This is a genomic window from Streptomyces sp. NPDC007808, assembly GCF_042868655.1.
Lineage (GTDB): Bacteria > Actinomycetota > Actinomycetes > Streptomycetales > Streptomycetaceae > Streptomyces.
Map to the genome: position 1 here is coordinate 332,595 of NZ_JBIAEQ010000007.1, position 55,380 is coordinate 387,974.

Here is a 55,380-nt window from a genome sequence, read left to right on the forward strand (position 1 = left end):
TCGGTGGCGGGCGAGTCCCCCGACAGGTCGAAGCAGCGCGAGTCGTCGGCAGAACCGACGTCGGGGAGCGGGGGTACGGTTCCGGACCCCGCTTCCGCACCGAGCGCCGAGACCCCCACGGAACGCCGGGACCCCCGCCTGGCGATGTCCCGCGAGACCCCCGCGCCACGCGTCGCCGTGGACACGGCGACGAAGGTGCTGTCCCGGGCCGACCTGGAAGCGGCGAGGCGGAAGGACGGGGCGCCGGCGACGGGAGCCGCGGGCGCGGAGGATGCCGGCGCCGGGAACGCGGGTGCCGACACCCCGGAGGCCGAGGGCCCCGGGGCCCGGGAAGCCGATGCCGAGGATGCCGGTGGAACGGCTGCTGAGGTCGAAAGTGCCGCCGCCGGGGACGCCGAGGTGACGGATGCCGGTGAGGTGGCCGCCGACGGCGGGGACACCGTGGGTGAGCCGGTGGCCAGGGCCGAGGCTGCGGATGCCGGGGACGCTGCGGGCGGCGAGGCCGCGGATGCCGAGGCCGGGAGCACCGCGGACGGTGACGCCGACGCGACCGAGGCCGAGGAGACGCGGGAGGCCCGGGGGCGGGACTCCGAGGACCGGGACGACCGGCCTGCCGGGGCGGGTGACGACCGGCTGAGGGCCGCTGTGGCGGCCTGGGTCGCCTCGGCGGACGCCGACGACGCCGTGGGCGCCGAGGCCGGCGACGCGCGCGACGCCGCAGCGGACCCGGAGAAGGCCGAGGGCGACGACTCCACTGCCGGGGAACGGCAGGTCGCGGCTTCCGGGACCACTCCGGGGGCCGGGTCCCCCGACCCGGCCGCATCCGAAGCGGACCGACCCACCGCGGCCTCGGACACCGACAAGTCCCATGGCCCCGCCGCTGCCGGTACCGGTGAACCTGCCGCCGCCTCGGACACCGACGAGACCTCCACGGCCGCCGAGCCCGCCGACGCGGTCGAGGACGACGCGGCGACCTCCGCCCCGGTGCGTGACGCGGAGCCCACCGACAGCCCCGTACCCGCCGACCGGGAGGACCCCCGCCGCGGGGCCTCCGTGCGTGACGCGGAGCCCGCCGACGCCACGCCGGCCCACGCGGAGCCCGCCGATGCCGCGCCGGCCCACGCGGAGCCCGCCGATGCCGCGCCCACCGGCGCGGAACCCGCCGACGCGGCTGGAGCCGTCGATCGGGAGGACCCCCGCCGCGGGGCCTCCGTGCGTGACGCGGAGGCGTCCGGGGGTGAGGGTGCCGGGCAGCGGGCTTCCACCGCCGACGCGGAGGCCGCCGACCGCCCCGCCGACGGTGAGGGCCCCCGAGACGGGCGGCCCGCCTCCGGTGACGAAAGCCGCGGCGGCAAGAGGGGCGTCGATCAGCCGACCGCTGTCTTCAAGGCCGTACGGCCGACACCTGAGAAGCCCCCGGTGGACCAGCCCACCACCATGCTGAAGGCCCCCCGGCCCGAGGCCCCTTCCGAGCGCACCAGCAAGTTCGTCGCGCTCAAGCCGGACATGCCGTCGGCCGAGCCGCGGACGGACGCCCCGAAGAGCCCCGCCCCGAAGAGCCCCGCGCCCGACGTCACCGCCGCCGTCCCCCAGGTCGGCCCCGAGCGGACCACCCAGCAGCCCCTGCCGCCCAAGCCGCCGCTGGACCTGCTGGCCGAGCTGACGAACACGCCGCCGCCCCCGGAGACCCCCGTCCGGACGCTCGTCCGGCGCATCAAGATCTGGACCCCCCTGGTCCTGCTCCTCGTGATCGTCTTTGCGATCGCGCAGGCCGTTCGCCCCCTGCCCACGCCCACGCTCGCCCTGACCGCCGAGGAGTCGTACGCCTTCGACGGCGACAAGGTGTCCCTCCCGTGGCCCGGTGAGGGCCAGGGCTGGATGGACGTCAACGGCATCGGCACGATGAGCCACTTCGGCAAGCAGACCCCCGTCGCCATCGGGTCCGTCGCCAAGGCGATGACCGCGTACATCGTCCTCAGGGACCACCCGATGAAGCCGGGCGAGGACGGCAAGAAGATCAAGGTCGACGCCCTCGCCGAGAAGGAGGGCGGCTACGACAAGGACGGCGAGTCCACCCTCAACACCGTCAAGGAGGGCGACACCCTCACCCAGCACGACGCGATCGCGGCCATCATGATTCCGTCCGCGAACAACATCGCCCGCCTGCTGGCCCGCTGGGACGCCGGTTCCGAGAAGGCGTTCATCCAGAAGATGAACGACACCGCCAAGGAACTCGGCATGAAGAACACGACGTACACCGACGCCTCCGGCCTGAAGGAGACCACCGTCTCCACCGCCGAGGACCAGGTGAAACTCGGCAACGAGATCGTCAAGATCCCGGCGCTGACGGAGATCACGCGCATGGGGCAGTGGATCGATCCGTCCGGGAAGAAGTGGTACAACTACAACTATCTCGTCCCCTACAACGGGGCCATCGGCATCAAGACGGGCACGACCACCGCGGCCGGCGGCAACCTCCTCTTCGCCGCCCGCAAGGAGATCGACGGCGAGACCGTCACCCTCGTCGGTGCCGTCCTCGGCCAGCACAAGGCGCCGATCATCCAGACCGTCAACGACGTCAGCAAGACGGCGATGTTCGCCGCCCAGGACGAGCTCACCTCGGCGAAGATCCTGAAGAAGGGCGACGTCGTCGGATACGTGGACGACGGACTCGGCGGCCGCACCCCCGTCGTCCTCACCCAGGACGTCACCGCCGTCGGCTGGTCCGGCTACCGGGTGAAGCTGTCCTTCGACGCCGACGACGTGCCGCACACCGCGAAGGCCGGCACCAAGGTCGGCACGCTCACCGTCGGTGACGGCACGAGCGGCGCGGTCAAGGCGCCGGTGGCCCTCCAGAGCGACCTGACGGAACCCGGTTTCACCGCCAAGGTGACCCGCCTCGGCTGACCTGCCCAGGCCGGCCCTCGGGCAGTCGAACGGCGTTCAGCACGCACCCCGCCGAGGGAGCCGCCCGGCGGGGTGCGTGCTAGCGTCACGAAACGGTCAGGTCGTCGCTCACGGGGCACGGCCGCAGACCCCTTCGACAGGGCCGGCAGCACCGGGGGAACGGGACGCGGCCAGAACAGAAGACGGGACAGTACGGGGAGTGCCTCAAAGGTGGCCACTGCGGAGCCGACACGCGCCGACGACGCCGATCCCGGACCGGGAGCCGGTCCGCGAATACGCGTACCCGCGCCGCGCCAGGGAGACCACGAACGGCGTCCGGAGGACGGACCGCCGTCGCGGCTGACCGCCGCCGTGCTCGCCCTGCGTGAGCGTCTGCTGCGTCATCCGGTGCTGTCGATGACGGCCCTCGCCGGACTTCTGCACGTCATCTGGTTCTTCACGTTCGCAAGCAGCGGCGGCGACCTCGCGGCCCAGGACGCCTGGGCCGAGTTCGTCGGCCGGCACCCGGACTCGGCGTACAACCTCGCCTGGTACGGCGGCATGCACCCGGTGTCGTACAGCGTGGTGTCGCCGTATCTGATGTCGGTGCTCGGCGTCCGTACGACGATGATGATCGCCGGAACCCTCTCCGCGGGCCTGCTGACGCTGATCCTGCTGCGCAGCCGGGCCGTGCGGAACCCGCTGTGGGCGGCGCTCGCCGGGATCCTCGGGCTGACCTGCAACGCGATCTCCGGGCGCGTCACCTTCGGGCTCGGCACGATGTTCGCGCTGGGCGCCGTCGCCGTCGTGTTCTGCTGGCCGCACCGCTGGCGCTACAAGCGGTGGGCCAAGGCGCTGTGCGCGGCCCCGCTCGCCGCGCTCGCCACCATGGCGTCACCGGTCGCGGGACTCTTCGTCGGCTTCGTGGCGGTGGCCCTGTTCCTGCAGAAGCGTCGGCCGGGCGCCTGGGCGCTGGGCCTCGCGCCGACCGCGGTCGTGGCCGTGTCCGCCTGGCTGTTCCCGTTCTCCGGGACCCAGCCGATGGTGTTCGGCTCGATGCTGCTGCCGCTGCTGATCTCGGTGGCGGTCTACCTGCTCGTCCCCGAGGAGTGGAAGACGGTCCGTCTGGTCTCCGCGGTCTACGGGCTCGCGGTCGTCCTGGTCTGGGTCGTCAGCTCGCAGATCGGCTCCAACATCACGCGCCTGGCGATGCTCTTCGGCGGGATGGCCCTGGTCGCCGCGCTGCCCTTCGCGGTGCCCCGCTCACGCAAGTGGTACGCGGGCGTGCTGGCCCTGCTCACCTTCACCGGCTGGATCGGCTACAAGACGGTCGACGACATCATCCACTCCGCACCGGAGGCGGCCTGGGCGCGCCAGCTGGCGCCCCTGGTCAACGAGCTGCAGGAGGTCGGTGCCGAGAAGGGCCGGGTCGAGGTGGTCCCGGCCCGCTCCCACCGCGAGGCCGCCGCCCTCGCGCCGTACGTCAACCTGGCCCGGGGCTGGAACCGGCAGGCCGACATGGGGCGCAACCCGCTGTTCTACGACGGCACCCTCAACTCCGCGAACTACCGCGAGTGGCTCAAGCGCTGGGCCGTGCACTTCGTGGTCCTGCCCAAGGACGAACCGGACCCCACGGGAGCACAGCGCGAGCGGCAGCTGCTGCAGCGCGGACTGCCCTACCTCAAGCAGGTGTGGGGCGACGCCAACTGGCAGCTGTTCGAGGTGATCGACCCGGCGCCGCTCGCCGAGCCGAACGCCGTCGTCGAGCGGGCCGAGCAGGGCGAGATGACGATCCGGGTGAGCAAGCCGGGCCGCGTCCTCGTCCGCGTCCCCTACTCGCCGTGGCTGAGCATCGTCGACGCCGAGGGCAAGAAGCTGGACGCGCCGACGGAGACGACGGCGTCGCAGAACCGCCCCGACACCGAGCCCCAGTCGTACGACAACGTCCACGGCTGTCTGATGGAGACGGCTCAGGACGTGCTCGGCGACCAGTGGACGACGCTGGTGGCCCCGAAGGCGGGGACGTACCGCCTGGCGGCGCCGTACGACGTGCCGCGCGGGACGCCCTGCCCCGAGGAGTGGTGGCCGCAGCAGCAGTGACGCGGGGGCGCCGCCGCAAAAGCCCGCGGCGGCGCCCCCGGAGCACTGCCCCGTCACCTCACCTGACCGGGAACGCCACGTCGCACACCGGGTCCTCGGCCCCCGCCGCGTCCCAGTCGGCGAAGTACACCTCGCGGCACGGGCCCGCCTGCCACAGCCCCTGCTTCGGGATCCACTCCTCCACCGCCTCGAAGGCGGACAGGATCTGCGGGTGGGCGACCTGTGCCTTGGTGATCCGGGTGTAGGCGAGCCGGTGGGCCGGTTCCACGCGCACCTTCGACTCCCAGGCGCGGCCTTCCCTGTCGACCCAGGCCCGTGCCGCCGCCTCGTCGGCCACCGGGAGGCACGCCTCGGCCGGTCCGTCGCTCTCCATCGACACATCGGAGTGGTAGACGACGAACGGCGCGCCCGTGATGCCACCGCACTCCTCGGCCGCCTTCTCCAGGCGCCCCAGCGACGCGCCGATCCACGCCGGCAGCTCACCCACCAGCACATGCCGGGTCTCGGTGATCAGCACCTGCTCGGGCACCTCCACCGTCTCGACCACGAACTTCCCGTACATCTCGGAGCTCCTCCCCGACAGTCGTCCACGGAGGTACTCGGCGAGTGTCCGCTGCCCCGCCATCCGCGCCTCGACGTCCGCCCAGTAGGCGGTGAGCCGCCCGGCCGCCGAGGCACCGTCCGGGGCCTCGACGATCTCGGCGACGCGCGCGAGCGGCATGTCCAGTTGCCGCAGAAGCGCCACGAGACGGGCCCGCTCGATCTGGTCGGCCCGGTAGTAGCGGTAGCCGCTGACATCGTCGACGTGCGCGGGGGCCAGCAGCCCCAGACGGTCGTACAGCCGCAGGGCCTTCGCCGACAGCCTGGACCGCGCGGCGAACGCGCCGATGGTGAGCAGTTCGTCGTTCACGGCCTCATCCTCCGTCGCCGGGGGGCCTTTCCCGCCCGGCGACGACGACGCTCGGCCCTGCCCCAGGGGCAAGGTCAACCGGTTACGCCAGCTGGGCCTCGATGGCCGTCACGACCTCCGACGCCTCCGGCTCGGTCTGCGGCGAGAAGCGGGCGACGACCTGCCCGTCCCGGCCGATCAGGAACTTCTCGAAGTTCCAGCGGATGTCGCCGCTGTGCCCCTCGGCGTCCGCGAAGCCGACCAGACGCTCGTACAGCGGGTGCCGGCCGTCCCCGTTGACCTCGACCTTCTCGGTCAGCGGGAAGGTCACGCCGTACGTCGCCGAGCAGAACTCGGCGATCTCCTCGGCGGTGCCGGGCTCCTGGCCGAGGAACTGGTTGCAGGGCACGCCGAGCACCGTGAAGCCGCGCTGCGCGTACTGCTCCTGGAGCTTCTCCAGGCCGGTGTACTGGGGGGTCAGCCCGCACTTGGAGGCCACGTTCACGACGAGCACGGCCTGGCCGGCGTACTGGGAGAGGTCGGCGGAACCGCCCTTCAGGGCGCCGATCTCGACATCGAGGGGGGATGCATGGGTGTCAGCAGTCATGTGCGGATGCTAGCTCCGCCGGGTGTCGGGCCGGTGGTCCGGTCCGGCCGCCTCCACCAGGACGTCGACGACGCGAAGCGGGAACCGGACTCACGAGCGCGCCCCGCGGGTCACGGGCCATGGGCGTCGTGTGCGCGGTCCTGCTGGTCACCGGCTGCCTCGTGGCGGCGGCCGCGACCGGTGTCGCCCACCTTCCCGGCGCGCTGACGGCCAGGCGGAGACCGGGACGGTCACGGGCCCTCACCGCAGTACCGGCGAGGGCCCGCGGTCGGCTGCCGAAGGCCACCGCCGTCCGCGAAGCTAGGCCGCCCTGCGGCGCACCGGACGCCGGCCGGGGGCGGGCTCCTCCACATCGTCGAGCGCGAAGGTCTCGTCCTCCCCGAAGTCCGGGGTTCGGAAGGGGTTCGTCGCGGGAGGCGGAGATGCTGCCGCGGAGCAGCGGGGTTGCTCTTCCACAGCGGAGAACAGCGACGTCAGATCGATGGGAGGTCTCTCTTTCGTGACAGGTCCCTGAATGGACCTGGTGTGCCGTGACCGGGCACGACGGTGGGTCCTACAGCTTGGTCATCTTGGCGTACGGGCTCAGGATCCGCATCTGTGTTGCGCCGAAATCCACGAGCGCCGCGATTCCGTCCTCGATGCCGATCACCCGGCCGAGGCCGTACACATCATGGGTGACCCGGTCACCCATGGCGAAGTGCTTGGGAACCGGTGTGACAGGGGCCTTGAAGGGGCTGGTGGGCAGATGGCGCTTCGGTACCGCAGGCTTGGTCATGGCTCAGTATGAGCCTTTGTGCATCCGCGCGCTGTGGCGGTCGGCACAGATCCGGACGGGAGCACAGCGTCACGCCCGCGAACCGGCAGTGGCGAGACGACGGCGAGGGCCCTGCCGACGCGCGTCGGCAGGGCCCTCGCCAGTACTGGATCAGCAGCCCCAGGGACCCCGAAGTCGGGACCCGTGTGCGCTACTTGCCGAGGACGACGGTGTTGTTGCAGCCCTGGCTGGAGCCGAGGCTGGTGTACTGCGAACCGGGCGAACCCTCGCCGTTGGACCGGTTGCCCTCCCGGCCGTTCTGGAATCCGTACTGACCTTGTACGTCGACGTTCTCCTCGGCCGTCCGGCACGTGGTGCTCTGGCTGATGACGAGCATCTGGCTCTCTTTGACCTGGTGCTTCTGACCGTGTCCGCGCTTGTGCCCGTGCTTCTGCTTGTGCCCGTGCTTCTGCTTGTGCCCGTGGCTCTGCTTGTGCCCGTGCTTGTGCCCGTGTCCGTGACCGTCGGCGTGGGCCGTGCCGGTGCCGAGGAAACCGATGGCGCTGATGAGGACGGCCACGACAGCGGTCCTGTGAGGCTTGCGCATGTCTTCTCCGAGCGTTGAAGCGGCCGCGTACGCGATCCGCCACGTCATAAGGTGACGAGAGATTAATGTGCAAATGTCTGAGATATGCTCGTCGGCACGCCGGATCATCCGACCGGTGGGCGAGGGTGCCGGCCCCATGTCCGCTCCAAGTCCCCAGTACGGCCCAGGCATCGCGAAGCCGGATGCGGGCGTGGCCCCCTGAGCGCAGAACCACCCGTGTGGCCGCGCCATGAGCGCGAGCAGGCCCAGGGCTCTTCGCCGTGACCCGCCCACCGGTTCCACGCCGGCCGGCGAAGCCGCCTTGCGCGGTGCGGAGTTGACGGAACGCGGCCTCGGTCGTGGCGGCGTCGTCTGGGCGGCCGGCCTCCCCGACTTCGACAGCCGGCCCGGGAGAGTCCGAGAGACCCTGCTGCTCCACCGCCGCACCTGGCTCGCGCTCCTCGTCGGTGAACTGGCCTGCGCCGTGGACACCGGAGAGGTCGCCCGACTGGACGTGGACCTCACGGTCTTCCAGATCGACGCCGTGCTCAACGCCGCGAACACGGCACTGCGCCTCGGGGAAAGCGACGCGGTCTTTATGGTTCGCCGCGTCATCGACGGGCTCCTCGCACCACCGCACTGACCGCCGGCCCGCGTCCTGGCGGTCCCGGCTGCCCGAGCCACTCACCCGGGAACGGACGGGCGGCCCAGCGCCAACCGTGTCACGCGCCGCCAGTCGGCCGCCCCGCCGACGACCCGCGCGGCGTGGGGGCGACGCCGGGGCGTACGCACCCGCAGTGCCCCGGGCGCGCTGCGGCACACCACGGGCGACGGCAGAACGACGTGCTCTCCGTCGATGCCGACAGGGAGGCTGCCGGTGTCGGCTTCGACGACGACTTCCCCGGCGCTCAGCCGGACCAGCCCCCCGGAGCGCGGGCCGCGCACCAGCCGGGCCGCCTGAGCGGTGTTGCCGACCCGCACGCACACCACGCCGAGCAGGCCCGAGTCCAGCCGTTCCCTGCGGCCCGGACGGGCCGCGTCGACGGCACGTCCGTACGGGTTGTTGCTGACGAGGAGTGCCTGAAGTCCGTCGACGTAGGTTCCGTCGGCCCGTGCCCGCAGTCCGGGCGCGTCCTCGCCGGTCAGCAGACCGGGCAGGGTGCGCAGGGTCGTGCGGGCCTTGGCGTCCCGGTAGGCGGGGTCGGTGACGACGGACGCGTACGTTCCGAACGAGGCGTTGTTGACGAAGACCCGGTCCGCGGCGTACCCGAGGTCGACGCGGAACTCGACACCGTCGGTCAGGGCTTCCAGGGCCGCCGCCGGATCGTCGCGGTCGAGGCCGAGGTCCAGGGCGAAGTGGTTGCGGGTACCCGCGGGGATCACCACGAACGGCAGGTCGTGGCGCGCGGCGACCTCGGCCACCAGCGCCTGGGTGCCGTCGCCGCCCGCCACCGCCAGCAGATCGGCCCCGTCGGCGACCGCCTGCCGAGCCAGTTCGGTGACGTTCTGGCCGCCTTCGAGCAGGACCACCCGGCAGCCGACTGCCCGGGCCTTGTCGACCAGGTGGAAGCGGCCCACCTTGCCGCCGCCGGAGCGCGGGTTCATGAGGACCCAGGGGCTGTGGGGCGCCCCGTCGACCGCCTGCCCGGAAGGCCCGACGGCGGTGTGCCCGGGGCTCAGGGCCGTACGTGCCGCCGTGACGGCCAGCACCCACAGGGCCAGGGACAGCGCGGCCGGTCCCAGCATGCCGAACGCGGCATACAGGGCGAGGACGGCGACCGGCGCGATCACCGACAGGGCCGCCCCGAGGGCTCGGAGTGCACCGGTGTGCGCCAGGGTCCACCACACCCCGACGGCAGCGAGCGCCACTCCGGCGATGCCGAGCAGCGCCCACAGCACGCTCCGCAGCCCGGCGGCGACGAGCGGCACCAGGATGCTGCCGAGCAGGGCGAGCACGGCGAGGCGGGCCCGTCCCGCAGGACCCAAGGGCAAGACCGAGCCGTCGCCTCGCACTAGGCCGGTGGCCGCTTCTCGTACGGGCGGCGCTCCCCGTACCCCGGGCGCTGCCCGTACTCCGAGCCCTCCATGTACGCCGAGCCCTCCTCGGACAGGTCGAAGACGTCGCCGCGCCGGACCACGCACAGGGCCCAGATGATGAACCCCGAGATGGTGATCATCGTGACCGACCACACCGGGTAGTACGGCAGCGAGAGGAAGTTGGCGATGATGACGAGTCCGGCGATGGCCACACCGGCGACGCGTGCCCAGGTCGCGGCCTTGAACAGCCCGAAGCTGACGATCAGGGCGACCGCGCCCAGGGCGAGGTGGACCCAGCCCCAGCCGGTCAGGTCGAACTCGAACACGTAGTTGTCCGTCGTGAGGAAGATGTCGTCCTCGGCGATGGCCATGATGCCCCGGAAGATGTCGAGCAGGCCGACGAGGAAGAGCATGACGGCCCCGAAGGCCGTCAGGCCGGTTGCCCATTCCTGCTTCGCCGTTGCCGGCCGGGTGTGTGTCGCGGTCATCTCGCGCCTCGTCTCATGTGGTCCGCAATCTCGGCGATGGGCGGTACGGGAGGTGGAGCCCGAGTGCTCCGCGGGACCGTGGCCGGTCGGCACCCGGTCCTTCGCCTCCCTTCGCCTCGCGGAACTCCTCGTCCGTGCTGCCGCCGGGGGAGCGGGTCTCGGACCGCCGCCGGTCTCGTCGACGCGGCTGATGCTCTCCTCCATCCCCTCCGTCCCGGCGCCCGCACGCTGTTGCGTGCTGCCTTCAGCGTGCGCACGGCAAGGCCCGGGCGACCTCACCCGATGCGGGTGAGCGTCGGGCCGCCGACGGCCCGGGGTGCCGCGTAGGGGGCCGGACCAGGGGCCGTTCATCCCGAGGCCGCGTCGTCCTGGGCGGAACCACACGGGGGAGCGGTTCCGAGTGACACCGCCGTACGGCCGGAACACGGACACGGACACGGACACGGACACGGACCCAGACATGCTCACCGGGTTCCCCTCACTCCGGCAGCCGGCGCATCTCCACGACCCGGAGTCCCAGTGACTGGCAGCGCGCCAGCAGCCCGTAGAGGTGTGCTTCGTCCACGACGGGCCCGAACAGGATGGTCTGGCCGGACATCGCCACGTGGCCCAGCTCCGGAAACGCCTTGGCCAGCGTCTCCGACAGGTCTCCCTCGATGCGGATCTCGTAGCGCACCAGCTGTCCCTCCAAGGGCTGCTTCGGTCCGGCGGACGGCGCCCTCTCCCGCGATCGTCCGCCTCCGTGCCCCCTCGGACCTCACCCGGTACAGGTGACCGCCGCCCGGCGAGCGGACGCCGGGGATCAATGCTTCAGGACGATCTTGAGGCAGATGATCAGCAGCCCCAGGACGAGGTTGACCGATGCGGTGGCGGCCATGAGCCGCGGCGGAGCACCGGCGCGGCGGGCCGCCGCCACGGACCAGCCCACCTGGCCGACGACGGCGACGCAGAGAGCCAGCCAGAGAGCACCCCGCACATCCAGCCCCAGGAGCGGGCTGACGGCCACCGCTGCGGCCGGCGGGACGGCGGCCTTGACGATCGGCCACTCGTCACGGCACACGTGCAGCACCACCCGGCGGTCCAGAGCCTGTTGCGCCAGGCGCGCCCCGAACAGTTGGGCATGCACGTGGGCGACCCAGAACACCACTCCGGTCAGCAACAGCAGCAGCACCAGCTCGGTGCGGGGGAACGAGCCCAAGGAGCCCGCGCCGATCACCACCGAGGCCGCGAGCATGGACCCGTAGACGCCACCCGTGTAGTCCGCGCGGGCCCGGCGCTCGGCACGGCGCTCCGCGCGTGCCGTGGCCGGACCGGTCATGGTTCTCGTCCTGGACACCGGTGCCTCCTCGCAACTCAGCCCTTCGATCCGGGTGCCCCGGCCGCGGGTTCGGCGCCCGGCTGCCGCGGGCGGCCCTTGTGGACGCTGGGCAGGTTCGGCGTGACCAGGAACCCGGCGAGGGCGATGCCGCCGGTGGCCAGGATCGCCGCCTTCAGCCCGTCCAGCTGTGCGGAGGCGTAGGAGTCCGTGACGGCGGCGACCTCGGACGGCGGCAGCCCGGCCCGCTCGGCCGCCGCGCGCACCTGATCGGTGGGAACGAAGCTGATCCCGGCCTGGAGAGCGACACCGACCTGTTCACGGGTCTGTTCGGACAGCTGTGGATCGTCGTTCACCTGCGTGGTGAAGGCGTGGGCCAACGCGCCGATCAGAATGGACCCGATGAGGGCGGTGCCCAGCGCGGAACCCAGATTCTGCGCCGTGAACTGGAGCCCTCCGGCCTCACTGCGTTCCTCCTCGCCGACGCTGGACTGGACGACGTTGCCCAGTTGCGAGGCGAGCAGGCCGACGCCCACGCCCAGCAGCGCCATGGCTCCGGCGAACTGCGCGTCGTCGATGGCCGGGTCGATGGTGGCGAGCAGCCACACGATGGCCGCCACCAGGATCACCAGGGCCAGCCGGACCACCCGGCGCGGCCCCATGACCCGCCCCAGCGACGACGCCGACAGGGAGGTCACGAACATGGCCACGGACACCGGGAGCAGCCGCAGGCCCGTCTCGAAGGCGTCGAACCCCTGGACCACCTGCAGGTACAGCGGGATGGTGAAGAACAGGCCCAGCAGGATGAGGTTCTGGCTCAGCAGCGTCAACAGGCCGGACCGCAGCACGGGTCTGCCCAGCAGGGACAGGTGCACCAGGGGGTCGACGCCTTGGTGCTCCCGGCGCCTCTCCCAGTGCCGGAAGAGGGCCAGGACGGCCACCCCGGCGCCGACGACGAACAGCGTCGGGGCGAAGCCGAGGACGGTGAAGGGAGGGTTGCGCGGCTGCACCCATCCCCAGGTGCTGCTCTGCAGCACCCCGAGCACGCCCAGCCCCAGTCCGGCCGCGGAGAGCACCGCACCGACCACGTCCAGCCGGGGACGCGGGCCGGTCGGGGCAGGCGTCGCGATCACCCGGCGGCACAGCAGGACGGCCATGACGACCACGACCTCACCGGCGAAGACCAGCCGCCAGGTCAGGTACGTCGTCACCCAGCCGCCCAGCAGCGGGCCGACCGCGATCCCGGCGCCGGCGAGCCCGCCGATGACCGCGTAGGCGACGGCCCGGTCCTTCCCGCGGTACGACTCCGCGACGAGGGCGGCCATGGCCGGCAGCACCATGGCGGCCCCGAGGCCCTCGATGACCGACCAGCCCAGCGTCAGGACCCACAGGGTGGGGGCCACGGCGGTCAGGGCGGACCCCACGCCGTAGACGACGAGGCCCAGCAGGAACATGCGGCGCCGCCCCAGGATGTCCCCGAACCTGCCACCGATGATCATGAACGCGGCCATGACGAGCGCGTACAGCGTGATGACGGCCTGGATGGCGGTGACCTCCGTGTCGAAGTCCTCGACCAGCTGACTGATGGACACGTTCATGACGGAGGTGTCCAGGACCATCAGGAACTGGGCGGTGCCGAGGACGATCAGAGCCTGCCAGTGCTTCACGCTGTCCACCTCGCAGAGTCGTCCGGCTCGGGTACGCCGCCGGAGCGGGGCTGGGCAGTGAGCCCGCGCACGCCTCGCCGCTCCTCCCATCGCATCCCGAGCACGCAATGCGTGCCTCACCCGCCACGGGGGAAGGGCCGCCGCGCGGTGGTGTGCGCCGGTGCGGAGAGCGGGTGCCGACGTGGACGGTGGGACACGCGACGATCGAGGTGATTCGTGGTAGATACGACATGTGTCGCACCGGGAGAATCCGAGAACGGAGGGCTCCCGCAAGGAGCTCTCTCCTCAACGCTCGCTGCTGGCGTCGGTGATCACCGATCCCGGGCACCTTCCCGAACTCCTCGCCGACTTCGCCGTCCGCCGCATCGGCCCGGCCGTGCCCGAAGCGATCGCCTCGCTCCGGCGGAGCCACCCCGACGCCACCGAGGCGGAGCTCCGGGCCCGGGTGGTCGCTCGCGGCCGACGGGCCGTCGTCTCGGAGGGATCCGTCGTGGGCGGCCCCTTCCTCGTGCTCATTCCCCTCGCGTTCTGCGCGGCGCTGCTCCGCCAGGCCCGTACGGTCCTGGAACTGGCCGCCCTCGACGGCCGCGACCCCACGACGAGCGCCCGCGCCGCCGAACTCCTCGTCCTGCAGGGCGTGTACGAGAACACCCGCCAGGCCCAGGACGCGCTCAACCGCACCCCACACCCCGTCGGCGCCCCCGCTCGCCGGAGGCGATGGGCGGCCCTGTGGACCGTCACCCTGCGCATGGCCCGCCTTCTCGGCATCCTCACACCGGCCGAGGAGAGCCGGCCGGCGGGCCCGCGCGTACGGCGGGTCGCCGTCCAGGCTTGGCCGTGGCTGCTCCTCGGCGCGGTCTTCCTGGTCGGACTGGTCGCGCCCCTGGTCTGGCTCCCGTACATGGCGATGGTCTACCGGCGTGCCGACGCCCGCCTGTCGAACCGGGTCCTCGCCTACTATTTCGCCGCTCCCGTCCTCGCCCCGCGCCGGACCTCCCGCCTGGAACCGGACGTGCTGGCGGCCCTGCTCCGTGCTCTCCTCTCCCTCCTCGTACCGATCGTCCTGACCGCCGTGACCTTCCTGACCGGCCTGCGCATCGCCGAGAGCAGCTGGCCGGTCCTCGGCATCGCCCTGGCCACGGCGTCGGCCGGGGTCGGCGCCCTCTGGTACCGGCGCCGCCACCGGCACCCGTGACCGCCCTGCGAAACCCAGCCGGGGGCTCTTGCGCGGGCCGGCCGGTCAGTTTCGGGCCGAGTCCGCTCGCAGGTCGGGCCGGAAGGCGTGGAACGAGTCATCGCCCGGATGGAGGATGCCGTAACTGCTCTCCGGCACCTCGTTCCATGCGCCGGGGAGGTCGCCCAGCGGTTCGGACACGACGAGGCGGGTCTCGTCGGAGACCTCCCGCAGGAACGCGGCGTCGGGGTGGAGCCCGCGCAGGGTGGCCACGTCGGTGCTGAAGTACAACGACCGTGAGCGTCCCTCGCTGGAGTAGCGGAAGACCCAGGCGCGTTCGCCGTCGGCCACCGCGAGGGTCATCTGCAGCGGGTGGGGTATGCCGTGCGCGTGCCCCGTCTCCTCGACCAGGCCGGCCATGCGCGCCACGGCGCCGGGGGGATCCTCCGTCAGGCCGAACGTGAGGGCCAGGAAGAACATCAGCTCGGAGTCGGTGGAACCCTCGATGTCGGGATACAGGGACGGTTCGACGGCCAACGCGAGGTCCCGCCGGAGCTGGTGGAACCCGCTGATCGCCCCGTTGTGCATCCACATCCAGCGACCGCTGCGGAAGGGGTGGCAGTTCGTCTGCTGCACGGCGGTCCCCGTCGATGCCCTGATGTGCGCGAAGAACAGACCCGAGCGAACGTGATGGGCGACCTCCAGCAGATTGCGGTTGTTCCAGGCGGGACCGATGTCCCGCAGCACCGCCGGAGTGTCCGCCTCCTGCGCGTACCAGCCGACACCGAAACCGTCGCCGTTGGTCGTCTCCACCCCCATGCGGGCGTGCAGGCTCTGGTCGATCAAGGAGTGCTGCGGCTTGAACAGGACCTGGCTCAGAAGGACGGGCGTGCCCGAGTAGGCGATCCAGCGGCACATGTTGCGGCCCCGCTTCTTGTGTCGTGAGGAACCGAGACCCCGAGAGCCGTGTCGTCCGACCCGGGACAGCCGGGACAGGCCGAGAGCGCTCGCTCAGGGCTTGCTCCGGCTCCGGGCTTCCGCCCGGGCCATTGCCTCGGGCGTCGGCCGGTTACTCATCCACGGTAGGAGCCACCGCATTCGAGCGCATGTCGGGCTGAGCCGGTGCTGCCGACGGCTCCTGACGGCAACCTCTGGCCTGGCGCGACAGCGCCGCCCGGGGTTGCCGAACGGGCCGTGGCCGGAGGTGAGCGGCCTACCTCACCGTGATGTTGGAGCTTCCGCTGCTCCGGTATCCCTCGGTGGCGAGGATCATGTAGTAGTTGAAGCTCCCCAGGCGCATTCCGGCGCGGGCCCAGGCGTCGAAGTGATTGCCGGTGGTGATGGTGCCACCGGTCCGCTTCGACTGCCGGACGCTCCAGTACTGGTTGAAGGTGCGGATTCCTTCCACGGACGGGGCGTTGTAGCGCGTGGTCTGGTAGATGTCGTACGTGCCGCCGTCGCTGGTGACGGTTCCCTTGTACGTTCCCGTGGGCCGGTAGGTGCCCCAGTTGTCGACGACGTAGTACTCGACGAGCGGGTTCGACGTCCACCCGTAGAGAGTCAGGTAGCCGTTGCCGGACGGGTTGAAGCTGCCGGAGTAGGTCACGGTCCGGCGTGAGCCGTTGCTCCAGCCTTTGCCCGCGACGAAGTTCCCGGTGTTCCTCCATGAAGTGCTGTAGTTGCCGCCGGAGTTCAGGGTCATGGACACCGTGCCCTGGCTGTCCGTCCAGAACGAGTAGTAGTACCCGTTGTCGGTTCCGGTCTGGTTCCTGGTGATGACCGTGGCCGCCTCGGCGGTACCGGGCAGGGCCAACGTCGCTCCGGTGGCCAGCAGCAGGCCGCAGACGCTGCGGCGCGTCGGGTGTGCGGGTCCGTCGTTCATGAGCGTGCTTACCTCCTCGTCCTCGTAAGGCTGACGGGGGCTGGGCAACTTGCATCGACGGGTGGTTCGTGCCAGCCCGCATCGAATGGTTGAACTCTGCCAACGGCGACAGTTTTGATATGGCCCTGCCAACTGTCAATAGTTTCGGCCCCTATTTCGAAACATTCGATCAGGCAGGGAGGCCTGTCAGGGAACAATTAGCCTGGCCACCGGCGTGATCCGTGGAGTAAAACGAATTGCTCGACGTCGCTCGCGATTACGAGATCAAATTCCGAGTTCGAGTCTTCGAATGTTTCGGAGAGGAGCCCGCTTCGAGATCGATCTCCACCGGGAAGGGGGCCGCTGCCTTGAGGGCAGCGGTGAACGCGTCTCCGTCCCGGTAGGTCTCGTCGTGGGGTCGGCAAGGTAGGGGTACGCGAGAGGCTCGCGAAGAACGGCTCCCTTCCCCCTGTCCGTGCCAGGTGATCAACTCGAAGGGTGACCGGAACGGCCGGACGCTTCGTTCGCGGCACGGCGGTACTCGGCGTTGATGCGCTGAGCTTCCTCCAGCTGGTCCTCAAGGATGACGATGCGGCAAGCGGCCTCGATCGGGGTTCCCCTGTCGACGAGCTCGCGGGCGCGCGCGGCGATCCTCAGTTGGTAACGGGAGTAGCGGCGATGTCCGCCCTCCGACCGCAGCGGAGTGATCAGACGAGCCTCACCGATGGCTCGTAGGAAGGCGGGGGTGGTGCCGAGCATCTCGGCGGCCCGGCCCATGGTGTACGCGGGGTAGTCGTCGTCGTCCAGACGACCGTTGAGTGGAGTATCAGCTGCCATGTCACCTCGTTGTGCAACGCGTCGAGGGGCCCTGGTGCCGTACGGCACCAGGGCCCCGAAGGAAATTCAACACCATCCGTCGGCTCTGATGCTCTGCCGACCTTCTGTTTCCGCTACCCGGCCCCGCGAGGGGAGGGGTGCGGGGATCGCGGCTGCGTGACCGGGGACCACCATCCATTCCGGGGTCTTGCGGTACCCGGACCGAGAGCTTCCCGGCCGGGCGATCCTGATGGCGTCTGCTCCTCCGTCCTTTCTCTTGACCGACCACTTTGGTGAACGGGTACTGCGGTACTGCTCGGTGATGCGTTCGGCAGCCCCTCGACCTGCGGGCTGCCCAGTGCGGCTCTCAGTCCCGTCACCGTTCTGCGAAAACCTTGGCTTCGGAGCTCCAGAGCCGCACTGACCTGCGAACTTACGTACTGCAACCCGCCAGTTCGTGTCTGTCGGGTCTCGCTTGACCTTGTCAACGAGAAAAAGGCTAACCGTGCCAGGGGTCTATGTCTACTCCGGCAAGAGTAGATTTTGATACTCGCAGGCCACAGCTCTCCTGTGGCCTGCGGTGACGGGTGGAACACCTCGCCGTGGGCGGCGAGAGCGTGGCCGAGAGTCCTGCGATCCCGCAGACAGACTGCGTCCGTCTCGGCTCCAGTGGGTGTGAGCCGCCGCTTCGTCCCTCCCCTCGGCCAGGGGCTTCGCACCGGGCGGCGGCGAAACGACGGTGAGGGCCCTGCCGACGCGCGTCGGCAGGGCCCTCACCGGGTCCTTGATGGCGGTTTCCCGCCTGTGGTCACCCCTCCGGGGTGGCGGTGCCCCCGAGCAGCGCCGCAGCGGTCTGCAGCGGGGTGGGGGCACCCACCGGCGCGGTGCCGGGGCGGGCATGGCAGGTGAAACCGAGGCGGGTCATGGCCCGGACGACTTCGCCGCCGGTGAAGTCGCGGTGGTCCTGTCGCGTGACGACCTGGCCCACTTGCTTGACCGGGTAGCGGCGACGGCCGATGGTCACGGACTCACCCGTGACGAGCTCGGGAGTGATGCCCTTCATCGAGGCCAGCACTCCGTTCTTGGTGAGCTCGAACGGGTACCGGGCGATGACACAGCGCATGATGCCTCACAGGGGAGAAGGGGAACGGCCGAGCGGGTGAGGCGGATCAGCGGGCGAGGGTGAGTACGCCGAGCACGCCCGTGGTCCGGCCGTGCTCCCCGAGGGCATCTGGCCGAGCACGGGGCGCGGTGAACGGTCCGTCGAGGATGTCCCGCAGCCGGATCCGGTCCGTATAGGTGGGGCTGCCGCGGAGAACGGTGAGCCGGGCCAGGGTGATCAGGCCCGTGCTCTGGTCGTCCCCGTCGCACAGGACGAGGTGATCGACACGGGCTCCGGCCATGAGGGACAGGGCCACCTCGACCGTCATGTCGTCACGGACCCGAGGTCCGGGCATGTCCCTGCCATCAGCGACGGGCCTGGTGGAGCGATCGACTGCCTGGTGCTGCTCCTGAGTCATCGTCATAGGTGCCTCCTACCTACCGGAAGAGATGGGCTGGTGATCACTGCGTCGCCAGGCGGACACGGCCTAGGCGGCCGAGCCGAAGCCGGGCCGCCGCTGCGCCCCGCGGCGCGCCGCTTCGCCGACGGGCCGGACCTGCCCGGCGCGGCCCCTGCGGCCCCGACGGCCCCGGGACGAGGAGGACGCGCCGCGGGGACGTTCCGCGTCCGGCGTGGTGATGACGACCGGGACACCGGAAGGGGCCTGGGCGCCCGTGATGCGGCTCAGCTCCGCCTCGCCCGACCGCACCCGGGCGATCCGGGGGGTGATGCCTGCCGCGGTCATCAGCCGGCTCATGGCGAGACGCTGGTCAGGGGTCACCAGGGTGACGACGCTGCCGGACTCGCCCGCACGGGCCGTACGACCGCCGCGGTGCAGGTAGTCCTTGTGGTCGCTGGGCGGATCCACATTGACGACCAGGTCGAGGTTGTCGACGTGGATCCCGCGCGCCGCGACGTTGGTGGCCACCAGTACCGTCACATGCCCGCTCTTGAACTGGGCCAGGGTCCGCGTGCGCTGCGGCTGGGACTTGCCCCCGTGCAGGGCCGCGGCGCGGACGCCGTTGCTCAGCAGGTGCTTGGTCAGCCGGTCCACCGCGTGCTTGGTGTCGAGGAACATGATCACTCGACCGTCCCGCGCGGCGATCTCGGTGGTCGTCCGATGCTTGTCCGCGTCGTGAACATGGAGGACGTGGTGCTCCATCGTGGTGACCGCACCCGCAGACGGGTCCACGGAGTGGACGACCGGGTCCGTCAGGTAGCGGCGGACCAGCAGGTCGACGTTGCGGTCCAGGGTGGCCGAGAACAGCATCCGCTGCCCGCCGGGCCGCACCTGGTCGAGCAGCGCGGTGACCTGCGGCATGAAGCCCATGTCGGCCATCTGGTCGGCCTCGTCGAGGACCGTGACGGCGACATCGTCCAGCCGGCAGTCGCCCCGGTCGATGAGGTCCTTGAGCCGTCCCGGCGTCGCGACGACCACCTCGGCCCCGGCGCGCAGCGCACCGGCCTGCCTGCCGATGGACATCCCGCCGACGACGGTGGCCATCCGCAGGCTCACGGAGCGGGCGTACGGAGTGAGCGCGTCGGTGACCTGCTGGGCCAGCTCGCGGGTGGGCACGAGGACGAGGGCGAGCGGCTGCCGCGGCTCGGCCCGCCGCCCCGCCGTACGGGCCAGTACGGCGAGCCCGAAGGCGAGGGTCTTGCCCGAGCCGGTGCGGCCACGGCCGAGTACGTCGCGGCCGGCCAGGGAGTTCGGCAGGGTCGCCGCCTGGATCGGGAACGGTACGGTCACGCCTTCGTGGCCGAGCGCGGCCAACAGCCCCGCAGGCATGGCGAGATCGGCGAACGACCCGACGGCGGGCAGCGGGGGCGTGATCGTCTTCGGCGGCGCGAACTCGCCCTGTACGGCTCGTCCGGGCTGCCGATTTCCGTGGCCCTTGGAACGGCGCGGGCCGCCGGAGCGGTTGGCGCCGACGCCTCCTTGGAAACGGTCATATGTGCGGGATGTACGGGCACGCTGCATGCGGAACCTTCCTTGATGGGGCACGTGGCAAGGAATTCCCGCAGCAGATGAGCGGCGCAGAGAATACTCGAGACGAGCCGAAGTCGATGTAGGGCGAGCCGGAGCGACGGGGCATGTTTCACCGTCGGTGACATGGCGGTCGGTGACGTGTCAAAGCTTCCCGTCGCGCGCCCTGAAAAGCAGCGAGCTGGGGCCCGCACCCCAGAGGTGCGGGCCCCAGCTGCGAAGTCTGCGTCAGCGCTTGCGTCAGGCGGGAACGATGTTCTCGGCCGTCGGGCCCTTCTGGCCCTGAGCGATGTCGAACGACACCTTCTGGCCTTCCAGCAGCTCACGGAAGCCCTGGGTGGCGATGTTCGAGTAGTGGGCGAAGACGTCGGCGCCGCCGCCGTCCTGCTCGATGAAGCCGAAGCCCTTTTCCGCGTTGAACCACTTCACGGTGCCAGTAGCCATTTCATTTCTCCTTCGGAGGCGGTGTCAGGAATTCACTGTGTGTGCATTCCGTGTCGCCGTGATGATTACCCCGTCGGAAATGAACCTTCTGGCAACCACACCTGCAACTGAGATCGACAGTAGCACGGTGCGACCGGCCCTGTGCGGTCGATAATTCCGAGTCGGCCGAGGGCGGAGGAATACTCGCCGTGCCCGGCGTCTATTTCTCACGTCGCGGACATAGATATTGCTCTCCGTGGAGCGGCCCTTCTGCCGTGCGCACGTCCGCCCGCAGCCCCATGACCTCCGCCGACGGGAGATGTGCCGCTGCCACCCTCATCAGGGGATGGCGCAGCGCCGAACGCGCCGAAACGCCGCTTTCGCGATGAAGGTCACATCTCCCGAGGTGAGGCGTCAGGCACCCTGAGTGGGTGCGGCCGACTCCTCTTCCTCCTCCATGAAGCGGATGCCCTCATGGGTCAGCGAGGCGGTGGCGGGAGTCTTGTGCGATGTCCAGTCGACGGTGATCAGACCCGCGCCGGCCAGGTAGGCGCAGGCCGCGGAGAGGTCTTCGTCGGGAAGGTCGACCTCGTCACGGAGTGTCGCTCCGCTGACCTCGGGACGATTGCGCTCGACCGCCCCGTACAGGGCCCGGAGAATCGCTTTGCGGTAGGTCTTGCGTTCGCGGAGTGTCGTCATGGCTGTCGCTCTCGGGCTCGTGGCCGACGGTGCGGGCGCTGACGGGGCGGCAGGCTTCGTAGCCGTCGAAGCCTTGTCACACCTCGTACGCGTTGCGGCCGGGCTGATCCGCTGGATACCGGCCAGGGCTGGGCGGGCTGTGAGGCGTGCCTCCTCGGCCACGCCACGAGCGGCCACGGAACTGCCGCGCGACGAGGCTGACCTAGGTGTGGCCCGCGGAGGCCGACGGTTCGTCATCCATGCATACCTCCTGCGGGCGGTGCGCCGAGGGCAGGTCGCGACCGGCGCTTGGAACGTCCGGCATCGGTGCCGCCGCGCTTCCGCACGCGCCCTTTCCTGAAGCGTAATGCCGCGAGTGTGGTTCCTGCCCTGGAAGCGGGCCACGCGGAGTAGCGAGGGAGAGGGGTGAGGGCAGCCCCGTTTTCGCACCGGTTCCGGACCATGGGGGTCCCCTCTGACCGGCTCGGCCACGCCCTCCTCCCGGCATCTGACGAGCGTCCTTCACCCGGCCGTCCGGCCGGGGTGCGGAGTCCGGCCGGGGTGCGGAGCCTCGGACATCGTCAGGTGGTAAAGTCCCGCTCTTCGCCAGGCTCCCCTGCGCGGAGTCCCCTCGGCAGGTCGCACCATGTCCGATCCTCTTGACCCCGATCCGTACACGATGTGGCGGCACGCGCTCGCCGAAGCCGACCGGGTCTTCGCGTCACCACCCGAACTCGACCGCCCGGTGGACGGCTGCACTTACTGCACCCCGGAGTCGGAGCTGCGCATTCTCGGGGGCGATCCCGCTGCCGTACCGGACGATCTCCTCGGGCATTTCATGCGTGAGGTCGTCAGCCACTGGGAGGCGGACCAGTACCCCGTCCTGTGGCGGCGCCTCATGCCGCGTGCGCTGCGCTACTGGGGGCCGGAGGGCCATGGCACCGATCCGTCTGAGGAACTCGGTCATCTCGGCCGCCGCGGGGCCAAGTTCGTCGACTGGCCGGCGCCCGAACGTGCCGCCGTGGAACAGGCCTTCCGAGCACTGCTTGCGATCGCTGTGGTTGACGGCCGGTCCCCTTCGGATATTGCCGACCTCTTGGAAGGCATCGCCCACGCGACGGGTGAGATGGAGCCGTGGCTGGCGCACATCGCTGGGCTCACCGGCCCCGAGGCGGACGCCGGGCTCGTCCGCCTCGCCCTCGACTGGGCGACCGACCTGCTCTGGGAGGAACTCCGGTTCACGTGGTGGGACGACGGCGACCCCCAGGTGATCGCCGCCTGGCTGCCCACCCAGCGAGCCCGCGTCGCCGCCTTCGCCGCGCGGCATCCGCGCTGTAAGACCGCGGCCGACGCGCTGATCGCGGTCGACCGACTCCAAGCCGGTGACCACAGCCCGTGGCTGTACCCGTACGGCACCAAGGAGCTCCTCGGGCTGGCCCCGGACTCCTAGCGGACCTTTGTGGCACGAGTGGGGCACGGCCGTGCGGGCGCCTCCTCGCGGGTCGGGCCGCTCCCGGAGATCCGCCCTCCGGGGGGGGGCTACGCGGAGTAGCGTGGAGACGCGAGGCGGAACCCCGTGCCCGCACTGGTTCCCGAAGACGGGTGGCCCCTGATGACCGGCTCCGATTCGCCCTCTTCCCCCTCTGCTTCCCGGCATCTGCCGAGTGGCGTCCACGCGGCCGTGCGGCCGGGGTGCGCGCTGCTCCGGCTGGAGACGACGGAGTCGCGCGAAGGCGTCCTGGACGGTGCGTGGTGGCCGCGGTCGCGGGACATCGGTGCCGAGTTGCCCGCGCTGCTGAGCGCCCTCGTCGCACATCTCGGCCCCGTGACGCGCGTCGGGCTGGACTCCGCTGCCTGGGAAGGGCTCCCGACGCGGATCGTCGTCGACGACCAGGTGGTGCACATCGACTCCTTCCCGGTGGGCGATGACACCGTCCTGATCACCCGGGGCGACCAGGACGTGTTCTCACTGCTGGTGGTCCCGCCGCACACGACACCGGAGGCCGCCCAAGCCGCTATGGCCCAGGCCGTCCGGGCCGACAACATCAGCCTGGCGGAACAGATCCTCATCGACACCGGGGGCGGGTGAAGGCCCTCCGGCCGACGAGCCGTCCCCCGGCCGAGGCCGACGGACGGCAGCGATCAAGGTCATCCACGCCGACGGACGACAGCGATGAAGGTCAGCCGCGCCACTCCACCATGAGCAGCGTCGCGTCATCCGTGGTGTGTCCGCCTCGCGCCCGTTTGAGCGTGTGGGACAGGGAACGCGTCACCGCCCGGACTCCGCGGCCGGTTCTCTCCAGCTGGTTCACACAGGTGATCAGCTGGTCCTCCCCGAACTCCTCCCTCCTCACCTTGTGCTCCTCGACCAGTCCGTCGCTGAAGCAGAGGACGCGGTCTCCGCGCTCCAGCCCCACTTCACTGATCCGTGGCTCCGCACCGCCCAGGCCGACAGGGAGGGTCGTCGGGGCGGCCAGGCGGCCCGCGACGCGGTGGTCGCGGACGAGGATCGGCGGCGGGTGCCCCGCGTTGACCCACTGGATCCGTCCTGTCGTCGTGTCCAACTGCATCATCTGTGCGGTGACGAAATGCTCGGGACCGAACTGCTCCGCCACCGCGCGGTCCATGAAGTCGTAGATCTCCGACAGTCCGATGCCAGCGCGGCGGGCGTGGCGGTAGGCGCCGATGGCCACGGTGGCCATCGTGGCCGCGTCCAGGCCGTGCCCCATCGCGTCGATCATGACCACGTGGAGGATGTCCCCGTTGAGCGCGTAGTCGAAGCTGTCACCCGCGACGTCGTAGGCGGGCTCCAGGATCCCGGCCACGGCGACCCTGGGCATGATCATCGCCAGCGGTGGCAGCAGGGACCACTGGATCTCCGCGGCGACGCTCATCGGCTCGTCACGTCGGGCGCGGAAGAACAGGTCGGAGTAGCCGTGCTTGGTGACCAGCAGGTCGGCCACCAGGCCGGAGATCCTGCCCAACAGGCGGCGGGCGTCGTCGTCGACGTCGTCCAGCGTCACCGCCATGACCCCCACCTGGTCACCGCCGTCCAGCAGCGGCAGGTAGACCCGTACGCCGTCCTCGTCGGGCACCTCGACGCAAACCGCGTCGAGGAAGCAGCGTCCCGCGTCGGAGTCGTCGATCAGTTGCGGATTCCCGTCCGCGAGGCCCTCGCCGGGCAGGGGTACGAGCATCAGCTGGCCGTAGTCCTGCAGCAGCACCTGCGGACGGCGGCCCCCCAAGCGCTCCACCACGTCGGCGACCACGGGCCCGATGAGATGGGGTGGAAGCTCGTGCGCACGGTCGAGAACCGCTCCCAGCAGCGCTTCCCCGAAGCTCTCGGAGTGGTCCGCGGGTCGTCCGGGCGTCTTCCCGCTCGCCCGCCCTGTGCCGCGCGCATCGGTCGCGGCGGTGTGGGACGACGAGGCGGTGTGGGACGACGATGAGATCGCTCGTGCCATGGCTCCACCGGGGGCGTCGACGACCGGACCGGCCGGCCGGTCACGTGAGCCCGACCGCGTCGGGCCTCTCACCTGACTCCGGGGCCTCCTCCCGACTCCCATGTGGCTTCTCCGCCGAGGCCGCTCTCGGCGAGTTCCAGGATGCGCGGAGCCGACAGCGGATTCTCGGGGTCGGCGGCGGCGGTAAGCAGCCGGGCGGCTGCTCCGGCCGGCTCGTCGGGTGGGATGACCAGCAGTTCCCAGCGTCCCGTGGTGCTGCAGTCCAGGGTGATGGCATGGGCTTCGGAGGCGAGGTCGCTCCGGGCCACCTCGATCACATGGCCGGGCGCCATCACCTGCTGCGGGGCATCGGGCCAGCACGCGGGGTCCACGGTGACCCGGGTGACGGTTCCGACGGCCGGGTCCAGCGAGCCGACCAGAGCGGGCAGCTCCAGTTCCAGCGCGTCACAGCGCGGCCACCACGCTCCGTCCAGCGGGCCGTGGCTGACGCCGGGCGTGAGACTCAGACGGGGCAAGGGCATCCGGTAGGTGTGCGGGTCACCTGGTGGTGTGCCTTCGGCGGGCTTGGTGATGGCTTCCATCGTGCGATCCCGTCCCGGGCACCCTGCGGCTGCCCGCGGTTGTCACTCGCCGGGAACGGCCTCGCCGCGGTCGTGCGGCCGAAGAGCTCTCGTGACTGCCAGAATACCCCCGGCCCTGGCGGTCGGAGCGGGGCGCAACCGCCGCGCGGCAGGCACGTCCGTACCGCCGACGACGGGTGGCATGAGCACCACGACCGGTACGGCCCGCCGGCTCATCGACCACCACAGCCGTCCCGATCACCGGCCTGCCGGGGCGGGGCTCTCCACAGGCAGGATCAGCACGCAGGGGGCCACCGGGCCCGGCAGCCCGACGACCTCTCCCATGTTCTGCCAGCCCCAGGACTCGAACGCGGTCTGCCCGGCCTGGTCGGCCGGATGGAGCAGGGCGACTCCGAGGGCGGTGTGCCGGTCGGTGAGCAGGCGCTGTTGCAGCCGGCGGGCGATGTCGCGGCGCTGAGCGTGCGGCTGGGCGACGACCTGCGTGAGGACGACGAACCGTGCGCAGGTGGTGAGCCGTTGGATGCTCTCCCGCAGCAGTTGGTCGAACCCTCGCCGGCCGGAGCCGTCCGGGCCCAGCGGAAAGCCGTAGGCACAACCGACCAGCACCGTCGTCTCGGCGACCAGCAGCGCGAAGCCGGGCCGCCTGGCACTGGCGGCCAGGTGGCGCAGGAACTCTCCCCGGCCGTGGAACGACGCACCGGGAGTGTCCGCGACGGACGCCATGGCCAGGTCCGCGATGTCCTGCTCCACTCCTTCGGTCTGCCAACGGGTCAGCCGACGCAGGCGGATTCCGTCCTTGAGGACCGGTGTGCGAGCGGTGTCCTCACGCGTCCGCGTCCCGTCGGCCGACGGACCCGGGGAGGCCGCCTCCGAGAGGCCGCGGGGCAGCGCGGGCGGCACGGGATCAGTGGGGGCCGCGAGGAGCAGGGGGGTGGAGCCGGTGACAGCGAGGAGCCGGGTGATCTGCTCGCACGGATGGTGCAACCGCAGAGACGTGTGCACCCGGCCGGCGCGCCGTGACATCGACAGGAAGACGTCCAGGCCCCTGGCGTCGCAGGAGCCGACCGTGGTCAGGTCGACGTCGATGACGGTGACGCCGTCGCGCAGACACTGCTCCAGCGCGGCCCGCAGCAGCGGTGCCGTGGCCGGGCCGATCGCACCGGCGAGCGTGACGAGAGCCCCCTCCCCTCGGTTCCGCCGGTGGATGTCCAGCCGGGAAAGGACCATCACGCCTCCCCTCGGCGGCAGCGCGGGCCGGTGCCGGTACGCGGTACGCGGGCCGCCATGACGAGCGTGCCTTGCGTTGCTTCGACCGCGGCGGACATGATGCCGACCCGTCTCCGCGCCGACCGCTGGGGTGGCTCGGGGTTCCTCACACGCCGAGGACGACCCGGCGTGGCGGCCGGAGTACGTGATGCCCTCGGTATCTCAACCGTACGCCGCCCGCGACCGGAAGCGGCTGCGCCGGGGGTGCCAGGAGTACGGTGGAAGGAGTCGAGGGTACTTCGTACTCCGGTGACAGGGCTGGTCTCGTCCTCGGCGTGCGGCACAGTAGGGCCGCGCGACACGACACGAGCCGTTCCACGGCCCGGGGCAGGTGCCGATTATGACCACCGAATCCCTGCAGGCGCACTCACCCTCGACCGAAGACTTTCCTGACGACGCTCCCGCCGAAGGCACGGTCGAGGTGCGCATCGTCTCCACGGACGCCGAAGCGGCCCGGCTGGTCGCGGACGCTCTCCGGCTGCTGTTCGCCGGGGGCGAGCAGCGCAGCTATCCGGCGTTCACGTCGGGGCGAGGGACCCGTCTGCACCTCACGCTCGACCCCGCGCGGGGCGCCGGCCCCCTCCGCTCCTGGCTGGACGTCAGCAGACCGTCCCTCGACCGGACGCATCCGGGCGAGACCGCGTGACGCGTGCACCTTCCGGGCCGCGGCCGGCGCCCGCCGGACCGGCCACCGCCCGCCGCATCCCCGACCGTGACGGGTCACCATCCGCACCAGCCCAGGAGCTCTCATGACGCCCGCCTCTTCGCTCCACCCGCCTTCCGCCCGGCTGCGGCTGGAAGCGCAACGTCACCCGGGCGGCTCGGCCCGTCGTATCGACGGGGCCTGGTGGCCGCGGTCGTACGACCTGACCGCCGAACTGCCGGGACTGCTCGCCGGGTTGCCGCACCACTGGGGACACATCAGCAGTGTCCTCGTGAACGGGACGATGTGGTCGTTGCCCGGGGACGGGATGCTGGTCGCGGACCGGATGGTGCACGTGCGTCGGACGGACTCGCCGCGAGTCGAACACACCGTCTGCCTGCTCGCTCCGGGACACGGCCGCTGGGACCTGCTCGTCGTGCCACCGGCCGCAACGGAGACGGAAGCCGAGCGGCTCATGGATACGACCACAGCGGACGACCCGCTCGGGGAGCACACTGCCTGACCGGTTGAACCGTTGCCGTGCGGCGGGCGCCGGCCGACGGCTGCCGGTGGCCGCTTCTGCGAACCGAGTTCTCAGCCTTGATGACCTTGGCGATGTCGACGGTGACCGCATCACGGTCCGACGGCTCCTGCAGGGCGCTCAGATGGGGACACGTGCGTGCCGGAGCGGTGCTCCGGCCCGGTGGAGACTGGCGAGGGCCAACCGGTAGGAGGTGATCAACCCGGTTTCCACGTACTCCACACCCAGTTCCTGGCAGTGGAGCCGCACGATGGTCCGGGCCCTGCGCAGGTTGGGGCTGGGCATGCTGGGGAACAGGTGGTGCTCGATCTGGTGGTTCAGCCCGCCCAGTGCGATGTCGGTGAGCCTGCCGCCGCGCACGTTGCGTGAGGTGAGCACCTGGCGACGGAGGAAGTCCGGGCGGTCCTCGCCCGTCAGGATCGGCATGCCCTTGTGGTTGGGCGCGAAGAGGGAGCCCAGGTAGACACCGAACAGGCATTGGTGGACGGCGAGGAAGGCGATCGCCATGCCGGGCGGCAGCAACCACAGCAGCACGGTCAGGTAGAGCACGAAGTGTGCGAACAGCAGGACGCCGTCGAGCGTGCGGTGTTTGAGCGAACGATTGGCCAGTGCCTTCACGCTCGACACGTGCAGGTTGAAGCCCTCCAAGGTGAGGAGCGGGAAGAACAGGAACGCCTGCCAGCGGCCGATCAGGCGGGGGAGCCCCTTGGCCGCCCGCGCCTGGTCCTGGGACCAGACCAGCAGGTCGGGGTCGAGGTCGGGGTCGAGTTCCTCGTGGTTGGGGTTGGCGTGGTGGCGGGTGTGCTTGTCCTGCCACCACCCGTAGCCCATCCCGATACCGGCACCGGCGATCCGTCCGGACACCTCGCTGGCCCGGCGTCGGCGGAACACCTGGCGGTGCGCGGCGTCATGGGCGAGCAGGGCGACCTGGCCGAAGACGACGGCGAGGGAGGCGGCGACCGCCAGAGTCCACCAGCTGTCGCCGATGAGCGCGACGGCGGCCCATCCACTGACGTAGAGCCCTGCCACCACCGTGGTCCGCAGCGCGTAGTAGCCGGGACGGCGCCCCAGCAGCCCGGCGGCGGCGATCTTTCTCGACAGGCGGGCGAAGTCACTGCCGGATGCCTCCGAGGGCGGGGGCCGGACCGTGGTGTTACTGCTCATGATGGTGAAAACTCATTCCGAAGAAGGCCGGTTGGCTCGGCGCCGCCCCGGGAGCCGCTGGGACCGGGTCGCAGGCAGAGCCTTTCGTCCTCCGTGGTTGCGCACACATCACGCGACCACGGAGCTGGGAGGCGTCTGCTTCGTTCCGTCAGCGGCTGTTGCGCAGGCCCTCTGTTTGTCGCGGGTACCCCGCCGCGGGGGTCTCACGCCGTGTCAGACGGGGCCTGCGGAGCGGTCCGCGTGCATGTCGGCAGAACCGACTCCGGCCGGTGAAGCGGATCCCGCTGATCGCTGATGAGTGCTCGACGCCCGGCCGGTCAAGCCGCGGTCTCGGTGATGAGGACGGCAACGGTGACCGGGCCCGGGGCGTCGTTGGCCGCCGCGTCGGCCACGGCAGTCCGGACGGCGCGCGCGACTTCCAGAGGATGGTGTCCGGGGGCGACCGCGAGATGGACCTCGACACGCCGGCCGGGTGGGTCCGCATGGTCCTCCATCTTGACCGGGCGGCTCCCCAGCACGGCGGTGAGGCCGCCGACGCCCGGAACACGCGTTGCGACGTCCGCCAGATCCCCGACGGGCCCTCGCCGGGAGCCCGCGCCTGTCACGGGGAGCGAGCTGAGTGCGGCTGCGGTCGTTGCTGCGGCCGTGCTTTGCGGCGTGGGTGTCATGGATCTCGCAACGGTCCACGCCTTCGCGCCTGTCTGCGGGACCTCATGGACATCCGTGACGCGCAGGTCGGCTGTCACGGTGGCCAGACCGAGCCGTCGAGTGGCCGCGTCCAGCAGTCTGCTCCTCAACTGGTCGGCGGTTTCGGGCAGTGGCTCCCCGAGTGATGCCGAAAAGGCGGCTTCGATCCTGAGCGGGCCCGGCGGCAGCGCACTGGCCGGCGGACGGACGGCCGGCTCGGACACGGAGTCGAGCGGCGCGGGCCCGATGCGCAGAGACTCCAGCCGCACCCCGGAAATCTCGTTCGCGGCCCGTCGGAGGGCTTGGACGGCCGCTTGCTCGGTGATCCATGTCCCGTCGGCGGGCCCGCCCAGCGGGAGCAGCCGACCCTGGCCGAACGGGTGCCGTACCGCCTGCGCTCCTGCTTCGGTCTTCACCGGCTCGCACCTCCTCAGGCGACTTGTCAGATCCTCGTGCCTCGCGGCGTTCAATTCCCGCAATGCGTATAAAGCGAATAGGGGGTCAAATAAACCTCTGAGTGAGGAATATCCCGATGACCGAGAACACCGGCGCAAGGCACGGTGGCGCTCCCGCTTCTCGCGGCCGGACGACGGTCGCCGATGTGGTGGTGGAGAAGATCGCCGGAATGGCGGCACGGGACGTGCCCGGCGTCCATGCCCTGGGCAGTGGTTTCGCCCGCTCGATGGGGACCATGCGGGAGCGGATGCCCGGCGCGGGCAGCGGCAGGTCCGTCACACGCGGGGTCAGCGTCGAGGTCGGAGAACTGCAGGCGGCCATCGACTTGGAGATCGTCGTCGACTACGGAGTCGCGATCACGGACGTGGCCGGTGAGGTGAGGGAGAGCGTGATCTCCGCGGTGGAGCGGATGGCGGGTCGCGAAGTCGTCGAAGTCAACATCGCGGTCAGCGATGTGAAGCTCCCCGACGAGGAGGACGAAGGCGAAGAGCGGCAGCGGATCCAGTAGCCGGGGGCGCAGTAGCCCGCTCAAGTGAAGGAGCACGTGATGAGCAGGGCCGTGGTGGGCTTGATGGCCGGAATGGCGCTGGGTTTCGCCGCGTATTTCGGTGACTTCTGGGCTTTTCTGCTGGTGCTGGGGCTGGGCGTGGTCGGTCTCGTGGTCGGGCGGTTCATGGAAGGCGATCTCGAACCGGGCGACTTCGTCCGCCGCCGGGACCGGCAGGAGCGGATCCGCGATGACCGTCGACGGGTTCGGGGAGACTGGCGGCAGTGACCGGTGAAGCCGAGCGGCGTCCGGGCGTCGCCCGCGGCGAGCGCGGAGGGATCTCCGTCTCCGACCGGGTCGTAGCGAAGATCGCTTCCCACGTGGCGCGCGAGGCGCTGAGCCGGTTCCCCGAGTCGGTCGACCACGTACCGCCGGGCCGCCGGACACCCCGCGTGACCACCTCCGTGCGGCGGGCACCGGAGCGGCAGACCGCAGGGCGAGACGGCGAGTCCGCCGTCGGACGGCAGGCGGCGCTCGGCGAGGCACGGCTGCGCATCGCCGTCGAGCTCGGCTATCCGTCCGACATCGGGGCGCAGTGCGCCGCGGTGCGGCGGGAGGTCACCGAACGGCTCAGGACCTGGTCCGGTATGGACGTGTCGGATCTTGTGGTGTCGGTCGGGCGACTGCACTCGGCGCACACGCGGCACGCGGGCGAGGAGAGGGTGCGATGAGTGCGCACACCCGTCGGCGGCAGGCCGTTGACAGCGACCTTCCCCCCGAACCCGGAAAGGCGGACCTGCCCGCGGACGGCAGCCGGCGCAAGGACTCGACTACAACCGACTCGACACCGGCGGTCGGGGCAGCGGACAGGCGGGTGCGCCGTTTCTGGTCGACGCGGCGGGTTCCCGCGGCCGTGGTGGCCCTGTTGTCCGCCGCGGCCACCGGACTGCTCCTGTACGACGTGGTCTCGGTCCGTGCAGGCCGGTCCGCGATGCGCTGGCGGCGGCGGCTCGCCGAGGAACTGGCCACCCGGCCACTGGACGACGTCTGGATGATCGTCGGGGCCGCAGTCGCGATGGCCGTCGGCCTGGGGCTGTTCCTGCTGGCGGTGACGCCGGGACTGCGCAGGCTGCTGCCCATGCGGCAGCCCGCCGGCCTCCCCGGGAAGGGGGAGGTCCGCGCCGGGCTCGACCGCCGCGCGGCCGCCCTGGTTCTGCGCGACCGGGCCGTGCAGGTACCCGGTGTTCAGTCGGCACAGGTCGCCGTCGGCCGCCGAAAGGCCAAGGTCCGGGCCCGCGCCCATTTCCGGGATCTCGAGGAGGTCCGCGCGGACCTGGACGCCACGCTGGGTGAAGCCGTGAGGTTCCTGGGTCTCGCCCGGCAACCCACGCTGACCGTGCGCGTCCGGCGCCCGAAGAAGGGCTGAGGCGATCCCGATGCTCAAGACCGTGAACCGGGTGCTGCTGGGGCTCCTCGGCCTCGGACTGTTCGCCCTGGGCGGCGGCGTGCTGCTGGGCGGGCTGGACCTGCAGCGCCGCTGGGACTTCGGCATGCCGGGCTGGTGGCCCTTCCGCGGGCCCGACGACGTGGTGCTGGGCACCGAGGGACGCACCCGGTGGCGGGAGGAAGGCTGGTGGTGGCCGACCGTCATCGCCGTGCTCGCCGTGCTGCTGGTGCTGCTGCTGTGGTGGCTCCTCGCACAGCGCAGACGCCGCCTGGGCGGCGTCCTCGTCGACAGCGGGGACGGGGCTGCGGCCCGGCTCGACGGCCGCACGCTGGAGAACGTGGTCGAGGAAGAGGCGCAGGCCCTGGACGGGGTCTCGCGGGCTCATGTACGGCTGACGGGCCGAAGCACCGCTCCGGCTGCGCGCGTACGGCTGGTGCTGGAGCCTCATGCGGATCCAGCGCGGACGCTGGGGCGACTGAGCCGGGAAACACTCGCGCACGCCCGGGACTCGGCCGGCCTGGACAGCCTCCCCTCGAAGGTCCGACTCAAAGAAGTCCGCCACCACGCACGACGCGTCGGCTGAGATCCACAGGGCCGGACTCCCCAACGGGGGACCCGGTCCGGCTCGCAGCTCGGGCAACGGGGGACGAGGGCCGGCTCGCAGCCCAGGTCTTGATGCCTGGCCCGGAGTCAGCCACGCCGCGGTTCCCTCCAGGGAGGCGTCCCGCCATGGTCCTGTTCCTGACCCTGCTCGTCGCCGGAATCGCTCTGATCGCCATCGGGGCGGGCGTCGACGGCATCCTCTGTCTGTCCTCCGCCGGTGTCCTGCTCCTCATCGCCGATCTGCTCTACCTGGCGGCCCGCTCCCTGTGGCGCTCCCCTCGACGCCCGGCCCGCTGAGGCCGCGCCCCTCCCGGTCTCGTCGCACGGAGCAGACGGTCGGAGCCCGTGTCCGTGAGCAGTCGTTCGGTCTGCGGGGAGGGGTGGTGCAGCCGCAGGGACGCGTGGGTCTCGGCGGCGTGCCGTGACACGTCGAGGAAGACGCGCAGGCCGCTGCTGTCGCAGCGGTCGACGGTGGTCAGATCGACGTCGATGAGGGCGATGCCGTCCTGCAGGCACCGCTCCAGAGCGGCGCGCACGCGGGGCGAGGTGGCGGGATCGATCACGCCGGCCAGGGTGACCAGTGCCCGCCTGTCCCGGTCGTGCCGGTAGATGGTCAGCTGCGGAAGAGTCATGACGCCTCGGTTTCGATGTCGCTCAGATGCCTCGATCCACGGCCCGGCCGCTCCTCGCGCTGCCCAGGGCCCGGGTGACGCCCCGGGCACGCGTCGCCGCGGACCGAGCCGACGGTTCAGAGGCGCGGCCGGGTGGCCGGTGGTGCGCCCGGATCATCACCCGCGGTACGTGGTGTGTGGTCCGGCGCGCCATGGCCGCGGCGGCCGGGCCGGGGGGTGCTGTACCGGTACGCGGCGATCCTGTCGGCGTGCTGGAGGTTGAGCCGGTGGATCACGTACGCCGCCACTGCGATGAGGACCACGAAGGCGGCGGCTGTCAGGAAGGCGTTCATGGCGGCACCTCACATACCGATGATCAGCCGGCTGGCCCGGACGGGCGGACCGGTCTGGCGGGGAACGGCTGCGGAGACCGCGCAGGCGCCGCCCTCGTACTCCCATGCCTCGTCCGGGTCCAGTGGCCGGTCGGCCGCCGAGACACCGTGCCGGGCCTCGTCCGCGGCGACGAGCGCGCTCGCGGTCAGAGGCGGGCCGTCGTGGTCGGACGCGGCAGCCATCAGCCGGGCCGCCGACTCAGCCCCGGTCTCCGGCGGGATGACCAGGAGATCCCAGCGGCCGGTGCCGTAGGAGAGCAGCAGCAGCTTGTGCGGGTCGATCTCCGGGGTGAACCAGCCGACCTTGACGATGTGGCCGTCCACAGGGATCTGGCGGGGGATGACCGGCCAGTGTTCCGGGTTGACGGCGATGCGGGTGATGCGCCCCCACAAGGGGTCCAACACGTCGGTGAGTGCCGGCAGTTCACTCAGCAGATCACGGGAGCGGGGCCACCAGGCTCCGTCCAGGAGTCCGCGGGAGGTGCCGTCGGCCTTCAGCGCGAGACGCGCGACCGGGGCTGCGACGGACTCGGGGTGCGGCAGGGTTGGGTACAAGGTCGCCGACATGGTGCGGACCCGTCTCGGGCCGCCTCTGCGGCGGCCCGGGTTTCATCTTTCGCCGAGGACGACCCGGCGTGGAAGCCGGTGTGCGAGATGCCCTCGGTGCTCTCCACACTACTCCGCGTTTCGCTGCGGCGCGGAGCAGCGGCCGCGGGGAGTGGAGTACCGGGCCGGGTGATCTCCCGGCAAGTGCCTCAGGTCATTGTTGCGGTCCCCGCGGCAAGCATGCTGGTGATCGCGTGCATCGCCCGTCGGTCCTTCTTCAACAGGCCGTCGTACTCGCGCTTCGAGACGTCAACGCGCTCACGCGTCGGGCTGTCGACCTGGATCGCGTAGTACCGACCACCCTTGGCTTCCCCTGCCTGCTGCGCCGTCCCGGACAGCACGCTACTGGCGGTGAGTGCGACCCCCGTGGAGAAGATCACCACGAGGACACAGCGCACGGCGATGGGCAGACAGCGCAGGGCACGCCACGGAAGCCTCGGATGCCTCCTCCGCAGTGCTCGATCAAGGGAGAAGTCGGGAGGATGCCTCTGGTTGCAAGGCGAGGAGGAGCAGGGCGAGTTGGGCTCTGAGGCGGTGGAAGGGGTGGTGGAGGTCGAGTTGAGTGAGGTGCTGGATGCGACGTAGCCGATCGGTGAGTGTGTGGCGGTGGATGTAGAGGCTCTTGGCGGTTTCGGTGACGCGGAGATTGTGATCCAAGTAGGCGCGGAGGGTGTGCAGCAGGTCGGTTTGATTGCCACTGAGGTAGAGAGGGCCGAGGCAGGCAACGAGGAAGGTCTGTTGTGCTCTTGGGCTGCTTTGCGCCAGGGCCAGGACTGGGGCAAGCTCGTCCGCGTCGAGTTCACGAAGCCGGTAGTAGTCGGCGATGCGAGCCGCCAGGGAAGCTCGGTGGACGGCGTCCTCACGATCGGCATCTGTACTGGCTGTGCCGCAGGGGGGAAAGGTATCCGGCAGTACCGGGACGTCGCGGCAGAAGGCAGTCAGGGTCGTGTGCTCCGTCGTGACATGGGCATAGGGGTTGGTGGCTTGCAAGAGCCGGGTTGCCTGGCCGGCCTCCTGGGCACCATCGGCGTGGGCGACCAGGCACCAGCGGGCACCGGCTCGTCCAGACGATGACAGCGAGCCGGGCAGAGGTGACAGGTTCGTGGCGACGGCTCTTGCATGCGGGATGCCGAGAGGATCGTGTTGCGCGTCACCGGCCAGCTGCGAGCCGTACACGGTGATGATGGCGTCGGCGGCGATGGCGAGCACTTGACGGATCGCTGTGTTCATGGCGGTGGCCAGGTGAGTTTGCTCGCTTTGCGAGGCTTGGCCGGCGGTGCGGGTGAGGACTGCTCGTTGCAGGGCGGTGGCGCAGGCCTGCTGCAGCAGCACCGCCTCGCCCGCGCTGTGCTCATGGCGTCGGGCGTTGACGAGCCGGCGAAAGCGGTCGTGCAGCTGGTCTGCTTCTGCGCGGCGATCCAGAGCTGCGAGCCAGAGCGTGATGTCGTCGACAGGCGGGCGCGGTGAGGACGGCGCCCCGGCGGTGGCCTGAAGGAAGTGGGCGACAGCGTGCTCGGCCAGCGAGACGCTCTCGGGCTGTATCTGATGAAGGGCATTGTGAACGGGAGTGGGCAGGTCCCCGGAGGAGTGGGGGTGACGTGACTGCGGCGGCACGGTCATGAGCGGCTCCTGAATAGCAGCTGCATTGAGTTCGACTGGCACATCGAACAGGTGGTTGCATGCCGAACTGGCAGACGCTGGGCGGTCCGTTTCACCCTATGAGTCACGGATCATTCCTTGGAGGCCCAATCGGGGGATCCTTTAAGTGTGATGATCTCCCCGATGAGCAAGTCCTGGCGTATTCCACAAGCCTATGCCCCATTATTTTCTGGTAACTCCCACTACTGGCGAAGTTCTCAGCTTCGCCATCGGCGTGAGCCCCGCCCGCCCCACCCCCTCCCTGCTTCCTCCCTGGTCGTACGGCCCTCTGTACGCCGGCGTCTGATCCATTTACGCACAAGGAGAGGGATCGTGCCGCCGGCGGTGTGGACATCTTGGCCAATGAAATGTGGCCACCTGGTCCAGTGTCAGTGCGGCGACTGGCGGACACCCTAGGAATATCAGTCGACTTCCTGTCCGCAGCAGTTCGTGAAAGTTGTCTGCGGCGCAGGATTCACGGGCTCATTCTCGGTGATTGGAGTGCCGCATGACATCCCCCGCTAATCAGCAGGGAAAACAAAGCAACAAGATCGGCCCGGGCGGGTGGGAGCTCTTGACCCTGGGCTACGCGAATCGATTCTCGACATGGGATTCGGAGTTCCGGTACGACGGGCGACTTCGCGTTCCGATGGGCGCGAAGATCAAGCAGATCAAATACGCCGACGGCGCTGACGGTAATCCCGACAGGGGCGCCGGCGAGGTGCGGCGCGGCCAGATGGGGATCGGGGAGGAGTACGAGATCATCGACCGTGCCTTCCTCGACGACGCCGATCTCCTCACCTTCACTCTGCGTGGTGACGCAAACGGCAACGCGGACAAGCCCGGCATCTGGAAGATGCGCGTCGACGTACGACTCGACGACGGCTCGGTACTCACGGCCGAACCGGAAGTAGAGGTGATGCGGAGCGAGGGGTCGGACGCCACCAGGCCGTTCGTCCGCCTGCCGTACGACAACCACTGGGGCGGCAATCCCAACAGCCAGGCCGGGTTCGGCTACGTCGCGGACGACGGGATCATTCCCGGGGACAAGCTCATCATCGATCTGGTCGACCCGCTGGTGAGCAACGACACTCCCGGGTCCGTCTTCTACCAGCTCGTGCACGAGGACGGCACCCCCTCGGCCTACACCCCCGTCCCCGAGCAGCTGCACGTCACCAGCCACAAGAGCAGCAGCACGGCCCACAGGACGCCGCTGCCTCCTCTCAACCTGAGGCAGAAGGGCGACAAGCCGGGGTACTACCGCTTCCTGGTCTGGCCGCAGTCCGTGAATTCCAAGTACAGCGCGGACCCCAGCGACCCCGATGCGGCGTCCCAGATCGGTAGCGTCTACTACCGCTACTCGGCATGTGGCGGTGCCCCCGCTTCCACCTTCACGGTGTCACCGGGCGGGCCGCCGGATGTGACGCTCACTCCCGGCGGCGGGGTCGGCTACCCGGGCGTGCGCCTCCAGGCGATGGCGGGTGAGACATTCCCGGACCAGACCGTCCGTGTCAGCCTGCCCCGGGACAAAAAGCTCAAGTTCGTCGCGGAGAGCGGCTCCACATACCTGCTGACCGTCCAGAACTCTCAGGGGACGATGCAGCACCATCCGGGCAGCCTGTCCGCAGACGGCCAGACCCTCACCTTCCGACACGTCGGCCTCCTGCTGACCGGAGCAGGTAGGGAAGCCAGCATGTGGGTGGCGGTGCAAGCCACCGGCTCCGCGCCGCAGGGGACCACGCGGTTGACCTTCCAGGTCGGCGGCCAGACCTCGCCGTCCTCCGCCATCCACGTCGTCCCCGCCGGGGCTTGAGAGACGGACGGAGCGGCTGCGGCCTTCTGACCGCACTGCCCTGTGACGCCACAAGCCGAGCACACGAGCGGCGCTGTTGTGCGGCATCCGGCCGCACGGCGGCGCCGCTCGAGCTCCTCGCACTTCTCGCAAGGTTCCCGCCCGATTGGAGACCAACCTCGGTGAAGACAAAGCCGTTCCGAACCGCCCTGGCCACGCTGTCCGGCCCGCGGAGTCTGTCCATCATGGCCAGGGTGTACGGATACCCCCCCACCCACAACGCAGGGTCGGAATGGATGCTTCATTCCATGCTCCGTCCGCTGGTTACCCGCGGCCACCGCGTAACGGTCTGGCTCTCGCACCCCAGCAACATGAGGGAGAGTTACGACATCGATGGGGTGCGTGTCATCCCTTACCAGCAAGGCAGTAACTTTGCCCACGAGGCCCTGGCATCAGACGTCCTCCTGTCGCAGTTCGAGAACGTTCCCCTGATTTCCGGTCTCGCCCGACCTCGCGGGATTCCCGTCGTCGTGATCTGTCACGACAACTTCAACCAGAGTTTTCGTGACGCAGCTGGCGCCGATCTCGTCGTCTACAACAGTGAATGGGTCAGACGCGACAGCGAAATCTTTTATGCGCACTATCCCGCGGAGTGGCTTCCCAGGAACTCGATCGTCGTCCGCCCGCCAGTAATCGCTGAAGAATACCGTACTCAGCCAGGTCAGTGCGCGACCCTGGTCAACCTGAACCCGGATAAAGGCGGCGACATCTTCTGGCAGATCGCCGCATGGTCACCGGAGTGGCGCTTCCTTGGAGTCCGCGGAGCCTATGGGACTCAGCTCGCACCGCCGACACCGCTGCCCAACTGCGAGGTCATCGACGGAGTGGACGGAAAGAACATGCGCACACACGTGTACGCCCGCTCCCGTGTGATGCTCATGCCCAGCATCTACGAATCATGGGGCCGCGTAGCGGTCGAGGCGTGCGCCTCCGGCATCCCTGTTATTGCCCACCCCACCCCCGGGCTGGTTGAATCGCTCGGCTCGGCCGGGATTTTCGCCTATCGCGACGACCTCAATGCCTGGATGTACGCCCTGCAGTCCCTGCGTGATCCGGATACCTGGAAAAAGGCGTCTCATCGCGCCAAAGCCCGCTCTGACGAATTGAGCGCGACGGCCGATCTGGACATCTGGTGTGACGCCATCGAGTCCCTGCACTACGGAAAACGAAGAGCTTCCGTTCGCTCGGTGATCTGAACAGAGCAGACCTTCACTGTGCGATATCCGTTGCGGATGTCACACAACGGTGGCCTGCCGCAGGCGGGCCGGCTGATGCGCTGTAAACCCACAATTGGCCCCGGTCGGCCCGAGGCCCCCGCGCAGAACCTGACCACCAAGACCAAGGAGACTCGGCAGTGCCAATCCCAGTGATGAGTGACATCCTGAACGCAGAGCTGGCTCGCATGCGCGACGCCTGCCAGCGCAGTGCTCTCCACCTACTGGAAACCGGGTGCATCCGGAACACTGCCCCTGGACACCGCCTCGCTGACGGTTGGTCAACCCTGATCTTCGCAGAGCACGTCAAAGCGCACAGCGGAAGCGTCACCTCAGTTGACCTGGACACCGCGCAAGCCAAAGCCGTGCTGGCTTCCGAGTGCCTGGCCGATCAGGTGCAGTTCATCGAGGGCCACTCCGTTGAGATGCTCGGCGCGCTACGGGAACAGGGGAAGACGTACGACGTCGTTCTGCTTGACTCCGCGAACGACCCGGAACTCACCTTCGAGGAGTACCAGGTAGCCGCCGACATGGTACGCAGGCCCAACCTGGTAGTGGTTGACGACGTCAAATACTACTCGGATTCATACGGTGTCAAAGGAGACGTACTTCTCCCATACCTTCAGTCAAAGGGGATCGAATTCCGAGTGAGGCGCAGATGGGGAGGTTCCGGCTGGATCGACGTTATTCTTTTCGAGTCTCCTGCATGAGAGAGGCGACTCTCGTCACCCAGTGGTAAATCCGTCGATTGCTGGATAGGCGGCACCCTCGCCGAGCGCGACCGGGTCGGCGGCTCACGCCGGCTACCCCCGTTATGTTGTCCGCGGTCCTGCAACAGGGCCTGACGGCGATCCGAAGAGCCGCCGTCGCCGTGCCGTCCCGCTGCCCGCCTCCGCGTCGCGCCCCTCCACTGTCACCGCATGCGGCAGGCAGCTGCCCGAAGGACGTCGGGGGAGAGGTGGCACGAGTCCGGCTACGTCTTCGCCCCCCGTACCGGCCGCCAGGTCGAGCCCCGGAACATCTACCGCTCGTTCACGCGCGTCGCCGAGTCCGCTGGCCTCCGCGTCATCCGCCTCCACGACGCTCGCCACGGCACCCGCCACCCTCCTCAAGGCGGCCGGAGTCGCTCCCCGCGTCGTGATGGAGATCCTCGGCCACTCACAGATCAGCATCACCATGGAAGTCCGCACACACGTCGTCCAGGACGCCCAGCGCGCAGCCATGAGCCACTTGGACCGGCTGCTGCGAAAGCGGCGACCCGGTCGCGAGTGACCGTCCCCGTTGATGTCAGAAGTGGATGTCAAAGGCCCCGGACCATGATCGGTCCGGGGCCTTTTGGCTGGTGCCCCCGGCAGGATTCGAACCGGCGACACCCGCTTTAGGAGTGGGATTGGATCCTTGCCGGGGGATGCGGGGCGCTGCCGCGCGGTGCTGTTTCCCCTGGCCAGAACCGCACGGCGAGCCACTTGATCCGGCTCATGCCGCCCTGTGTCGGACCGTCCGCTCACGCATCGCTCACGCGCTGCAGGCTACTGAGCAGCGCGTGGTCAGACCTGACCGAGGTCGATCTCCACCGGGAAGGGGGCCGCTACCTTGAGGATGCCGGTGAACACGTCGCCGTCCCGGTAGGTCTTCGTCGCGGGGTCGAGAACGTAGGTGTACACCAGAGGAACGCCTGTCGCGGCCTGCTCGATCCGCCAGTAGAAGCCGATGCCTGCCTTGGCGTACTGGTCGACCTTCACGATCCGGTCGGTGGTCTCCGAGCCCGGCGACACCACCTCCACGACCAGCAGCACGTGCTCAGGGCGGGTGGGGGTGATGTCGATGGTGTCCGCGTGGTACACGACGACGTCCGGGCGGCGATTGGTGAGCGGGACGTCCTGAAGCCGGACGTCGAAGTCCGTGTCGGCGTTCCACTCCGGGCCCGCAGCGGCATCCAGGGCGTTCGCCACAATCCGGGCCAGCCGGTTGTGCCGCTTGGAGGCACTGGGACTCACGACGACCATCCCGTCCACGATCTCGATGCCGGCGCACTGCTCCTCGGACCAGGAGTCGTACTCCTCCGCCGTGATCTGCTCATGCATCCACGCCGGGGCCACCATCTCGGCCGTCATGAAGCACCTCCCGGACGCTGTGCTGCGGGCCCGATCCCGCTGGATTCAGCGTACTGTCCGCCATCCGTCCGGCACGCTGAACTCGCTCACGCTCTCTCCCGTCGGCCGACATCCGACCAGTGAGCCCACGGCAGGTGGGAAACCGGCGCGGTGGACTCGCCGCCAGAGGTTCGGAACACGGCCGACGGCACCACTGGCCCGACGGCCACACCGGTGAGCGCGAACACCCTGGCCACGTGACCACGTGACCGTCGCGAAACCCTCGGCCGCAGAGCAGCATGGTTGTGGCGATGCTGCTTCTGGAGGGCGCGGGTCAGGAAGCCGAACCGTCGAGGTCGAGGCGGATCACGGCGAGCGCCTCGGCGATCTCGACGGTCATCTCGTCCTCCGGGCCGAACACCATGCACATGTCCTGGTGGAGTGGTTCGAGGACCTGTCGCGCCTCTGCGGTCCGCCCCTGGGCGAGCAGCAGCATCCCGATGTTGTGCCGCAGCTCCACGGCTTCCTCACTCACGTCGCTGTCGACGGCCCGCACGACGTTCAGCACGCCCTGGAGCGCGGCGAGCGCGTCGGTGACCTGGCCGAGTTCGGCGCGGCAGCGGGCCGCCTGGGCGCGGCAGGCGCGGGCCTGCTCGCCGGTGGGCCCGGCGATACGGGCGTAGGCGTCGGCGAGGGTGTCGAACTCGGGCAGGGCGGCCCGGTAGTCGCCGCCGAGGAGGCGGATGGCCGCCCGCTGGCGGCGCAGCGCCAGGACCTGCTTGCTCTCGGAGCCGAGGGCGAGGGCTGCGGGTGCGATGACCTCGCCGAGCACCTCGGCGGCCTGCGCGAACCGCTCCTCCTCCAGCAGGGCGTCGGAATGCGCGTACGCCTCCTTGATGTCCTCGCGCAGCCGGGCGGGGACGGGCACCGGCTGGGCCCCCGGGAGCACGGCTGTCGGCGCCGGACCACCGGGCGCCGGGCTCTGGGCGCGGGCACGGGGCGCGAAGGGGTGACGGAACACGCCCGTCGGGTCGGGCGCGCCGGCCGGCCCGGCATCCGCCGTGCCGGGCTCCTGGCCCGGCGGCGGGAGGAACGGCAGCAGCCGCGCGTACACCTCCTGCGTGTCGGCGGGCCGCGCCTCCGGTGCCTTGCGCAGCAGGTGCAGGACCAGCTCCTCCAGCGCCTCGGGGACGTCGGGCCGCAGCTGTCGCAGCGGGGTGGGGGCGGCGTTGACGTGCTGATACATCAGCAGGTACTCGCTCTCCGCCTCGAACACGAGCCGCCCGCTGAGGAGTTCGTGCAGCACACAGCCGAGCGCGTACAGGTCGGTCTGCGGGGTGATGCGTCCGCCGCGGACCTGCTCGGGCGACATGTACTGGTGGGTGCCGATGGGGCTGCCGGTGGCGGTCAGCTTGGTGACGTCGGTCCGCAGTATCGCCGCGATACCGAAGTCGAGGACCTTCACGGTGCCGTCGCGAGCGACGAGGATGTTGCCCGGCTTGAGGTCCCGGTGGATCACCGGCACGTCGTGCGCGTACGACAGCACGGTCGCGACCTGCGCGGCGACGGCGGCCGCCCAGCTGACCGGCAGGGGCCGGCCGGGGTCGAGGTAGGCGGACAGCGGTACGCCGTCGACGAGCTCCATCACCAGGAACAGCCGCTCGTACGACGCGTCGAGCACCGCGTCGTACACCTGCGGCACACCGGGGTGCTGGATACGCGCGGTGATGCGGGCCTCGCGACGGAAGCGCTTGGCGAACTCCTCGGCCAACTGCGGGGAGGTGACCGACGCCTGCCGGATGAGCTTCACGGCGACGGGTCGGTCGAGCACGGCGTCGTATCCGCGCCACACGTCGCCCATGCCGCCGTGGCTCAGCTCCTCCAGGAGTTCGTAACGGTCGGAGATCGCCTCCTGCGGCACCTTGCCCCCGGTGTGCGTGATGAACAGTCACGGTCAGGGGTCAAGTGTGACCGCTGCGTCAGGACGGCGTCCAGCGGTCGCGGGGGACAGGGGCGGCTTCTACCTCGACGGATGAGGCTCGTAATCCTCCGATCCGTACCGGGATCCCCGTCATACAGGTCGGTTACAGCCCATTGCCGTGGCCGGTGGAGGGTGGGCGCCCAGGACGAACCTCCGGGTACCCACAGCCCCACCGGCTTTCGGCCGAATCGCCTCTACGCCGTCATGTCCGCCGCCATGATGCCGACGCATTCTTCCAGTGCGGCGTGCAGCGGCCCTACGAAGGCGGCGAGTTCGGCGTCCGAAGCCTTCCCCACCTCCAGTACGGCACCGACGACCGTCACCAGGACGGCGGCGGCCTTCAGGGCCTGCGCGTCGGCCAGCTCCTCAAGACGGCCGCCGGGGTCCGTGACCGCCAGGGCCTCCTTGCCGGTGCCCGGGTCGAGGCCGAGACTGCGCAGACGCGGCGTACTCGTGCTCATGCGGCGACCTCCCACGGAACCGGAACGTAGTCCTGCCCCCGCGTCGCCAGGACCGCCGCCCGGCGCCGCTCGCGCTGAAGACGCCGCCAGTCACGTTCGTCCCGCTCGCGTTCCCATTCGACGACGTACGGCCGGACCAGGGGCATGCCGTCGGCGGTGATGACGTCCGCGGGGTGCGGACACGTGATCACGGGCGGGGGTTCCGGGGCAGGCGGACAGGAGATGCGGGGCAGTGGTGGCGGCGCTGCGGCGCGATGGGCACCCCGGGCGGGCAGGAACAGGGCCAGAATCGCGGCCAGTAGGCTGCGCATAGGTCGACTCCCAATCAGTCGGCTGAGGCCCCGGTAGGGAAGTAGCCGCTTCCCGTCGGGGCCGCTCTGTGCTGCGAACCAAGGTTAGCGTGGATAACCGCAGATAACCACGGATGCACGGAATGCCGTGGTCACCCACGCTGAGATCATGGAGCTTGACCGCACACGCCCCCTGTGGCGGCAGATCGCAGCGGAGATCATCCGGCGCATCAAGAACGGCACGTATCCGCCGGGAAGTCGCGTGCCCTCCACTCTGGAAATCGCCCAGGAGTTCGGCGTGGTGAATGCGACAGCGGCGAAGGCGATGCGGCATGTGCGGGAGGAGGGTTGGACGCGGGGCGAGGTCGGGCTGGGGACTTTCGTCGCCGACCCCCTGCCGCCTTCCCCCGAAACTCCCGCCTCCTCCGCATAGCCAAGCTCGGTCGCGTTCAGGTGCCCCCACTAACTGAGCCGGCGGTCACGGACCTGATGCGGCGCCGCTACTTCACATCTTTGGCCAGGACGGCGACGGCAACCCTGCCCACCACCCTCGTCAGCACGTAGTTAGTCGAGCTGCTGAAAGCGACGCCCACGCCGGCCGGAATCGCCTTGGCCATCGCCTTCTGGGTGAAGGTGATGGACACCCGCTTGAACAACTGCTTGATCGTGACCAGGGCGGGACCTGTGAGGTACTGGTAGACCAGCTTCTGGGCGATCTTCTGCACCGCAGCCTTGCCGCCCTTCGACGCCATCTGTTCCACCGAGCCCGCCAGGGCGAGGGTGAAGGCGAGGTGCTTCTTGTCCTCGGTGCTCAGCTCGGTCTCGAACACCTCGACCAGGCACATGCACATGTCGACCTGGAGCTTCAGCGCCAAGGCGACATCGGTGGCGCCACCGCCCAGGATCGCGACCGCGGTCCCGACCCCCGGAACCACGCTCGGGGCGGCGGTGACGGCTCCAGCGGCTGCCGACATCTTGGAGTACCGGCCTATGATCTTGGCCGCGATCCGCCGCTTGTCCTCCAGGCTCTCGGGCTTCCGCTCGTTCTTGTCCTCGAAGGTCGCACGGTAACCGTCCACGACCTTGGCGGCCGCTGCCGGTGTCATGACCATCGTCTCGACGGCCTTCTGAAGCCGAGATCCCTCGGGCTCGTCCACCGCGTTGTTCATTTACCCCTCCCCATTTGTTGCACCTCATGGCGAGGGCAACCCGTACTTCCGGCAGTGCTGGTGACGTTCTCGAAGGACGTCCCGGCCGCCCCCTTGGCCGGGGCGTACACGTCAGATGTCGTCGTCCAGCCCCTCCTCGCGGCGGATCATCCGCCAGGCCGCCTTGCGGGCGCTGCGGTCCAGGCTGGACTTGAATCCCTTGTCGGGGCCGAAGTACTGGCGGCCCATGCCCGCGATGGTGTCGATGTGGTCGGCCATCTTGTCGGCGAAGACGTTGTCGAAGACGAGGCCGAAGTTCTCCTCGTCGTTGACGACGGCCGCCGCCCGCACCTTCGGGTCGGCCTTGGCCTCTTCGAACGGGCGGATGACGTCCTGCTCGGTGAACTCGGTGCCGAACCGTTCGTTGAACTTCTCGATCAACTCGGAGAGCAGCGACTTCTCCGCCTCCTTCGCGCCGCCCGAGCCGTCGCCGAAGCCCGGCATCGTCGCCGGCCCCTCGGGGGTGAGGGAGACGTCGTACTCGCCGGTCTTCTCCACGCGCAGATGGCTGAGGTCGACCTCGCCTATGTCCACCCCGCCGTCTGCGCGGCGCGGCAGCCGGTTGAGGAGGTAGCGGCCGTAGAGGTGCAGCCGCTCCAACTCGGCGTCCCGGTAGGGCACGATCTGCGCGAGGAAGCCGTACTTCCTGACGTAGTCGTTGAGGTCGGTGCGGAAGCCCTCCGCCGTCTCCTGGTCGTCCTCGTCCTCGCTTTCGAGCAGAGCGGTGAAGCGGGCGACGGCGGGGGAGAGCAGCCGGTACAGCTCGGCGTGCAGCTTCTCCCACTTGGACTGCGAGCCTGCCGCCTTCTCCTTGGCGGCGAAGTACGCGGCGGCGAACTCGTCCATCTCCTGCCCGGACAGGATCGCTGCCTGCATGACCCGGCTCTGCGCGGTGTAGAGCAGGTTGGGGTCGGAGGGGAGGGTGTTCGCCTCCTCGAAGTACGGGCGGAAGGACTCCTGTATGTCCTCGGCGTCGTTGACGAAGTCGAGGACCGCCAGGTCGGCCTGGGTCTTGCGCTCGGCGGTGCGGTTCAGCCGGGACAGCGTCTGGACGGCGGAGATGCCGGTCAGCGTCTTGTTGACGTACATCGTCGTGAGGAGCGGCTGGTCGAAGCCGGTCTGGTACTTCTCCGCCACGACCAGGATCTTGTACTCGCGCTGGCCCGGACCACCGGCTCGGGCGGCCTTGTCGTCGGCCCGCGTGTACGCGAACGCCTTCGGCAGCGCGCTCTCCGACAGCCCGCCGTTCTCCTTCGGCTCGGTTGTCTCCTCACCGTCGATGGTGAGCGAGCCGGAGAAGGCGACGAGGACACCCAGGTCGGGGTACTTGGTGTCGTAGTCCCGGTCCTTGATGTAGCTCTTGATCGCGCGCGCCATCTGCACGGCGGACTGCCGGGAGGCGGTCACCACCATCGACTTGGCCCGCCCGCCGAGACGGCCCCGGCTGTGCGCCACGAAGTGCTCCACGATCACTTGGGCGTGCTGGGCGACCGTCGAGTCATGGGTCAGCGCGTACCGGGCGAGCAGGCTGTTCGCCTTCGACGGGTCGACTTCCCGCTCGTCGGGGTTCTGGTTCACCAGCTTCCAGTACGTGTTGTACGTGACGTAGTTGCGCAGCGGATCGAGGATGAAGCCTTCCTCGATCGCCTGGCGCATGGAGTACGTGTGGAAGGGCCGGTAGGTCGCCTTGTCGTCGATGTCCTGGAGCGTGCCGAAGAGTTCGAGGGTCTTGGCCTTCGGCGTGGCGGTGAAGGCGAAGTAGGAGAGGTTCGCGGCGCGGGAACGCTGCTCGGCCCTCTTCTTGAGCTGCTCGTCCAGGGTGTCGCCCTCGGCCTTGACCGTGGTCGCGCCCGCGTCGTCCGAGTCGGAGTCCAGGCCGAGGTCGCGCAGGGCGGACCGTACGGCGGTGGCGGCGTCGCCGGACTGCGAGGAGTGCGCCTCGTCCACGATGATCGCGAAGCGGCTGCCCTGGATCTCGGTGGGGTTGCGCTGGAGGTAGTCGAGGAGCGCAGGGAAGGAGTGCAGGGTGACGGTGACGATCTTCCCGGTGTCGCGGGAGAGGGCCTTGGCGAGTTGCTCGCCCTTCGCCCCGTGCTTCTCGTCGATCTTCACGACGAGGCCCGCGGTCCGCTCGAAGCTGCCGACCGTTTCCCGGAGTTGGGCGTCCAGGTTGCGACGGTCGGTGATGACAATGACCTTGTCGAAGACCGGCACGCCCGGCTTGAGGCCCTTGGCCATGGCCTCGGCGTCGAGTTCGCGGGGGTCGGAGGGGGAGTGCAGATCGCTGAGGCGGTGCGCGAGCCAGCCGATGGTGTTCGACTTGCCCGAGCCGGCGGAGGCCATGACCAGGTAGTCGTGTCCCGCGCCGTGGATGGCGGCGTGCGCGGTGAGCTTCTTGACCACGTCCCACTGGTGGAACCTGGGGAAGATCATCGTCTTGGTGGTGCCGCCGCCCGGCGTCTTGCTCTTGTGCAGGTGCACGAACCGCTGGAGCAGGTCCAGCCAGTTGTCCGGGTGCCAGACCTGCTCCCAGAGGTAGGAGGTGGCGTAGGTGCCGTAGGCGGTGGGGGCCGGGTTGCCGGCGCCGCCCGGCTGACCGGGACCGTTGGAGCCGGTGTTGAAGGGGAGGAAGCGGGTGTTCTTGCCCTTGAGCTGGGTGGCCACGAAGACCAGGTCCGGGTCGACGGCGAAGTTCGCGACGACGCGGCGAGTGAAGATCAGCTCGGTGGGGTCGCGGTCGGTCCGGTACTGCTCCTTAGCCTGCTCCACGCCCTGCTTGGTGAGCGGGTTCTTCAACTCGGCCGTGGCGACTGGGATTCCATTGAGGAAGAGGGCGAGGTCGAGCCGGTTGCCCCAGTCGGCCTGCTTCGTCGCGTACTCGAGTTCGCGGACGACGGTGAGGCGGTTGGCCCGGTAGCCGTCCAACACGGAGTCGTGGGCGACGAGGTTCGGCTTGAAGTAGGCGACGCGGAGCAGGACCCCCCGGTCCTTGACGCCGTTGCGGAGGACGTCAAGGAGCCCATTGGTGGCGATGGCCTGGTCGAGGCGAGTCGCGAACCCACGCTGCGCCTCGTTCGGGTCGCCCCCGTAGACGGTGAGCAGCTCGCTCCACTCGTCGGGCTGGGTCGCCCCGATGAAGGTGAACAACTCGTTGGTGTCCACGCCGAGATCGGCCCGGTAGTCCTGCGGACGTGCTTCGCGCCAGCCGCGCTCGACCATGGCGGCGACGATGGCATCACCGAAGGCGGACTCCGTGTGGATGGGGCTCATGGCTAGGCGGTCACTCCGTCCGTTACGTTGCGTCCGCTGGCAGTGGAGACGTCGAACTGGCCCGTTACGGCGGCGGTGATCAGGGCTTGGCGGCGTTCGGTCGCAAGTTCTACAGATCGGGTGATCACGCCACGAAGTGGGCCCAGCCTGGTAATCCAAGCGCCGATCTCACGCTGCTCGTCAGCAGGCACTACCGGGATGGGAATCCGACCGAAAAGGTCCCAGTTTCTGAAATCAACTGCCCGCTCGCGCGTGCTGGTTGCGAAGTTCCCAAGGTATCCCTGCAGGGCTAGCAAACGGAGAAGTCTACCCATGAAGCGGGCGTCGCCATCACCAGAGGGAACACATACATGGTAGACGGGGCTGCAATTTCCGACGGCTTCAGAGGTGCCGATGGCTCCTGCGAAACCATCGAGACCGTGCACAACAACATCGCCCACCTGTACGTTCTGCCCCTGCGGATCCGAAGATGCCGAAAGCGTGTACCCTTCCGCGCGCCGCAGACTTCGCTCCGTCACTTGGCCGTCCCGATAGGCAGTAATGACGCCCAAACTAGAGACAGGAGGTCGATTCACCTTAGTTAGGGCCCTGCGGATGGGTAGCACAGGACTGCCAGTCGAGGGGCGCACAAGTTCACTAGAGCTCACGTATTGGAGAATTCGACTATCAATGCGCTCGTCCATGAGCGAGACCAGTCGAAGTTTCTTGGCGACCAAGTCGTGGAGCTTACCGAGTTCGCCATCGAGGTAGTTGGCGATGCGGCACTGCTCCTCCGTGAGTGCGGCCGGTACAGTTAGGTTGCCAACTTGATCAAAATTAAGGCCCTCGCGATTCCCGCCCACCTGGAGCTCGAAGATCTGTTCCTGGACGGGCCGAGAGGAGAGTGTATATGCCAGATATCTGGAGTCTGCTTCTGCGTTGGGGCGAATGATGCAGACATGCTGATTTACATTGGCTTCCCCAAGGTCTTCTGGAGCCCTAGAAACTCGACCCAACGAAGCGCCAGTGATGTTCAGCAGGACATCACCCGGCTTGACTCTGGTCCCACGCATATCGCGGTGAGTGGCCTCGCTGATGTAGACCACATCATCCAATCGCAGGCCATCGAAATGGATATTCTGGCTCCGCAGGAAGGGCACCCCGGATACGAGGTAATTCTCTGAACCGCCAGACGGTGTTTTTCCGCTTCCGATCTTGGTTGCGAGCGTTTTCACGCGTCGAGTTCCCCAGCGGGAATCGAAAGAGATCGTCATTCCGTCACCTCGCCCAGCAGCGCCTGGATCTCCGCCTCCAGCGACTTGAGCTCCGCGTCAATCTCCGCGAGCGGCCTCGGCGGCTTGTACACGTAGAAGTGCCGCGTAATCGGGATCTCGTAGCCGATCTTGGTCTTAGTATGGTCGATCCACGCGTCCGGCACATGCGGCAGCACCTCGCGCTTCAGGTACTCCTCGACGTCCTCCCCAAGCGGAACGTTCTCGTAGTCCCGCAGCTCCGTATCCGGCTCAGCCGCACCCTTGACCTTCTGGACCTCGCCCTCCGGATCCCGTACCCCGACCGCGTCCCGTACCGCCTTAGCGAACGGCGCTCCCGAAGGCCACGTCAGCCCGGCCACGACCACCGCGTCCTTGAGCGCGATGAAAGCCTCGGACTTGGTCGTCCAGGAAGAGCCGAGCAGCGTACGCACCGCCGCGACGAACTCCTCACTCCGCTCCAGCCTCGCCACCGGCTTGGCCTCCGCCAGCGCCGCCAACGTCTCCTCCGTCACCTCGAACCGCAGCTTCAACGGCCGCTCCACGGTGATGCGCTGGTAGCCGAAGTCCTCGTTGGCGAAGACCTTGACCTTGCCGTGCAGCGGGTGCTCCGGATCGCCCGCGACCTGCAACGCCTCCGCGTACAGCCGCGTGATTTCGCCGATGTGGTCCGGGCGACCGTTCGTCCCGTCGCCCAACTCCTTGCGCTTGTCGCCCAGCGACTTGCGCATCTTCACCCACTGGTCGCGCGCGTCCAGCAACACGACCTTGCCCTTGTGATCGGCGTCCTTGCGGTTAGTGAGGATCCAGAAGTACGTCGAGATGCCCGTGTTGTAGAAGAGCTGGTCAGGGAGGGCGACGATCGCCTCCAGCCAGTCGTTCTCCAGGATCCAACGGCGGATGTTGGACTCGCCGGACTCGGCCGCGCCCGTGAACAGCGGGGAGCCGTTGAAGACGATGGCGATGCGGGAGCCGCCCCCGCCGTTCACGTCCACCGGCTTCATCTTCGAGATCATGTGCTGGAGGAAGAGCAGCGAGCCGTCGTTGATGCGCGGCAGACCCGCGCCGAAGCGACCGGCGTCACCGAGCGACTTGTGCTCGTACTCGACCTCCTCCCTGACCTTCTTCCACTCCACGCCGAACGGCGGGTTGGCGAGGATGTAGTCGAACTTGCGGCGGGCGTGGCCGTCGTCGGAGAAGGAGTTGCCGAAGCGGATGTTCTCCGGGTCCTGGCCCTTGATCATGAGATCGGACCGGCAGATCGCCCAGGACTCGGGGTTGAGCTCCTGCCCGTACACCTCGACCGTCGCGTCCGGGTTGAGGGCCTTGATGCGGTCGTCGGCGGCGCTGAGCATGCCGCCCGTGCCGCAGGCCGGGTCCATGACCGTGCGGACGACACCCGGCACGGTGAGGGCGTCCGCATCCGGTGCGACCAGCAGGTTGACCATCAGCTTGATGACCTCGCGCGGGGTGAAGTGCTCACCCGCGGTCTCGTTCGACTGCTCGGCGAAGCGGCGGATCAACTCCTCGAAGATGTAACCCATGTTGTGGTTGGGCACGACGTCGGGGTGCAGGTCGAGGTCGGTGAACCTGCCGATGACCTGGTAGAGCAGGTTCGCGCCGTCGAGCTTCCTGACCTGCTGGTTGAACTCGTACTTGTCGAGGACCTCGCGGGCGTTGTCGGAGAAGGCGCCGACGTAGATCTGCAGGTTCTTCGCGGCGTTCTGCGGGTCGGCCGCGATCTTCCGCAGCGTAAGGTCGCTCTTGTTGTAGAAGGAGTGGCCCGAGGCCCTGCGCAGGAAGTGGCCGGTGTCGATGTCCTGGCCCGCGAACCTGGCGACGGTCTCGACGACCTTCTCGCGCGTCGGCTCCAGGACGCACTCCAGGCGGCGCAGCACGGTGAACGGCAGGATGACCTTGCCGTAGTCGGACTGCTTGTAGTCGCCGCGCAGGAGATCGGCGACGGACCAGGCGTGGTTCGCCAACTCCGTGTGCTTGCTGCTGTTCAAGAGGTCCCGGCTTCCTTCCGAAGAGACGCCGTCCGGGCGTGGGACGGCAGGGATCCAGTGTGGTCGTACGCGGTGGGACGCGTGGGGCGTTTCAGACAGAACGGCTGTCCGGGGCGCCCGGTGTATCCGGGGTGCCCGGGGTGTCCGTTGGCAGGAGTACGCCGGCGGTGAGGCCAGTGGTCAGGGTGGCCGCGGTGTCGGCGGCGAGGTCGGCGGTTCGGCGGACGGCCGCGCGCAGCTCGTGCACCCGGCGGAACGCCTCCCCGTAGCGCCGCTGTTCCTCCAGCGGCAGCAGCGGTACGCGCAGGCGGCCCGGTGTGACGTGCACGAGGGTGGAGCCGGTGGACGCGGAGGCGATGTTGTCGTCGGCGCCGAGGAACCCGGCGAGGAACCACGGGTCGAGGCGGGCCGGATCGGGGCGCAGCAGGTGGATGTGCTGACCGAGCAGCGCTCCGGCGTCCCGGTCGTCCGCCACCCGGGTCATCGCGGCCTGGCTGCCGCTGCCCGCGACGGCGCGGACGAGGACGTCCCCGACGGCGACGGGCTGCGCGGCGTCGGCGTGGAGGTCGACGGCCCCGCCGGACGGGGGGTTGCCGGTGGAGACGTCCTGGGCGGTGAGGACCGGCCGGTCTACGGCGGGGGCGGCGGAGCCCTTGGAGCCGCGGGCGCCGGGCGACGCCGCCCGCAGCACGGTCAGGGCGCCGCCGCGCGCCAGGTCGGAGACGGTCGCCGTACGCCACTCGCGGGCCGAGGCTCCGGACGGCTGCCAGCCGTCGGACGCGGAGGCGGATGCCAAGGCGGCGACCTGCTCGGCCAGTTGCTCGCGCAGGTCGTGGACGCGCCGGACCAGGGCCGCCGGGTCGATGTCGGCCGCGGTGGCCCGGACATGGCGGGCCGGGGTGACATCGACGACGTCGTCGAGGAGGTCGACGAGCGGCACCGCGCGGGCGACGCCGGGCTCGTCGGCGTACGTGTCGGGGGCGGTGGTGAACGCGGCCCACTGGCCGAGGACCCGCTCCGACAGCCCCTCCCAGTCGAAGGTGGTGGTGGAGGCCGAAGAGGTGGTGGCGGAGGAGTCGGCGGAAGCGGAAGGGCCGGACCGGCGGGAGCGCGAGCCGCCTCGGGAGGCGGCACCCGCGGTCGCCGTACCGGTGGCGGACGGCGTGCCTGTGGCGCCGTCCCGCTGCTCGCCCTCCCCGTCGACGAACAGCACCGTCGTACGGTCCGTGCCGCCCGGCTCGGGACGCTGGAGCACCCAGATCTGCAGGCCGATGTGGAGCGGATACGCGGCACGCGCCGGGAGGGAGACGACGGCGCGCAGGGCCCCGCCGCGGATGAGTTCCGCGCGGACGCGGCGGCCGGAGGAGCGGAAAGCCAGCGCGGGCGGCAGCAGCATGACCGCGTGGCCGCCGGGCTCCAGGTGAGCGAGGGCGTGCTGCACCCACGCCAGTTCGGATTCGAAGCGGGGCGGGACCCCGTACGCCCACCGCGGGTCGTAGGCCAGCTCGTCGTGCCCCCAGTCGCGGTCGGCGAACGGCGGGTTACACAGGACGGCGTCCACGGTGACGTCGGGGAAGGCGTCGGCGCGCAGGCTGTCGCCCACGCGGATCACCGTCTCGGCCTCGGGTGCGGCGATCAGCAGCCGGACCGCGGTGCGTTGGCCCTGGACGGGGAGGGAGTCCTGCCCGAACAGCTCCCGCGCGCCCTGCCGTGCGGCGGCGGCGAGGAGCGTGCCGCTGCCGCAGGCGGGGTCGAGGACGCGGGACGCGTCGGCGGGCAGGAGCCGTGCCATGAGCCGGGCCAGGCCCTCCGGGGTCTGGTAGACGCCGCTGGCGGCGCCCTCGTCCAGTTCGCGTTCGGCGAGGACGTCGAGGGCGGCCTGGGCCCCCGCCTCACGGACGCAGCCCAGCAGCGCGCGGACCGCGCCCGTGTCGTCCGGGCCGTAGTGGACCGGCTCGGCCTCGGGCACGGTGGCCGGGAGCTCGCCCGCGGCCTTCTCCGCTCGGGCGAGCAGCTGGTCGTCGGGCACGGTGGCGAGTTCGGCCAGCTCCTCCTGCGTGCGGCGGGACGCGGCAGCCACCAGGGGGAAGAGTCGCGCGGCCACCCCCGAGCCGGACCCCAGCAGCCGTAGTGCCGTCCGCAGCTCCTCGGTCGGGGAGGCGGCGGAGGTGTGACCGCGTCCCCGCAGCCATGCCTGGACGGCCGACAGGTCGTAGAGCGGGCTGGCTTCCGTGCCTGCGCTGGGCGCGGGGAAATCGTCGTGGCGGCGGCGCCAGTTGCTGACGGTGGCGCGTGTGACCCCTGCGATGCGGGAGATCTCGGCGGCTGTCACGTGTGCGGAGGGCGCCGGTCGGGCTGGTGGCTGCTGGGGCATGGCGTGGAGTTCCGCACCTCTCGGGCCAGTCGGACAGGGATGGTTAACACGTTACAACAGCCGTCAAGTCCGGCAGGCTGTTTGACAGTGCTTTCATGACTATGCTTATCTGGTCATGCTTCCGATTGGAAGCATGCGCCGTTACTCCGCAATCGCACCTTGAAGCGTCCTGGCGCCGTACCGCGCCACGCATCCGATCTCTCCCGGTCCCTTTTTGCCGCAACGCCGTACCTCGGGGCCGTCCACTCCGCGTCCATTCCGCACCGCAGCCGCCACCCACCGCACACACGGGAGGAACCCGCATGACCGTGACGGAACAGCCCCCGCAGCACGCACACCACCCCACCGACCCCGCCCGTCCGGCCCCGTCCGACCAGCCCGTGCCCGTGGCCGCTCTGGTGGAGGCCCGCCTGGCGGAGGAGACGCTCAGCGAGCCCGTGAAGGTGCTCCTGAAGGAGGCCCTGGGCGACGGCGAGCACTGGGGGAGCTCCCCTGTCGGCCGGATCTACCTCGAATCCGTCGCCGTCGCCCGGTTCCGTGGCATCGGACAGCACGCCTGGCTCAAGCTCAGCCCCAGACCTGGCGTGAACCTGGTCGTGGGTCGCAACGGCTCCGGCAAGTCCAGCATTGCCGAGGCCATCGAGACCGCCTTCACCGGCGTGAACATGCGCTGGCAGGGGCAGCACGCGATGCGCAGCAGCAACTGGCGCAACCTCCACGACACCGACGGCAGGCCGGAGATCGAGGTCAAGCTCGCCGTCGAGGGCGACACCGGCCGCAGCACCCTTACCCGCAGCTGGGAGGGCGACGACTTCGACGCCTCCTGTGCCGAGCTCAAGCGACCCGGGCACGGCCGCACCCCCCTCGACCAGGCGGACTGGAAGCAGGCCCTGCGGGACTTCCGGCCCTTCCTGTCGTACGTCGACCTCGACCGCATGATCAGTGGCAAGCCCTCCGAGATGTACGACGCCATCGCCACCATCCTCGGCCTGGGGCAGCTCAGCGCCGCCGACAGCCGGCTCCGCCAGGAGGCCAAGGCGCTCGAAGACGCGGACAAGGCGGCGAAGGCGGAGCTGCCGGGCCTCAAGGAGGCGCTGTACGAGCTGGAGGACGACGAGCGCGCGGTGCAGGCACTCGTCGCCGTCGACACGGCGGGAACCCCCGACTTCGCGACCGTCGAAGCCCTGGTCGCCGGTCTGCCCACCGACACGGACGACGGCCTGCTCGCCGGGCTGCGCGCCGAGGCCGACGTGCAGGGACCCGAGATGGCGCAGGTCCACGCGGCCCTGGACCGCCTGCGCCATGCCCTCGCCGATGCCGAGGACCTGCGCGGCACCGGCACCGAGGATGCCCTGCGGCGAGCGGAACTCCTCGAACGGGCTGTGGCGCACCACGACCGTCACCCTGACACCGCCGCCTGCC

General features: G+C 69.8%; 54 protein-coding genes and 2 pseudogenes (1 of these 56 cut by a window edge). 20 read left to right on the forward strand and 36 right to left on the reverse strand.

What is annotated here, in order from left to right:
- Positions 1-3 precede the first annotated feature (3 nt).
- Positions 4-2,907, forward strand: coding sequence for a D-alanyl-D-alanine carboxypeptidase (locus ACFYNL_RS27045; protein WP_388807602.1), 2,904 nt, complete (start codon positions 4-6; stop codon positions 2,905-2,907).
- Between the two features lie 210 nt (positions 2,908-3,117).
- Entirely contained in the window at positions 3,118-4,986 is a 1,869-nt protein-coding gene (locus ACFYNL_RS27050; RefSeq protein ID WP_388807603.1) for an MFS transporter, read from the forward strand.
- Positions 4,987-5,044: 58 nt separating this feature from the next.
- Here ACFYNL_RS27050 and ACFYNL_RS27055 read toward each other — a convergent pair whose 3' ends face one another.
- The 4 genes from ACFYNL_RS27055 to ACFYNL_RS27070 all read right to left on the reverse strand — a co-directional run bounded on the left by ACFYNL_RS27055 (position 5,045) and on the right by ACFYNL_RS27070 (position 7,843).
- The gene (locus ACFYNL_RS27055; protein WP_388807604.1) at positions 5,045-5,896 is read right to left on the reverse strand and encodes a MerR family transcriptional regulator; all 852 of its coding nucleotides are present in this window, start codon (positions 5,894-5,896) and stop codon (positions 5,045-5,047) included.
- A gap of 82 nt (positions 5,897-5,978) precedes the next feature.
- The gene (locus ACFYNL_RS27060) at positions 5,979-6,482 is read right to left on the reverse strand and encodes a glutathione peroxidase (RefSeq protein WP_388807605.1); all 504 of its coding nucleotides are present in this window, start codon (positions 6,480-6,482) and stop codon (positions 5,979-5,981) included.
- 553 nt (positions 6,483-7,035) lie between these two features.
- Positions 7,036-7,257 (reverse strand): hypothetical protein, encoded by a 222-nt coding sequence (locus tag ACFYNL_RS27065; protein ID WP_388807606.1) that lies wholly within the window; start codon positions 7,255-7,257, stop codon positions 7,036-7,038.
- A gap of 190 nt (positions 7,258-7,447) precedes the next feature.
- The gene (locus tag ACFYNL_RS27070; RefSeq protein ID WP_388807607.1) at positions 7,448-7,843 is read right to left on the reverse strand and encodes a hypothetical protein; all 396 of its coding nucleotides are present in this window, start codon (positions 7,841-7,843) and stop codon (positions 7,448-7,450) included.
- A 229-nt stretch (positions 7,844-8,072) separates the two neighbouring features.
- Between ACFYNL_RS27070 and ACFYNL_RS27075 the strand changes: the two genes are divergently transcribed.
- Positions 8,073-8,465, forward strand: coding sequence for a TetR family transcriptional regulator C-terminal domain-containing protein (locus ACFYNL_RS27075; RefSeq protein WP_388807608.1), 393 nt, complete (start codon positions 8,073-8,075; stop codon positions 8,463-8,465).
- 41 nt (positions 8,466-8,506) lie between these two features.
- Here ACFYNL_RS27075 and ACFYNL_RS27080 read toward each other — a convergent pair whose 3' ends face one another.
- The 5 genes from ACFYNL_RS27080 to ACFYNL_RS27100 form a co-directional block, all read right to left on the reverse strand.
- Entirely contained in the window at positions 8,507-9,808 is a 1,302-nt protein-coding gene (locus ACFYNL_RS27080) for a diacylglycerol/lipid kinase family protein (RefSeq protein ID WP_388807610.1), read from the reverse strand.
- Between the two features lie 26 nt (positions 9,809-9,834).
- On the reverse strand, positions 9,835-10,347 hold the full coding sequence (locus ACFYNL_RS27085; protein WP_388807611.1) for a hypothetical protein: 513 nt from the start codon (positions 10,345-10,347) through the stop codon (positions 9,835-9,837).
- A 478-nt stretch (positions 10,348-10,825) separates the two neighbouring features.
- Positions 10,826-11,023, reverse strand: coding sequence for a hypothetical protein (locus tag ACFYNL_RS27090; protein ID WP_388807971.1), 198 nt, complete (start codon positions 11,021-11,023; stop codon positions 10,826-10,828).
- 126 nt (positions 11,024-11,149) lie between these two features.
- Positions 11,150-11,665, reverse strand: coding sequence for a hypothetical protein (locus tag ACFYNL_RS27095; protein WP_388807973.1), 516 nt, complete (start codon positions 11,663-11,665; stop codon positions 11,150-11,152).
- 35 nt (positions 11,666-11,700) lie between these two features.
- A complete protein-coding gene (locus ACFYNL_RS27100; protein ID WP_388807613.1) occupies positions 11,701-13,329 on the reverse strand; it encodes an MFS transporter in 1,629 nt (542 codons plus the stop codon).
- Positions 13,330-13,561: 232 nt separating this feature from the next.
- Here ACFYNL_RS27100 and ACFYNL_RS27105 point away from each other — a divergent pair, with 232 nt between their 5' ends.
- Positions 13,562-14,524 (forward strand): hypothetical protein, encoded by a 963-nt coding sequence (locus ACFYNL_RS27105; protein ID WP_388807615.1) that lies wholly within the window; start codon positions 13,562-13,564, stop codon positions 14,522-14,524.
- A 45-nt stretch (positions 14,525-14,569) separates the two neighbouring features.
- Here the strand turns inward: ACFYNL_RS27105 and ACFYNL_RS27110 are convergent, their stop codons facing one another.
- From ACFYNL_RS27110 to ACFYNL_RS27145, 8 genes are all read right to left on the reverse strand, one after another.
- A complete protein-coding gene (locus ACFYNL_RS27110; RefSeq protein WP_388807617.1) occupies positions 14,570-15,421 on the reverse strand; it encodes a class II glutamine amidotransferase in 852 nt (283 codons plus the stop codon).
- A 295-nt stretch (positions 15,422-15,716) separates the two neighbouring features.
- Positions 15,717-16,385: a glycoside hydrolase family 11 protein gene (locus ACFYNL_RS27115; RefSeq protein WP_388807619.1), complete on the reverse strand. Its 669-nt coding sequence runs from the start codon at positions 16,383-16,385 to the stop codon at positions 15,717-15,719.
- A gap of 465 nt (positions 16,386-16,850) precedes the next feature.
- Positions 16,851-17,201 carry a helix-turn-helix domain-containing protein gene (locus ACFYNL_RS27120; protein ID WP_388807620.1) on the reverse strand — a complete coding sequence of 117 codons (351 nt, stop codon included), beginning with the start codon at positions 17,199-17,201 and terminating at the stop codon, positions 16,851-16,853.
- Between the two features lie 787 nt (positions 17,202-17,988).
- The gene (locus ACFYNL_RS27125) at positions 17,989-18,303 is read right to left on the reverse strand and encodes an SCO5918 family protein (protein WP_388807622.1); all 315 of its coding nucleotides are present in this window, start codon (positions 18,301-18,303) and stop codon (positions 17,989-17,991) included.
- Between the two features lie 46 nt (positions 18,304-18,349).
- A complete protein-coding gene (locus ACFYNL_RS27130) occupies positions 18,350-18,706 on the reverse strand; it encodes a CBS domain-containing protein (protein WP_388807624.1) in 357 nt (118 codons plus the stop codon).
- A 63-nt stretch (positions 18,707-18,769) separates the two neighbouring features.
- Positions 18,770-20,263 (reverse strand): DEAD/DEAH box helicase, encoded by a 1,494-nt coding sequence (locus ACFYNL_RS27135; RefSeq protein ID WP_388807625.1) that lies wholly within the window; start codon positions 20,261-20,263, stop codon positions 18,770-18,772.
- A gap of 246 nt (positions 20,264-20,509) precedes the next feature.
- On the reverse strand, positions 20,510-20,713 hold the full coding sequence (locus ACFYNL_RS27140) for a cold-shock protein (RefSeq protein ID WP_028799214.1): 204 nt from the start codon (positions 20,711-20,713) through the stop codon (positions 20,510-20,512).
- Between the two features lie 393 nt (positions 20,714-21,106).
- A complete protein-coding gene (locus ACFYNL_RS27145; protein WP_388807627.1) occupies positions 21,107-21,391 on the reverse strand; it encodes a hypothetical protein in 285 nt (94 codons plus the stop codon).
- 625 nt (positions 21,392-22,016) lie between these two features.
- Here ACFYNL_RS27145 and ACFYNL_RS27150 point away from each other — a divergent pair.
- Both ACFYNL_RS27150 and ACFYNL_RS27155 read left to right on the forward strand, forming a co-directional pair.
- Entirely contained in the window at positions 22,017-22,820 is an 804-nt protein-coding gene (locus tag ACFYNL_RS27150; protein ID WP_388807629.1) for a hypothetical protein, read from the forward strand.
- Between the two features lie 162 nt (positions 22,821-22,982).
- Complete coding sequence (locus ACFYNL_RS27155) at positions 22,983-23,459, forward strand: DUF5994 family protein (protein ID WP_388807630.1); 477 nt, start codon at positions 22,983-22,985, stop codon at positions 23,457-23,459.
- A gap of 91 nt (positions 23,460-23,550) precedes the next feature.
- On the opposite strand, the gene ACFYNL_RS27160 is transcribed toward ACFYNL_RS27155, so the two are convergent.
- The 3 genes from ACFYNL_RS27160 to ACFYNL_RS27170 form a co-directional block, all read right to left on the reverse strand.
- Complete coding sequence (locus tag ACFYNL_RS27160) at positions 23,551-24,834, reverse strand: PP2C family protein-serine/threonine phosphatase (RefSeq protein ID WP_388807632.1); 1,284 nt, start codon at positions 24,832-24,834, stop codon at positions 23,551-23,553.
- A gap of 68 nt (positions 24,835-24,902) precedes the next feature.
- Positions 24,903-25,415, reverse strand: a complete 513-nt coding sequence (locus ACFYNL_RS27165) for a DUF5994 family protein (protein ID WP_388807633.1) — start codon at positions 25,413-25,415, stop codon at positions 24,903-24,905.
- Between the two features lie 237 nt (positions 25,416-25,652).
- Complete coding sequence (locus ACFYNL_RS27170) at positions 25,653-26,642, reverse strand: STAS domain-containing protein (protein WP_388807635.1); 990 nt, start codon at positions 26,640-26,642, stop codon at positions 25,653-25,655.
- Positions 26,643-27,021: 379 nt separating this feature from the next.
- Here ACFYNL_RS27170 and ACFYNL_RS27175 point away from each other — a divergent pair, with 379 nt between their 5' ends.
- Positions 27,022-27,327, forward strand: a complete 306-nt coding sequence (locus ACFYNL_RS27175; RefSeq protein WP_388807637.1) for a hypothetical protein — start codon at positions 27,022-27,024, stop codon at positions 27,325-27,327.
- A gap of 103 nt (positions 27,328-27,430) precedes the next feature.
- On the forward strand, positions 27,431-27,847 hold the full coding sequence (locus ACFYNL_RS27180; protein WP_388807639.1) for a DUF5994 family protein: 417 nt from the start codon (positions 27,431-27,433) through the stop codon (positions 27,845-27,847).
- Between the two features lie 138 nt (positions 27,848-27,985).
- Here the strand turns inward: ACFYNL_RS27180 and ACFYNL_RS27185 are convergent, their stop codons facing one another.
- Both ACFYNL_RS27185 and ACFYNL_RS27190 read right to left on the reverse strand, forming a co-directional pair.
- Positions 27,986-29,029, reverse strand: coding sequence for a fatty acid desaturase family protein (locus tag ACFYNL_RS27185; RefSeq protein WP_388807641.1), 1,044 nt, complete (start codon positions 29,027-29,029; stop codon positions 27,986-27,988).
- 317 nt (positions 29,030-29,346) lie between these two features.
- Positions 29,347-30,132, reverse strand: a complete 786-nt coding sequence (locus tag ACFYNL_RS27190; RefSeq protein ID WP_388807642.1) for a hypothetical protein — start codon at positions 30,130-30,132, stop codon at positions 29,347-29,349.
- A gap of 116 nt (positions 30,133-30,248) precedes the next feature.
- Between ACFYNL_RS27190 and ACFYNL_RS27195 the strand changes: the two genes are divergently transcribed.
- From ACFYNL_RS27195 to ACFYNL_RS27220, 6 genes are all read left to right on the forward strand, one after another.
- A complete protein-coding gene (locus ACFYNL_RS27195; RefSeq protein ID WP_388807644.1) occupies positions 30,249-30,680 on the forward strand; it encodes an Asp23/Gls24 family envelope stress response protein in 432 nt (143 codons plus the stop codon).
- Positions 30,681-30,719: 39 nt separating this feature from the next.
- Entirely contained in the window at positions 30,720-30,947 is a 228-nt protein-coding gene (locus ACFYNL_RS27200; RefSeq protein WP_365605641.1) for a hypothetical protein, read from the forward strand.
- Entirely contained in the window at positions 30,944-31,390 is a 447-nt protein-coding gene (locus tag ACFYNL_RS27205; RefSeq protein ID WP_388807646.1) for an Asp23/Gls24 family envelope stress response protein, read from the forward strand. The genes ACFYNL_RS27200 and ACFYNL_RS27205 overlap by 4 nt, the downstream gene beginning before the upstream one ends.
- Positions 31,387-32,085 carry a DUF6286 domain-containing protein gene (locus ACFYNL_RS27210; protein WP_388807648.1) on the forward strand — a complete coding sequence of 233 codons (699 nt, stop codon included), beginning with the start codon at positions 31,387-31,389 and terminating at the stop codon, positions 32,083-32,085. Before ACFYNL_RS27205 ends, ACFYNL_RS27210 begins: the two co-directional genes overlap by 4 nt.
- Before the next feature lie 10 nt (positions 32,086-32,095).
- Positions 32,096-32,689, forward strand: a complete 594-nt coding sequence (amaP, locus tag ACFYNL_RS27215) for an alkaline shock response membrane anchor protein AmaP (protein WP_388807649.1) — start codon at positions 32,096-32,098, stop codon at positions 32,687-32,689.
- Positions 32,690-32,835: 146 nt separating this feature from the next.
- A complete protein-coding gene (locus ACFYNL_RS27220) occupies positions 32,836-33,006 on the forward strand; it encodes a hypothetical protein (RefSeq protein ID WP_388807651.1) in 171 nt (56 codons plus the stop codon).
- Here ACFYNL_RS27220 and ACFYNL_RS27225 read toward each other — a convergent pair.
- From ACFYNL_RS27225 to ACFYNL_RS27245, 5 genes and pseudogenes are all read right to left on the reverse strand, one after another.
- The gene (locus tag ACFYNL_RS27225) at positions 32,955-33,341 is read right to left on the reverse strand and encodes an STAS domain-containing protein (RefSeq protein WP_388807653.1); all 387 of its coding nucleotides are present in this window, start codon (positions 33,339-33,341) and stop codon (positions 32,955-32,957) included. The genes ACFYNL_RS27220 and ACFYNL_RS27225 overlap by 52 nt on opposite strands.
- A gap of 116 nt (positions 33,342-33,457) precedes the next feature.
- Complete coding sequence (locus ACFYNL_RS27230) at positions 33,458-33,673, reverse strand: hypothetical protein (protein ID WP_388807654.1); 216 nt, start codon at positions 33,671-33,673, stop codon at positions 33,458-33,460.
- A gap of 9 nt (positions 33,674-33,682) precedes the next feature.
- A pseudogene (locus ACFYNL_RS27235) lies at positions 33,683-34,386 on the reverse strand (DUF5994 family protein).
- An 81-nt stretch (positions 34,387-34,467) separates the two neighbouring features.
- Positions 34,468-34,701 carry a hypothetical protein gene (locus ACFYNL_RS27240; RefSeq protein ID WP_388807656.1) on the reverse strand — a complete coding sequence of 78 codons (234 nt, stop codon included), beginning with the start codon at positions 34,699-34,701 and terminating at the stop codon, positions 34,468-34,470.
- Positions 34,702-34,780: 79 nt separating this feature from the next.
- Complete coding sequence (locus tag ACFYNL_RS27245; protein WP_388807657.1) at positions 34,781-35,938, reverse strand: PucR family transcriptional regulator; 1,158 nt, start codon at positions 35,936-35,938, stop codon at positions 34,781-34,783.
- A 667-nt stretch (positions 35,939-36,605) separates the two neighbouring features.
- On the opposite strand from ACFYNL_RS27245, the gene ACFYNL_RS27250 reads away from it, so the two are divergent.
- The 4 genes and pseudogenes from ACFYNL_RS27250 to ACFYNL_RS27265 form a co-directional block, all read left to right on the forward strand.
- Entirely contained in the window at positions 36,606-37,769 is a 1,164-nt protein-coding gene (locus ACFYNL_RS27250) for a hypothetical protein (protein WP_388807658.1), read from the forward strand.
- Positions 37,770-37,984: 215 nt separating this feature from the next.
- On the forward strand, positions 37,985-39,004 hold the full coding sequence (locus ACFYNL_RS27255; RefSeq protein WP_388807975.1) for a glycosyltransferase family 4 protein: 1,020 nt from the start codon (positions 37,985-37,987) through the stop codon (positions 39,002-39,004).
- A gap of 173 nt (positions 39,005-39,177) precedes the next feature.
- Entirely contained in the window at positions 39,178-39,732 is a 555-nt protein-coding gene (locus ACFYNL_RS27260) for a class I SAM-dependent methyltransferase (protein WP_388807659.1), read from the forward strand.
- Positions 39,733-39,865: 133 nt separating this feature from the next.
- A pseudogene (locus ACFYNL_RS27265) lies at positions 39,866-40,294 on the forward strand (tyrosine-type recombinase/integrase); the annotation flags it as partial.
- Between the two features lie 275 nt (positions 40,295-40,569).
- Here the strand turns inward: ACFYNL_RS27265 and ACFYNL_RS27270 are convergent.
- From ACFYNL_RS27270 to ACFYNL_RS27285, 4 genes are all read right to left on the reverse strand, one after another.
- Positions 40,570-41,136 carry a Uma2 family endonuclease gene (locus tag ACFYNL_RS27270; RefSeq protein WP_388807661.1) on the reverse strand — a complete coding sequence of 189 codons (567 nt, stop codon included), beginning with the start codon at positions 41,134-41,136 and terminating at the stop codon, positions 40,570-40,572.
- A 313-nt stretch (positions 41,137-41,449) separates the two neighbouring features.
- Positions 41,450-43,036, reverse strand: a complete 1,587-nt coding sequence (locus ACFYNL_RS27275) for a protein kinase (protein WP_388807662.1) — start codon at positions 43,034-43,036, stop codon at positions 41,450-41,452.
- Positions 43,037-43,290: 254 nt separating this feature from the next.
- Positions 43,291-43,557: a hypothetical protein gene (locus ACFYNL_RS27280; RefSeq protein ID WP_388807664.1), complete on the reverse strand. Its 267-nt coding sequence runs from the start codon at positions 43,555-43,557 to the stop codon at positions 43,291-43,293.
- Positions 43,554-43,868: a hypothetical protein gene (locus ACFYNL_RS27285; protein ID WP_388807666.1), complete on the reverse strand. Its 315-nt coding sequence runs from the start codon at positions 43,866-43,868 to the stop codon at positions 43,554-43,556. Before ACFYNL_RS27285 ends, ACFYNL_RS27280 begins: the two co-directional genes overlap by 4 nt.
- Before the next feature lie 148 nt (positions 43,869-44,016).
- On the opposite strand from ACFYNL_RS27285, the gene ACFYNL_RS27290 reads away from it, so the two are divergent.
- Positions 44,017-44,280, forward strand: coding sequence for a GntR family transcriptional regulator (locus tag ACFYNL_RS27290; protein WP_073941479.1), 264 nt, complete (start codon positions 44,017-44,019; stop codon positions 44,278-44,280).
- Between the two features lie 67 nt (positions 44,281-44,347).
- On the opposite strand, the gene ACFYNL_RS27295 is transcribed toward ACFYNL_RS27290, so the two are convergent.
- The 5 genes from ACFYNL_RS27295 to ACFYNL_RS27315 form a co-directional block, all read right to left on the reverse strand.
- Entirely contained in the window at positions 44,348-45,016 is a 669-nt protein-coding gene (locus tag ACFYNL_RS27295; protein WP_388807668.1) for a hypothetical protein, read from the reverse strand.
- Between the two features lie 111 nt (positions 45,017-45,127).
- Positions 45,128-48,325, reverse strand: a complete 3,198-nt coding sequence (locus ACFYNL_RS27300) for a type I restriction endonuclease subunit R (protein WP_388807670.1) — start codon at positions 48,323-48,325, stop codon at positions 45,128-45,130.
- Between the two features lie 2 nt (positions 48,326-48,327).
- Complete coding sequence (locus ACFYNL_RS27305) at positions 48,328-49,578, reverse strand: restriction endonuclease subunit S (RefSeq protein WP_388807671.1); 1,251 nt, start codon at positions 49,576-49,578, stop codon at positions 48,328-48,330.
- Complete coding sequence (locus tag ACFYNL_RS27310) at positions 49,575-51,584, reverse strand: N-6 DNA methylase (protein WP_388807672.1); 2,010 nt, start codon at positions 51,582-51,584, stop codon at positions 49,575-49,577. The genes ACFYNL_RS27305 and ACFYNL_RS27310 overlap by 4 nt, the downstream gene beginning before the upstream one ends.
- Positions 51,585-51,675: 91 nt before the next feature.
- The gene (locus tag ACFYNL_RS27315) at positions 51,676-53,916 is read right to left on the reverse strand and encodes an N-6 DNA methylase (protein ID WP_388807673.1); all 2,241 of its coding nucleotides are present in this window, start codon (positions 53,914-53,916) and stop codon (positions 51,676-51,678) included.
- A 344-nt stretch (positions 53,917-54,260) separates the two neighbouring features.
- On the opposite strand from ACFYNL_RS27315, the gene ACFYNL_RS27320 reads away from it, so the two are divergent.
- Positions 54,261-55,380: the 5' end (the start) of an AAA family ATPase gene (locus tag ACFYNL_RS27320; protein ID WP_388807675.1), read on the forward strand. Its footprint extends 1,346 nt past the window's final position; only the first 1,120 of its 2,466 coding nucleotides appear in the window; its start codon is at positions 54,261-54,263; its stop codon lies beyond the right edge, outside the window.

Excerpts from the sequence above, each read along its gene's own strand:
- ACFYNL_RS27060 (WP_388807605.1), bottom strand. The coding sequence starts at position 6,482 with ATGACTGCTGACACCCATGCATCCCCCCTCGATGTCGAGATCGGCGCC.
- ACFYNL_RS27065 (WP_388807606.1), bottom strand. The coding sequence starts at position 7,257 with ATGACCAAGCCTGCGGTACCGAAGCGCCATCTGCCCACCAGCCCCTTC.
- ACFYNL_RS27070 (WP_388807607.1), bottom strand. The coding sequence starts at position 7,843 with ATGCGCAAGCCTCACAGGACCGCTGTCGTGGCCGTCCTCATCAGCGCC.
- ACFYNL_RS27075 (WP_388807608.1), top strand. The coding sequence starts at position 8,073 with ATGAGCGCGAGCAGGCCCAGGGCTCTTCGCCGTGACCCGCCCACCGGT.
- ACFYNL_RS27085 (WP_388807611.1), bottom strand. The coding sequence starts at position 10,347 with ATGACCGCGACACACACCCGGCCGGCAACGGCGAAGCAGGAATGGGCA.
- ACFYNL_RS27095 (WP_388807973.1), bottom strand. The coding sequence starts at position 11,665 with ATGACCGGTCCGGCCACGGCACGCGCGGAGCGCCGTGCCGAGCGCCGG.
- ACFYNL_RS27110 (WP_388807617.1), bottom strand. The coding sequence starts at position 15,421 with ATGTGCCGCTGGATCGCCTACTCGGGCACGCCCGTCCTTCTGAGCCAG.
- ACFYNL_RS27115 (WP_388807619.1), bottom strand. The coding sequence starts at position 16,385 with ATGAACGACGGACCCGCACACCCGACGCGCCGCAGCGTCTGCGGCCTG.
- ACFYNL_RS27120 (WP_388807620.1), bottom strand. The coding sequence starts at position 17,201 with ATGGCAGCTGATACTCCACTCAACGGTCGTCTGGACGACGACGACTAC.
- ACFYNL_RS27125 (WP_388807622.1), bottom strand. The coding sequence starts at position 18,303 with ATGCGCTGTGTCATCGCCCGGTACCCGTTCGAGCTCACCAAGAACGGA.
- ACFYNL_RS27130 (WP_388807624.1), bottom strand. The coding sequence starts at position 18,706 with ATGACGATGACTCAGGAGCAGCACCAGGCAGTCGATCGCTCCACCAGG.
- ACFYNL_RS27135 (WP_388807625.1), bottom strand. The coding sequence starts at position 20,263 with ATGCAGCGTGCCCGTACATCCCGCACATATGACCGTTTCCAAGGAGGC.
- ACFYNL_RS27140 (WP_028799214.1), bottom strand. The coding sequence starts at position 20,713 with ATGGCTACTGGCACCGTGAAGTGGTTCAACGCGGAAAAGGGCTTCGGC.
- ACFYNL_RS27145 (WP_388807627.1), bottom strand. The coding sequence starts at position 21,391 with ATGACGACACTCCGCGAACGCAAGACCTACCGCAAAGCGATTCTCCGG.
- ACFYNL_RS27150 (WP_388807629.1), top strand. The coding sequence starts at position 22,017 with ATGTCCGATCCTCTTGACCCCGATCCGTACACGATGTGGCGGCACGCG.
- ACFYNL_RS27155 (WP_388807630.1), top strand. The coding sequence starts at position 22,983 with ATGACCGGCTCCGATTCGCCCTCTTCCCCCTCTGCTTCCCGGCATCTG.
- ACFYNL_RS27160 (WP_388807632.1), bottom strand. The coding sequence starts at position 24,834 with ATGGCACGAGCGATCTCATCGTCGTCCCACACCGCCTCGTCGTCCCAC.
- ACFYNL_RS27165 (WP_388807633.1), bottom strand. The coding sequence starts at position 25,415 with ATGGAAGCCATCACCAAGCCCGCCGAAGGCACACCACCAGGTGACCCG.
- ACFYNL_RS27170 (WP_388807635.1), bottom strand. The coding sequence starts at position 26,642 with ATGGTCCTTTCCCGGCTGGACATCCACCGGCGGAACCGAGGGGAGGGG.
- ACFYNL_RS27175 (WP_388807637.1), top strand. The coding sequence starts at position 27,022 with ATGACCACCGAATCCCTGCAGGCGCACTCACCCTCGACCGAAGACTTT.
- ACFYNL_RS27180 (WP_388807639.1), top strand. The coding sequence starts at position 27,431 with ATGACGCCCGCCTCTTCGCTCCACCCGCCTTCCGCCCGGCTGCGGCTG.
- ACFYNL_RS27185 (WP_388807641.1), bottom strand. The coding sequence starts at position 29,029 with ATGAGCAGTAACACCACGGTCCGGCCCCCGCCCTCGGAGGCATCCGGC.
- ACFYNL_RS27195 (WP_388807644.1), top strand. The coding sequence starts at position 30,249 with ATGACCGAGAACACCGGCGCAAGGCACGGTGGCGCTCCCGCTTCTCGC.
- ACFYNL_RS27200 (WP_365605641.1), top strand. The coding sequence starts at position 30,720 with ATGAGCAGGGCCGTGGTGGGCTTGATGGCCGGAATGGCGCTGGGTTTC.
- ACFYNL_RS27210 (WP_388807648.1), top strand. The coding sequence starts at position 31,387 with ATGAGTGCGCACACCCGTCGGCGGCAGGCCGTTGACAGCGACCTTCCC.
- amaP (WP_388807649.1), top strand. The coding sequence starts at position 32,096 with ATGCTCAAGACCGTGAACCGGGTGCTGCTGGGGCTCCTCGGCCTCGGA.
- ACFYNL_RS27220 (WP_388807651.1), top strand. The coding sequence starts at position 32,836 with ATGGTCCTGTTCCTGACCCTGCTCGTCGCCGGAATCGCTCTGATCGCC.
- ACFYNL_RS27225 (WP_388807653.1), bottom strand. The coding sequence starts at position 33,341 with ATGACTCTTCCGCAGCTGACCATCTACCGGCACGACCGGGACAGGCGG.
- ACFYNL_RS27230 (WP_388807654.1), bottom strand. The coding sequence starts at position 33,673 with ATGAACGCCTTCCTGACAGCCGCCGCCTTCGTGGTCCTCATCGCAGTG.
- ACFYNL_RS27245 (WP_388807657.1), bottom strand. The coding sequence starts at position 35,938 with ATGACCGTGCCGCCGCAGTCACGTCACCCCCACTCCTCCGGGGACCTG.
- ACFYNL_RS27250 (WP_388807658.1), top strand. The coding sequence starts at position 36,606 with ATGGGCGCGAAGATCAAGCAGATCAAATACGCCGACGGCGCTGACGGT.
- ACFYNL_RS27260 (WP_388807659.1), top strand. The coding sequence starts at position 39,178 with ATGAGTGACATCCTGAACGCAGAGCTGGCTCGCATGCGCGACGCCTGC.
- ACFYNL_RS27270 (WP_388807661.1), bottom strand. The coding sequence starts at position 41,136 with ATGACGGCCGAGATGGTGGCCCCGGCGTGGATGCATGAGCAGATCACG.
- ACFYNL_RS27280 (WP_388807664.1), bottom strand. The coding sequence starts at position 43,557 with ATGAGCACGAGTACGCCGCGTCTGCGCAGTCTCGGCCTCGACCCGGGC.
- ACFYNL_RS27285 (WP_388807666.1), bottom strand. The coding sequence starts at position 43,868 with ATGCGCAGCCTACTGGCCGCGATTCTGGCCCTGTTCCTGCCCGCCCGG.
- ACFYNL_RS27290 (WP_073941479.1), top strand. The coding sequence starts at position 44,017 with ATGGAGCTTGACCGCACACGCCCCCTGTGGCGGCAGATCGCAGCGGAG.
- ACFYNL_RS27295 (WP_388807668.1), bottom strand. The coding sequence starts at position 45,016 with ATGAACAACGCGGTGGACGAGCCCGAGGGATCTCGGCTTCAGAAGGCC.
- ACFYNL_RS27300 (WP_388807670.1), bottom strand. The coding sequence starts at position 48,325 with ATGAGCCCCATCCACACGGAGTCCGCCTTCGGTGATGCCATCGTCGCC.
- ACFYNL_RS27305 (WP_388807671.1), bottom strand. The coding sequence starts at position 49,578 with ATGACGATCTCTTTCGATTCCCGCTGGGGAACTCGACGCGTGAAAACG.